The sequence below is a fragment of the Polaromonas glacialis genome (assembly GCF_000709345.1).
Classification (GTDB): domain Bacteria; phylum Pseudomonadota; class Gammaproteobacteria; order Burkholderiales; family Burkholderiaceae_C; genus Polaromonas; species Polaromonas glacialis.
The window spans coordinates 1,543,969-1,601,444 of sequence record NZ_KL448323.1 but is presented as its reverse complement, the minus strand read 5'-3'; the positions used below and the strand labels follow the sequence as shown (position 1 = coordinate 1,601,444).

Genomic DNA, 57,476 nt, shown 5'->3' with positions numbered 1-57,476 from the left:
CGTCCAGGCCGTGGCGATAGGGTCAATGCAGTGGTTTTTCAATTTATCAAAAATGATAGCTGCTTATGTATACAGCACAAGCGGAAGATGCCTTTTTAATCACTTTTTTACTGAAGCCGACGCAGCCGGCTTGCCAGGCTGCCTCTGCCTGCCAGCCAGGGGCGCGGTGGCTTATTGGCTGGTGATGCCCTTGTCGCGGATCACCTTGCCCCACTTGGCGTAGTCCTGCTGCACGCGGGCGGCCATCTGGCTGGGGGTCTGGTAGTTGGCAATGGCGCCGGCGTTGAGCAGCTTGTCTTGCGTGTCTTTTTCGGCCAGGATGGCCTTGACCTCGGTGCTGATGCGCTCGACCACATCCCTGGGCGTGCCGGCAGGGGCCATCAGGCCGCCCCAGGACACGGCGTCAAAGCCCTTGAAGCCCTGCTCGGCAATGGTCTTGACATCGGGGATTACGCCGACGCGCTGGGGCGAACCGACGGCAATGGCGCGCAGGCTGCCCGACTGGATGTGCGGCAAGGCGGCCACCAGGTCGGCGTACATCATGGGCACCTGGCCGCCCAGGGTGTCGGTGATGGCCGGCACGCCGCCCCGGTACGGCACATGCTGCATGTCGAACTGGCCCATCTGCTTGAGCAGCTCCATGCTCAGGTGGCCGAAGCTGCCGACGCCCGAGCTGGTGTAGTTGAGGCGGCCAGGCTGCGCCTTGGCATGCGTCACGAGCTTTTGCAGGTCGGTCACGGTGGGCATCAAGGACGGGTTGACCACCACCACGATGGGCAGGTCATACACCGTGGCGATCGAGGTGAAGTCCTTCACGCTGTCGTAGCCCGTGGTCTTGTACAGGTGCGGCGCCAGCAGGGTCGGCGTGGCCAGCATCATGAGGGTGTAGCCGTCAGCCGGTGCCTTGGCCACCTGCGCCGCCGCAATCGCGCCCGATGCGCCGGCCTTGTTTTCGACGATGACAGTCTGCTTGAGGCGCAAGGCCAGCTTCTGGCCGACGATGCGCGAGGCGGTGTCGGTCGGGCCGCCGGCCGGGAAGGGCACGATCAGCTTGATGGTCTTGCCGGGCCAGGCCTGGGCGAAGGCGCTGCCGGCCAGCATGGGCAGGGCCAGGGCCAACACGACGCGGCGGGTCGGTCCGGACAGCTTGAAAGAAACAGGCTTGAACATGGGTTCTCCTCAATGGATTTAAAAAATGGAATGCGCTGGCAGTTTTAGAGCACGCCACGCGCCTTGAGTTCGGCTAGGCGCTCGTCACCCAGGCCCAGCAGGCTTGAGAGCACGTCGCGGGTGCCTTCGCCCAGTTCGGGCGGTGCGCGGCGCACCGGCAGACGCTCGCCATCGAGCCGGTAGGGCGGCGCCATCACATGCGTGCTGCCGGCCACCGGGTGCGGTTGCTCGGTCACCAGCCCGCCGCGCACGGCGCGCTCCGAGGTCAGGGCTTCGTACAGGCCCAGCACTTCGCCGCAGGGAATGCCGGCCGACTTGAGGCGTTGCAGCAGCAGCTGGCGCGAGCGGCCGCCCAGCTCGTGCAGGATCTCCGACATCAGCGCCTCGCGGTGGACGCCGCGGTCCAGGTTGGTCTTGAAGCGCTCGTCATCGGCCAGGTCGGGGCGGTCAATCACCTCGCGGCAAAAGCGCTCAAACTGGGCGTTGTTGCCCACGGTGATGACCAGCGGGCCGTCTTCGGCATTGAACACGCCGTAGGGCACGATGGACGGATGCGCATTGCCGTAGCGCGGCGGGTCTTTCTGCATCAGCATGGCTTCCAGCCCGTAGTAGGCCGTGATCATGAGGCCGCAGTCGAACAGCGCCATCTCGACATGGCGGCCGAGCCCGGTCTTTTGGCGCTGGAACAAGGCCGCCAGGATGGCCTGGGCCGAATACATGCCGGTGAACATGTCCACCGCCGCCACGCCGAACTTCAGCGGCGGCTGGTCGGCCTCGCCGTTGATCGCCATCAGCCCGGCCTCGCCCTGCACCACCAGGTCGTAGCCGGGGCGCGCGGCCTCGGGCCCGCTGCGGTCATAGCCGGTGATCGAGCAGTAAACAATGTCGGGCCGCACCGCCTTGATCTGCTCGTAGCCCAGGCCCATCTTCTCGGCGCCGCCGAACTTGAAGTTCTGGATCACCACGTCGCACTGGCGCGCCAGGTCCAGCACGATCTGCACCGCCTCTGGCTTTTGCAGGTCCAGCGTGATGGAGCGCTTGTTGCGGTTCATGCTGTTGAAGTAGGCGGTTTCGGTGTTGCCTACGCGCAAGCCCCAGTCGCGCGTGTCGTCGCCCCGGCTCGGGTGTTCGACCTTGATGACCTCGGCGCCAAAGTCGCCCAGCACCATGCCGCACATCGGGCCGGCCAGCACACGGGAAAGGTCCAGGACGCGGATGCCTGCCAGCGGCAGCGAGGAATTGATGTCTGACATGATGGCTTCCATTTCAAGATACTTTGAACCGCCCGGCCTGCCGGCAGGGCGCCTTCACTGGCCCAGCGCGATGAAACGCGCCAGATGGTGGTCTTCGTCGCCGAGCTGGTGGTCGATCATGACCAGGCGCTTGGCGTAGTGGGGCATGGGCAGTTCCCAGGTCATGCCGATGCCGCCGTGCAGCTGGATGCATTCTTCTGCCACCAGCGTGCCGATGTGTCCGATGCTGTATTTGGCGGCCGACAGGGCGCGTTCGCGTGTGCTGCGGTCGGCCTGCAGGGCGGCGGCGGCATTGATCACGGCCGAGCGGGCCTGCTCGATCTCCAGCAGCACATCGGCCATGCGGTGCTGCAGGGCCTGAAAGCTGCCGATGGGCTTGCCGAACTGCTTGCGTGTCTGCAGGTATTCGATGGTCTGCTTCTTGGCCACTTCCATCGCGCCCAGCGACTCGGCGCACAGCGCCAGGATGCCTCGGCCCACGGCATGCTCCAGGGTGGCCAGGCCCTGGCCTTCGGCGCCCAGCAGGGCCGAGGCGGGCACGCGCACCTGCGTGAAGGTGATTTCGGCGGCGCGGGTGCCGTCGATGTTGGGGTAGGCGCGCAGGCTGACCCCGGCCGTGCCGCTTGGCACCACGAACAGCGAAATTCCGTCCTCGCTGTCTAAAGCGCCGCTGGTGCGGGCGGACACGACCACGGTCTGCGCCTGATCGCCCAGGGCCACCACCGCCTTGGCGCCGTTGATCACAAAGTGGTCGCCGTCCCGGACGGCGCGGGTGCTGACGCGCTTGAGTTCATAGTGCGAGTCGGCTTCTTCATGGGCCAGCGTGGCAATGTGGCTGCCGTCGATCAGGCCGGCCAGCAACGCTTGCTGGGCGTCGTTGCCGGCGTGGGCCAGGGCGCTGCCCGCCAGCACGGCGCTGGCCAGGAAGGGTTCGACCACCAGGCCGCGGCCCAGGGACTCGAACACCACGGCGATGTCAAAGCCATCGCCGCCAAAGCCGCCTTGCGTTTCGGTGAACAGCGCGCCGATCACGCCCAGCTCGGCGAATTTGGCCCATTGCACGGGGCTGTAGCCCTGGGCTGACTGGCTGATCTTGTGACGGGTTTCAAGGCTGTATTGCTCGGCCACGTAGCGGTCGAGCGAGTCCGCCAGCATCCGGCGGTCTTCGGTGAGGGTGAAGTTCATGGTTGTGGTCCTTGCCAGTCGATGCTTACAGGCCCAGGATCATCTTGGAGATGATGTTTTTCTGGATTTCGTTGGAGCCGCCGAAGATCGACAGCTTGCGGTTGTTGAAGTACTGGGCCGAGGCCGAGGCGGCCTCCTGCGGGCCCACGCCGGCCTCGTATTCGTCCTCCTGCAGCGCTTCCTCGATGAAGGGCAGGGCGTAGGGGCCCATGGCGCGGCGGGTCAGGGCGGTCAGTTCCTGCCGGATCTCGGTGCCGCGGATCTTGAGCATCGAGCTTTCGGCGCCCGGCGCGCCGCCCCCCGCCACGGCCGTGATCACGCGCATGTTCGTGGTCTTCATGTTTTCCAGGTCGATCTCGACCCGGGCCAGGCGCGCCGCGAACAACGGGTCGCGCGCCAGGGGCTGGCCGTTCTTCAGCGTCCGGGCAGCGATCACCTTCAGGCGTGCCAGCGCGGCATCGGAAAAGCCCACGCCCGCGATGTTGGTGCGCTCGTAGGTCAGCAGGTACTTGGCACAGGTCCAGCCCTTGTTCTCCTGGCCCACCAGGTTGTCGGCCGGCACCTTCACGTCGGTGAAGAAGACCTCGTTGACCTCGTGCTCGCCGTCGAGCGTGATGATGGGGCGCACGTCCACGCCGGGCGTGGTCATGTCGATGAGCAGAAAGCTGATGCCTTCCTGCGCCTTGACGTCGCGGTCCGTGCGCACCAGGCAAAAGATCATGTTGGCGTGCTGACCCAGCGTGGTCCAGGTCTTTTGGCCGTTGACGATGTAGTGGTCGCCGCTGCGCACCGCGCTGGTCTTGACCGACGCCAGGTCCGAGCCGGCTCCCGGCTCGGAATAGCCCTGGCACCACCAGTCGGCACCGCTGAGGATGCGCGGCAGCCAGTGCTGCTTCTGGGCTTCGTTGCCGTACTTGATCAGCACCGGGCCCAGCATGTTGACCCCGAAGGGAATGGTGCGGGGGGCATAGGCCAGCGCGCATTCGTGGTCAAAGATGAACTTCTGCACCGTGTTCCAGCCCGGTCCGCCGTACTGCTCGGGCCAGTGGCTGGCCAGCCAGCCCTGGTCGTTGAGCAGCGCATGCCAGGCTTGCAGATCGGCCTTGCCCAGGTGCTTGCCGCCCTGCACCCTGGCGGTCAGCCGGGCTGGCACCTTGTCGGTCAGGAAACGCTGCACTTCGGCGCGGAACGCCTGTTCTTCGGGGGTAAAACTCAGGTCCATGGTGATCTCTCAGTCTTTTTCAGAAAATTTCAAACAGGCCGGCGGCACCCATGCCGCCCGCAATGCACATGGTCACGACCGCGTACCTGGCCTTGCGGCGACGGCCTTCCAGCAGCACATGGCCGACCAGGCGCGCGCCGGTCGTGCCAAACGGGTGGCCTATCGACACGGCGCCGCCATTGACGTTCAGGCGCTCGTCGGGAATGCCCAGCGTTTGCTGGCAGTAGATCGCCTGCGATGCAAAGGCTTCATTGAGCTCCCACAGATCGATGTCGTCAACCCGCAAGCCATGGCGGGCCAGCAGCCTGGGCACGGCGAAGACGGGGCCGATGCCCATTTCATCAGGCTCGCAGCCGGCCACGGCCATGCCGCGAAAGGCCCCCAGGGGTTGCAGGCCCAGGCGCGCTGCTTCCCCGGCTTCCATCAGCACGCAGGCCGAGGCGCCGTCGGACAGTTGCGAGGCGTTGCCGGCGGTGATGAACTGGCCGGCGCCGCGCACGGGCGCCAGCTTGGCCAGGGACTCGTAGCTGGTGCCGGCGCGGTTGCAGGTGTCGTGGTCAACCGTCACTTCCCGGTGCGTGACTTCCTGGGTGTCCTTGTCCGTGACCGCCATGGTGGTGGTCACGGCGATGATCTCGTCCTTGTAGCGGCCGGCCGCCTGCGCTTCGGCGGTTTTGCGCTGGCTCTCGACCGAGAAGCGGTCCTGCGCCTCGCGGCTGATGCCGTAGCGACTGGCCACGATGTCGGCGGTCTCGATCATCGCCATGTACAACTCGGGTTTGTGTTCGTTGATCCAGGGGTCGATGCCGCTGTCGACGCCGCCGCTTTCACTGCGTCGGATGCCCGAGATGCTTTCCACGCCGCCGGCAATCATGGCCGGGGCACCGTCCACGATGATGCGGCTGGCGGCCATGGCCACCGCCTGCAGGCCCGAGGCACAAAAGCGGCTGACCGTGGCACCCGCGATGCTCAGGGGCAGGCCGGCGCGGATCACGCTGGCGCGCGCGATGTTGCGCCCGGAGCGCCCTTCGGGGTAGCCGCAGCCGAGGATGGCGTCCTCGATCAGGCCGGGGTCTATGCCGGCGCGCTCGACGGCGGACTTGACGGCGAACGAGGCCAGGGTGGCGCCACTGACGATATTGAACTCGCCCCGATGGGACTTGGTCAGGGGGGTACGGGCGGTGGATACGATGACGGCTTCACGCATGATGGGGTCTCCTGATGATGACGATGGCGGCTTGATGAGGGATGGGTTATGGCTGGTTCAGGCTGTCGAAGTTCCGGCCTTCTTCAATCAGCTGGAGCAGCAGCGCGGCGGGTTGCCAGAACAGCGGGTCTTCCCGGGCGAACTCCTGGATGTCGGCCAGGATGGTGGGCAGGCCGACCATGTCGGCGTACTTCATGGGGCCACCGCGAAAGCGCGGGAAACCGTAGCCATGCACCAGCGTCACGTCCACATCCAGCGGACGCAGGGCGATGCCCTCGGCCACAACCTTGGCGCCTTCGTTGATCATGGCGGCCAGGTAGCGGCGCATGATGTCCTCGTTGCTGAAGGTGCGCGGCGTGGTGCCGGCGCGTTGGCGCTCGGCGTCAATGATGGCCAGCACCTCGTCGTCCGGCGTGCCGGTTCGCGCGCCCTCGGGGTACAGGTAATAGCCCCGGCCGGTCTTCTGGCCGAACCAGCCGCGCTCGCAGAGGCGGTCGGCAATCTGCACGTAGCGCGCCTTGGGGTCGCGCGTGGCGGACTTGCGCTTGCGCGTGGCCCAGCCGATGTCGCCTCCAGCCAGGTCGGCCACCTGGAACGGACCCATGGGGTAGCCAAATTCGCGCGCGGCGGCGTCGATCTGGTAGGGCGAGGCGCCGTCTTCGAGCAGGTGGTCGGCGGTGGCGCGGTACACGGCCAGCATGCGGTTGCCGATGAAGCCGTCGCAGACGCCGGCGCGCACCGGCACTTTCTTGAGCTTTTTGGCCAGGTCAAACGCGGTGGCCACCACGTCGGCGCTGACCCGGGCCGGCACCACGATCTCCAGCAGCTTCATGATGTTGGCCGGCGAAAAGAAGTGCAGGCCCACCACGTCTTGCGGGCGCGACACGCTGGCCGCAATTTCATCGATGTTCAGGTAGGAGGTGTTGGTGGCCAGCACGGCACCTAGCTTGCACACCCGGTCCAGTTCGGTGAACACGGCCTTCTTGACGCCCATTTCCTCAAACACGGCCTCAATCACCAGGTCGGCCCGGGCCAGCGCGTCATACGAGGTGCTGCCGCTGAAGCGGGCCATCACGGCGGCCCTGGCGTCGGGCGTCATGCGGCCCTTGGCCACGAGGCCGTCATACACCTTCTCGACGTTGGCACGGCCGCGGGCGATGGAGGCGTCGTCGCGCTCGACCATGGTCACGGGCAGCCCTGCATTGAGCACGGCCACGGCAATGCCGGCGCCCATGGTGCCGCCGCCGATCACGCCCACGCTGGCGATGGCGCGCGGTTTGGCGTTGCGCGTTTCGGGCGACTTGGCCACCTCGCGTTCGGCAAAGAAGGCGTGGATCAGGCCGGCACGCTGCGGGCTGTCCAGGCACTGCATGAACAGCTGGCGCTCCAGCGACAGGGCCGCGTCAAAAGGCAGGTCCAGCGCGCCCTGCACAGCTTCAATGATCTTGAGCGGCGAGAACAGGCCGGGCGTCTTTTTGGCCGTGTCGGCCTTCAGCGCATCCAGCTCCGCCTGGCTGGCGGCCTTGTCGGCCAGGGCCGCGTGCGCCGCACGGGTGGGGCGCACGGGGGCGCCGCTGGCGACCAGCTCATTGGCATAGTCCAGGCCCGCAGCCAGCACGTCGCTGCCTTCTCCCAGCCGGTCGACCAGCCCCAGGGCCAGGGCTTCGCTGGCGCCCAGATGGCGGCCGCTGAGCATCATCTCCAGCGCAGGCTTCACACCCATCAGGCGCGGTGCGCGCTGGGTGCCGCCGGCGCCGGGCAGCAGGCCCAGCAGCACTTCGGGCAGGCCCAGTCGGGCATCGGGCATGGCCAGGCGGTAGTGGGACGACAGGGCCACTTCGAGGCCGCCGCCCAGCGCCGGGCCGTGGATCGCCACCACCACGGGCTTGCGGCAGGCTTCGATGCGGTTGCACACCTCGGGCAGCGCAGGCGCCATGGGCGGTTTGCCGAATTCACGGATGTCGGCCCCGGCGATGAAAGCCCGGCCCGCGCCCACGATCAGCACTGCAGCCACGCTGGCATCGGCGTCCGCTTCTTGCGATGCCGCCAGCAGGCCACGGCGCACGTCCACGCTGAGCGCGTTGACAGGAGGGTGGTCGATGGTCACCAGCAGCACGCCGCCGCGGCGTGCGGTGGTGACGACGGAAGTGGCAGCTTCAGAGTTCATGCGCGTGTCTCCAGTTTCGTTGGATGAAAATTTATTCAACGATTGTCACTGTGCAAAACTATCTTGACAATGACATAAACAATTGACAGACTGTCTAATATTTTTTTACAAATGACATGGATCTTGCTTCGCTAACACTGTTGGTCGACATCATCGACGCCGGCAACCTGAGTCAAGCCGCTCGCAAGCTCAAGATGACGCGCGCCAACGTCAGCTACCACCTCAGGCAGCTCGAAAAGTCTGTGGGCGTGCAGTTGGTGCGCCGCACCACGCGCCGCGTCGAGCCCACCGAGGTCGGCCTGCGCCTGTATGCGCACGGCCGCATCATCCAGAATGAAATGCAGGCCGCCCGCGAAACCATCACCACGCTGGGCCAGGGCCTGCAGGGGCGCGTGGGCCTGAGCGTGCCCAGCGGCTATGGGCAGATGGTGATGTCCGACTGGCTGATCGAGTTCAAGCGCCAGTACCCCGGCATCGTGCTGGACGTGTTGTTTGAAAACCGGGCCGACAACCTGCGCGACGAGGTGGACATTTCCATCCGGGTGATGCCCGAGCCGCCGCTGGCCCTGATCGCGCGTGAACTGGGCAGCGTGCGTTACCTGGCCTGCGCCTCACGCGCATTCGCGCAGCAGCATGGCCTGCCCACCGGTCTGGAGCAGCTGCGTACCACGCCACTGATCACCTCGGGCGTAGTGGGCCAGCAGCTTTGCCTGCGTGCTTACCGGGGCGACGAACGCCACGAGGTCACACTGGAACCGACGCTGATTTCCGAGCACTTTCCGTTCCTGCGCCAGGGCATCCTGGCAGGCCTGGGCCTGGGCCTGGTGCCCGACTATGTGGTGATGGATGCAATTGAGTCCGGCGAGGTGCTGACCACCCTGGACGACTACCGCCTGAGCATTTTTGGCACGCGCATGTACCTGCTGTACATGCCCAACCGGCACCAGACACGGGCCGTGCGCACCTGCATCGAGTTCTTGCTGGGCAAGGCACGCACACAAATTGATCAGCACGAGGATATCCTGGCACCCTTGTAGAGAACAGGACTTATGGTCAGCACGATACGACTCACTGCTTGTCGCGTCTGCCGGCGAGCCGACTTTCAAGGAATCTTCCCGCTTTACTTTCGATGCGTCCAAGCCGCACCTCCGGCGCGCGGCAGCCCGCATGTTGGGCGTTTGCGGCAGACCTGCTTGCGACCAGCTGGCCGTGGCGTTAGGGGCAAGCTACCCGGATGCGGCAGCGGGCGCGTAACGTCGATCCGCAGAGGCGGTTGCGAAGCTTGTGGCGCCATGAAACCGCAGTTGGAATATCCGTTTGACAAAAGTGGGCAAGCCCATGTAGTCAAGCTGAGACAATAGAGCCATGAGCGAAGCACTTTCCCAATCCCCCCTTTCCCCCCTTTCCCCTGTTGCCCCTGCAAAACCTGCGCCGCGCGTAGGTTTCGTCAGCCTGGGCTGTCCAAAGGCCCTGACTGATTCCGAACTGATTTTGACCCGGCTCAGCGCCGAGGGCTACCAGACCTCCAAAACCTTCGAGGGCGCCGACCTGGTCATCGTCAATACCTGTGGCTTCATTGATGACGCGGTCCGGGAAAGCCTGGATACCATCGGCGAGGCGCTGGCCGAAAACGGCAAGGTCATCGTTACAGGCTGCCTGGGCGCCAAGACGGGCGATGGCGGCGGCAATCTGGTGCGCCAGATGCACCCCAGCGTGCTGGCGGTCACCGGTCCGCATGCAACGCAGGAAGTGATGGACGCGGTTCATCTGAACCTGCCCAAGCCGCATGATCCTTTTGTGGACCTGGTGCCCAATGCCTTTGGGATCGCCGGCATCAAGCTCACGCCCCGGCATTACGCCTATCTCAAGATCAGCGAAGGTTGTAACCATCGCTGCACCTTTTGCATCATTCCGTCCATGCGCGGCGACCTGGTATCGCGGCCTGTTGGCGATGTTTTAAACGAAGCGCGTGCGCTGTTTGAAGGCGGCGTCAGGGAATTGCTCGTGATCAGCCAGGACACGTCTGCCTATGGCATCGATGTCAAGTACCGTACCGGCTTCTGGGATGGCAAGCCCGTCAAGACGCGGATGCTTGAACTGGTCCAGGCCCTTGGCGAAATTGCCGCGCCTTTCGGTGCCTGGGTGCGCCTGCATTACGTCTATCCGTACCCCAGCGTGGATGAGATTCTTCCGTTGATGGCGACTGGCAAGGTGTTGCCTTACCTGGACGTGCCTTTGCAGCACAGCCATCCCGATGTCCTGAAGCGCATGAAGCGTCCCGCCAGCGGAGAAAAGAACCTGGAGCGAATTTCGCGCTGGCGCGAGATGTGTCCGGAAATTGTCATTCGCAGCACCTTCATTGCCGGATTTCCCGGCGAAACCGAAGCCGAATTCGAACATCTGCTTGATTTCATGCGCGAGGCAAAAATTGATCGTGCCGGATGTTTTGCCTACAGCCCTGTTCAAGGTGCTACCGCCAATGACATTCCGGGAATGCTGCCGCTGGAGGTGCGTGAAGAGCGCCGTGCGCGCTTCATGGCCGTGGCCGAAGCCGTGTCTAGCCAGAAACTCCAGCAGCGCATTGGGGCGACCATGCAGGTGCTGGTAGACCATGCGCCCGCTCTGGGGCGCAAGGGCGGAACGGGACGGTCCTACGCCGATGCGCCCGAGATCGACGGCGTGGTCAAGCTGCTGCCGCCCGAGAAAATCAGCAAGACCATGAAGGTTGGCGAATTCACGCGTGCCCGCATAGTGGGTGTACAGGGTCACGACCTGATTGCCATGCCTGTCTGAAGCTTTTCAGTCGCTGTGTTTGACGCCATTCCCCGTGTTCACAGGGAATGCGACAAGTGCTCAATGTCGTGCCGGCGAAAAAAAAGCTACTGCGTTAACAGTAGCTTTTTTCCAGCTTGGGTAATTTTGGTGCCCGGGAGAGAACTCGAATCTCCACATCTTGCGATACACGGACCTGAACCGTGCGCGTCTACCAATTCCGCCACCCGGGCACAGCAAGCAGTTTAACATTACATTTACGGCTTATCAGGCAAGTGACTGAAAAATTTCAATAGTTTTAAAAAATGTTGGGCAGTGACCCAATTCAGCAGCGAAACCGTCCGGGATATTCCATTCCTGAATCAGATAAACCGTCCCATTGAACGGAACACCGGCTTTTCACAAATCGCGGCTAGTATCTGGTTTTAAATTGATACAACAATAAACGGAACTGGCCAATTTTCATTCTCAACGCGCTTTGGCTGGAGAGCCTTCACCAGCGCGATCCCATGAAAGAGACTTCTTATCAAAACAAATCTTCCCAATTCCGGCGCCACCGCCGGACTCCTCGCTGAATTCGAGGGTATTGTGTCCGGCCACCGCGATGGTCATGGTTTCGTCCAGCGAAGCGACGGCGAGGCAGACATCTATCTGCCTCCCAATGAAATGCGCGCCGTGCTGCACAACGACCGCGTCAAGGCGCGCATCGTGCGGCATGACCGCAAGAACCGACCCGAGGGCCGCGTCACCGAAATCATCGAGCGCTCGCCCAATCCAATCATCGGCCGCCTGCTGCAGGAAAGTGGCGTCTGGCTCGTGGCGCCCGAGGACAAGCGTTACGGTCAGGATGTGCTGATTCCCAAGGGCGCCACTGGCACCGCCAAGACCGGCCAAATCGTGGTCGTGCAACTGACCGAGCCGCCAGCCCTGTTTGGGCAACCGGTGGGACGTGTCACGGAAGTGCTGGGTGAAATCGACGACCCGGGCATGGAAATCGAAATAGCCGTGCGCAAATACGGCGTGCCGCACATCTTCAGCGACAACGCGCTGGCGCTCGCGCGCGCCTTGCCTGATGCGGTCCGCCCTGTCGACAAACAGCATCGCGTTGACCTGACCGACATACCCCTCGTCACCATCGACGGCGAGGATGCGCGCGACTTTGACGATGCGGTGTACTGCGAGCCCGTGAAGGTGGGGCGGGGCAAGGGCTGGCGCCTGCTGGTGGCGATTGCCGATGTCAGCCATTACGTCGAGACGGGCAGCGCCATTGACATTGACGCCTATGACCGCGCCACCAGCGTGTATTTTCCGCGCCGCGTGATTCCCATGCTGCCAGAAAAGCTGTCCAACGGCCTGTGCTCGCTTAACCCGAATGTCGAGCGGCTGTGCATGGTCTGCGACATGCTGGTCAATGCCAAAGGCGAGGTTCACGCCTACCAGTTCTATCCGGCCGTGATGCTCAGCCAGGCGCGCCTGACCTACAACGAAGTGGCGGCGATCCTGGGTAATACGCGTGGACCCGAAGCGCAGCAGCGCAAAGACATCGTGCCGCACCTGCTGCATTTGCACGAGGTGTACCAGGCCTTGCTCAAGGAGCGTGGCACGCGCGGCGCGGTTGATTTTGAAACGACTGAAACGCAGATCGTTTGCGATGAGGTCGGCCGGATCGAGAAAATCATTCCGCGCACCCGCAATGTGGCGCACCGGGTGATTGAAGAGTCGATGCTGGCGGCCAATGTCTGCTCTGCCGACTTTATTGCGCAAAGCAAGCACACGGCGCTGTTCCGCGTCCATGAAAGCCCGACACCCGAAAAGATCGAGCTGTTGCGCAATTACCTCAAGGCGGTTGGCATTGGCATGACTGTCAGCGACGACCCGGCGCCAGCCGAGTTCCAGCAAATCGCCATGGCGACCAAGGACCGGCCGGATGCGCCGCAGATCCACTCGATGCTGCTGCGTTCCATGCAGCAGGCCATTTACACGCCGATGAATGGCGGCCACTTTGGCCTGGCCTACGAGGCCTACACGCACTTCACCAGTCCGATTCGCCGGTATCCCGACCTGCTGGTGCATCGGGTGATCAAGGCGATCCTGAAAAAGACGAAATACCAGTTGCCGGTATTGCCCACACCGGGCGAAGCGCAAGCCAAGCTGTCCAAGCGGCTGGCCGCCCGAGTCAAGGAGCCGACTGAAAAGCCGAAAAAAGCCAGTGCAGACCAGCTGGCCTGGCAGGCTGCCGGTCTGCATTGCAGTGCCAACGAACGCCGGGCCGATGAAGCCAGCCGCGACGTGGAAGCCTGGCTCAAGTGCAAGTACATGCGCGAGCATCTGGGCGAGGAGTTTGGCGGCGTGGTCACGGCGGCCACCAGTTTCGGGGTTTTTGTGACGCTTGACGCCATGTACGTCGAAGGCCTGGTGCACATCACCGAGCTGGGCGGCGAATACTACCGCTTTGACGAGGCCCGGCAGGAATTGCGCGGCGAGCGCAGCGGCATGCGCTATGCACTGGGCACCCGGCTGCGCGTGCAGGTCAGCCGCGTCGATCTTGATGGCCGTAAAATCGATTTCCGCCTGGTGCATGAGGGCGAGGACAAGGCTGGGCTGGTGAGCCGGGCCATGAAAGACAAGGCCGGAGGAACAGCGGGCGAATTACCCTTGCAGGAACGCGGCGCCGGCTCGCGGCGCGGCGGGCGTGACACGGGGAACAAGAGCCGCCAGGCTACGCCTGAAAGGGAATCGACGTCGCAGCCCCGGGCACGCAAGTCAGCAGCGAAAAAACCAGCTGCCGGCGCGGGACCGAAACAGGGCAAGAAGCCCCGTCGCTAGGACACCATGAAGTCTTGCATGTACCAACCCGGCGGGCATCTATGCTGATCCAAATCCTGTCTTTCCTCCTGGAAACCGCCTTTTTCGTGCTGATGGCTGCGGCGCTCCTGCGCGCCTGGATGAACTGGCTGCGCGTCAGCATGACCGGCCAGCCCGGCAGCTTCGTGATGGCCTTGACCGACTGGCTGGTCAAGCCGCTGCGCCGCTCCCTGCCCAAGGCATGGACCAAGTCCCGAGTGGACTGGGCCAGCATGCTGGCAGCGACATTGATGGCGCTGGCCTATGCGGTCCTGGTGGGCTTGCTGTTTAGCGTCTTGAGCAATGTAGGCGAAGACGGGCTGGATTTTGCGCCTGGTGTTTTCCTCATGCTGCCCGTGATCGCCGTCAAGATGCTGCTTCGGGTCGCGCTGCAAACCACGTTCATGCTGGTGCTGGGCTATGCCATTTTGTCCTGGGTCCAGCCTGGATCGTCGGTGTATGGCCTGCTGGCCCGTCTGATTGAGCCGCTGCTGACACCGTTCCGGCGGGTGATTCCCGCCATTGGCGGCGTTGACCTGTCGGCGCTGGTCCTGCTGGTCGTGCTCCAGATCGGCATGATGATCCTGATTTAGGCAGCCCGCCACCGGGCAAGCCTTGACGCGGTCAAGGCCATGCCTGGCCGGCTTGCGGCCCAGGTTTCGGCCCTCTGGCCATGCTCGAACACGGCGGTTTTGCTCGCATCCAGGCTGCTCTGGCCCCGGGCCAGGAAAGCGCCTATCAATCCCGCCAGCACGTCGCCGGTGCCGGCGGTGGCCAACAGGGCATTGCCGGTGGGATTGATCCAGGCCGCCTCGCCCGGCGCGGCAATGATGGTTCCGGAACCCTTGAGAACCACCACGCAGCTGAACCGTTTGGCAAGCTGATGTGCGGCGCCCAGCCGGTCTGCCTGCACCGCCGCAGCGCTGCTGCCGATCAGCCGGGCCGCTTCGAGCGGGTGGGGCGTGAGCACCGTGCTGTAGCTGCGGCCGTGCCGGGCCTTGAGCTGGGTTTGCAGCTGCGGGTCGGTGGCAATCGCATTGAGTGCATCGGCGTCCAGCACCAGCCGCCTGGCCGTTGACAGCACTTTTGCAAGCACGGATGCGACCGAATGGCCGCCGCCACAGCCGCATACGACAACCTGATTCGCCATGTCCAGCGCGTCTGGCGAGCGGAACATGAATTCAGGCTGTTCCGTGTCAACATGCAAGCCGGGCGCATGGCCCAGCAAACTCACGAACACCCGGCCGGCGCCCGCATGCAGGGCAGCGCTGGCGGCCAGCAATGCCGCCCCGGTCATGTGCGTCGAGGCGGTCGATTCGCCTCCGATCACCGCGACATCGCCAAAACTGCCTTTGTGGCTGGCATGCGCTACCTGCGCGCGCAAAGTCTGGCTGGCGCGGTCGGCCCCGAGTAGCCAGGCGCAGGGCTCAGCGGGGAACGCATTGCCGCAAAGGCTGGCGGCGCTGAGCCCGAGATCATCAAACCAGATCTCGCCTGCGCAGTCACGTCCGCTGGCGGTGAACAATCCAGGCTTCAAAGTCAACAAACTCAAGGTAAAATGGCGGTTTGCGCACGCTGCATAATCGTTGCCAGCTATGCTTTTAGTAGTTAACTTGAAGCTTGCTGCGCCCGCATCTGCATTCAGCCCGGTCGGGACATCAACCGACAGCCGCAGCGCCGGACTGCATTCCATGGTTTCCAGCCACTCCTGCATCAGCGCGCTTCCGGGCCGGGCCGGATCAAGTGCAGCGCCTATGCCGAGCAGCGCATCAATGCACATATCGAAGCCTGGCGGCGGCTCACTGGCCATGTCAACGCCTGCAGCCAGTGCCTGCTGGCGCGATGCCTGGGCATCCGGTGGCAATTCAGCCTTTCCGGACGGCAAACCGGTCCAGGTCACGACGACATTCTTCCCCCACTGGTGCAGGTGCAGCGCCGCCTCAAAGCCATCGCCACCGTTGTTGCCCGGACCGCACGCGATCCAGATGCATCGGGCATGCGGTGCCAGTGCCAGCGCCAGACGCGCAACCGATAGTCCGGCACGCTGCATGAGCGTGTGCGGGGCAAGCTCGCCGGCCATCTGCTCCTCGATCAGGCGGGTACCGGCTACGTCGTGCAAGGCATGGCTTGAAAGGCTGGAGATTTTCTGCATCCCGGCATTGTGCGGGTTTGCCGGTATTTTGGGCATTCCCGCAGCGGTCGCCCTGCCGAAAAGGCATAAATAAAGCCCGGCGGACCGGGCTTCTTCAAAATATGGACTGCTGCGCAAGCGCTTCAGGCGTCGGGCGGAATCCTGAGAACCTGGCCCGGATAAATCTTGTCCGGATCGCTCAGCATCGGCTTGTTGGCCTCGAAGATCTGGGTGTATTTGTTCGGCGTGCCGTAGAACTGCTTGCTGATCTTGGACAGGTTGTCGCCGCTGACGACTGCATACATCTGCGACTCGGGCGAGCTGCTGGCGACGGTCATCATGTCCTTGACCGCAGCCACCTTCTCCACGTTGCCGCAGCACAGCAGCACTTTTTCCTTCGTGGCCTGGTCTGGCGCCACGCCGGACACCGTCACCGTGCTGCTGGGCGCGTCAAAGCTGACCTGCAGGCCCTCGACCTTCAGTCCCTGGCTGTTGATGTAGGCGGCAATTGCGTCGCCGGCGGTCTTGCTCAGCGCAGCCACGTTTTCAGGAGTGGGCGCTGCGGTTGCGGCTGCCTCTGCCGCCTTGGCCTCGCCGCGACCAAACAACTTCTCGCCGGCTTCCTTGATAAAACTGAACATGCCCATGGGTTCTCCAATCAAAATAAGTCGCCCGGTGCAACATGCCGGGACTGGAATCACTGTAAAGCTTAATCCTGCCCAAATCGCAACGACTCTGTTACAGACGCTGTAGGACAAATCCGCATTGACGCAGGCCTTTGATGTCAGGCGACTGAGGCGGCGTCCTGAGGCTGCAATTTCAACTGGTTTTGGCGCCCTCAGGCCAGCCAAAGCTCTCTCATGGAATCCATGGCCATAGCGGCGGCGGTGTGATAAATATTTAGAAAAAATGCCGTTCCCGCTTTACTGGAGGGCGTAGGTAGCTATTATTTTTATAGTGAAGGAGCAAGGACTGCCTCAACTTGCAACGCCAGGTCCAGCACGGCATCGTCATGCAGCGCCGCATGCCACAGCATCAGCCCGACCGGCAACTGGCCCGGCGTGTGGCAGGGAATGGAAATGGCGCAGCCGTCGAGCATGTTGACCACCGAGGTGTTGCGCAGCAGGAGTGAATTGATGCGGAAGAACTCATCGTCGTTGTGCAGCACGCTGGCAATCGACGGCGCGACGATGGGAACGGTGGGCGACAGCACCGCGTCAAAGCCGCCAAGGCGCGCCTCCATGCGCGCAATCCAGGCCTGGCGCGCTGCCAGCAGGTCGATGTAGTCGGCGGCGCTCATGCGGGCGCCGCGCAGAATGCGAAGCGCCACGCGCGGGTCGTATTGCGCCTCGTGCTCGGCCAGCAGCTTGCGGTGCCAGGCGTGGCTTTGCGCCGCTGACAGGCCGCCCGTGGCATTGATGGCCGCCAGCTCGTCGAGTTCCTCCAGCGCTATCTCTTCAATCCGGGCGCCAGCCTGGCGCAACAGCTGCAGGCTTTTTTCGAATGCAGTGGCCACCGTGCTGCTCAGCCCGTCCTGCATCATGGTGCGCGCAACCGCCAGCCGGCACGATGACAGCGGCTTGCCGGCCAGAGGGACGGTTCGTGCCGACAGGATTTCATGCACCGTCACCGCATCGCGCACCGAGCGGGTCAGCGCGCCTACCGTGTCGAGGCTGGTCGAAAGCGGCACGGCGCCAGCCACCGGAACCAGGCGCGCGGTGCTCTTGAAGCCGACGATGCCGCACAGCGCTGCAGGAATCCGCAGCGAGCCACCGGTGTCGGAGCCCAGCCCCACCAGGGCCGCCCCCGTGGCCACCGAGACGGCCGCGCCTGACGACGAGCCGCCCGGTATGCGCTCGGTCTCGGTATCCGCCGGGTTTACCGGTGTGCCGTAGTGCGGATTGATGCCGACACCTGAAAAAGCAAACTCGACCATGTTGGTGCGGCCCACCAGCACCGCGCCCGCCGCGCGCAGCCGCGCCACGGCGATGGCATCGGCCTGGGCGGGCAGCGCTGCGGCGAGCACGGTCGATCCGGCCATCGTGACCTGGCCCGCCACATCGAAAAGGTCCTTGACCGAAACCGGAATCCCCGCCAGTGGCAAGGCCGGATCGCCGCCAGCGCCAGGCGATGGTGCGCTGGGCATGCCATGGGCCTGATCAGGCATGAAGGCATGGCGGCAGGCGTCGCCCAGGGCGATGGCGGCTGCCCGCGCAAGGATTTCCTCGCTGCTGGTCTGGCCGTCCTGTATGGATTGCCGCGCGGCGTGGAGGTCGGTCGGGGAGAGGGAGGTGTACGGGTTCATGGGGTGGGAATGTTATACTCAGCAGGCTCTGCCAATGGCGATGATGTCGTTTGCAGGGTAAATCGCAAATCAGCCACACAAGGTGTTGTCCGGAAATCCTTCCGGCGATAAGCGCTGGTTTTAGAAACAACCTTCGGAGTTATGAATTATGTCCACGAACATGCGCGAAATGCTGGAAGCCGGCGTCCACTTTGGTCACCAAACCCGCTTCTGGGACCCAAAAATGGCCCCCTTCATTTTTGGCCACCGCAACCGCATCCATATCATCAACCTGGAAAAATCGCTGCCGATGTTCCAGGAGGCGATGAAATTCGCCAAGCAGCTGAGCGCCAACAACGGCACCATCCTGATGGTCGGCACCAAGCGCACCGCGCGCGAAACCGTTGCAGCCGAAGCGCAGCGCGCCGGCATCCCTTACGTTGACCAGCGCTGGCTGGGCGGCATGCTGACCAACTTCAAGACGGTCAAGACCTCGATCAAGCGCCTCAAGGAAATGAAGGCCCAGCAGGAAGCCGGCCTGGACACCATCAGCAAGAAAGAACAGCTGACCTTCAAGCGCGAAATCGAAAAGCTTGAAAAAGACATCGGCGGCATTCAGGACATGACTGCTCTGCCGGACGCCATCTTCGTGATCGACGTCGGTTTCCACAAGATCGCGATCCTGGAAGCCAAAAAGCTCGGCATCCCGCTGATTGGCGTGGTGGACACCAACCACTCGCCGCTGGGCATCGACTACGTGATCCCCGGCAACGACGACTCCTCCAAGGCCGTGGCGCTGTATGCCCGTGGTATCGCGGACGCCGTCATCGAAGGCCGCGCCAGCGGCATGGACAAGGTGGTTCATGCCGTGCAGGACGAAGGTTCGGATGAATTTGTCGAAGTGGAAAACGCAGCCGCCTGATGGGCATTGGCCTTGCGCCAAACGCGTAAAAGGGGCTCGTGTAGCCCCTTTTTCACACGTTAACAAGATGAAGTGCGCTGTTGAAGCGCACTTCCAGGTCGAAACGAAATTACGGAGAATTAAAAATGGCAATGGCAATTACTGCAAAGATGGTCGCTGAACTGCGCGCCAAGACCGACGCACCCATGATGGAATGCAAGAAGGCGCTGACCGAGGCTGAAGGCGACTTCGACAAAGCCGAAGAACTGCTGCGCGTCAAGCTCGGCAGCAAGGCTGGCAAGGCGGCTTCCCGCGTCACGGCCGAAGGCGTCGTGGCCATGGCCCGCGAAGGCGACCATGCCGCGCTGGTGGAAATCAACTGCGAAACCGACTTCGTGACCAAGAACGACAGCTTCCTGGCTTTTGCCAATGCGGTGGCCGAAGGCATTGTCAAGAACAATCCTGCCGATCTTGAGGCCCTGGCTGCGATGCCGCTGTCCATGGACAGCTTCGGTCCAACCGTCGAAGACGTGCGCAGGGGCCTGATCGGCAAGATCGGCGAAAACATGACGGTGCGTCGCTTCAAGCGTTTTGCCGATGGCAAGTCGGCTGCCTACCTGCACGGCACGCGCATTGGCGTGGTTGTGGAGTTTGAGGGTGACGAAGCCGCTGCCAAGGACGTGGCCATGCATGTGGCCGCCATGAAGCCGGTGGCCCTGTCCAGCGCTGATGTGCCTGCCGATCTGGTGGCCAAAGAGCGTTCAGTTGCCGCCGCAAAAGCTGCGGAAGACGCTTCCGTCGCCCAGGCCGCTGGCAAGCCGGTCCAGTCCGCTGAGATCGTCGCCAAGCGCATCGAGGGCGGCGTTCAGAAATACCTGAAGGAAGTCAGCCTGAACAACCAGACCTTTGTCAAGAACGACAAGCAGACCGTCGAGCAGATGCTCAAGGAAAAGGCGACCAGCGTCAAATCCTTCACGCTGTACGTTGTCGGCGAAGGCATCGAAAAGAAGGTTGACGATTTCGCTGCTGAAGTCGCCGCCCAAGTCGCTGCCGCCAAGGGCGCCTGAGTCCCTTGCTTCCACCCGGAAGGCCGTTTTTTTATCCATTCAACCCATCACGAAAGCTTCTCCATGCCAGCCTACAAGCGCATCTTGTTAAAACTGTCAGGTGAGGCACTGATGGGCGATGATGCATTCGGCATCAACCGCGCGACCATCGTTCGCATGGTGGAAGAAATCGCCGAGGTCACGCGCATGGGCGTGCAGGTGGCCGTGGTCATTGGCGGCGGCAACATCTTTCGCGGCGTGGCCGGCGGCTCGGTCGGCATGGATCGCGCAACGGCCGACTACATGGGCATGCTGGCCACCGTCATGAACGCACTCGCGCTGGGCGACACGATGGACAAGGCCGGCCTGATTGCCCGGGTGATGTCTGCCATCGCCATCGAGCGTGTGGTTGAGCCCTATGTCCGTCCCAAGGCTTTGCAGTACCTGGAAGAGGGCAAGGTGGTTGTTTTTGCGGCTGGCACGGGCAACCCCTTCTTTACCACCGACACGGCGGCCGCCTTGCGTGGCGCTGAAATCGGTGCTGAAATTGTGCTGAAAGCCACCAAGGTTGACGGCGTTTATTCTGCAGATCCGAAGAAAGACCCGCTGGCCACGCGCTACACCAGCATCACTTTTGACGAAGCCATCGGCAAGAATCTTGAAGTGATGGACGCCACGGCGTTTGCGCTGTGCCGCGACCAGAAGTTGCCGATCAAGATTTTCAGCATTTTCAAGCTGGGCGCGCTCAAGCGCGTGGTCATGGGTGAGGACGAAGGAACCCTGGTTCACGTCTGAGACGGTTTGGCGCCAGAGCGCCGTTTTGCATTTTTTTGAATTCAGTCATCAGGAGATTCGATAATGAGTATTGTTGAGATCAAGCAGCAGGCAACGCAAAAAATGCAGCAGTCCCTGGAATCCTTCCAGCACAACCTGACCAAAATCCGCACCGGCCGTGCCAACCCCGGCCTGCTCGACAGCGTGCATGTGGACTATTACGGCTCCATGGTGCCCATCAGCCAGGTGGCCAACGTCGCGCTGCTCGATGCCCGGACCATCAGCGTCTCGCCATGGGAAAAAGGCATGGGCGCCAAGATCGAAAAAGCCATTCGCGATTCCGACCTGGGCCTGAACCCGGCGTCGCAGGGCGACCTGATCCGCGTTCCGATGCCGGCCATGACCGAAGAGCGCCGCAAGGAACTTACCAAGGTCGTTCGTGCCGAGGGCGAGCACGCCAAGGTGGCCATCCGCAACCTGCGCCGCGACGCCAATGACGGCGTCAAGAAGCTGGTCAAGGACAAGCTGGCCTCCGAGGACGACGAACGCCGTTCGCAGGATGAAATCCAGAAATTCACCGACCGTTTCATTGCCGACGTGGACAAGATGGTCGCCGGCAAGGAACAAGACCTGATGGCGGTTTGACGTCGCCTCACCTGGCCTGAACCAACCCATGGCCACTTCCGCCTTGACTGTTCCGCACCATATTGCCATCGTCATGGATGGCAATGGCCGGTGGGCCAAGAAACGCTTTTTGCCGCGCATCGCGGGTCACAAGCAGGGCGTCGATGCGCTCAGTGACTGCGTGAAGGCCTGCCTTGCGCGCGGCGTCCGCGTGCTGACGGTGTTTGCGTTTTCCTCCGAGAACTGGAACCGGCCGTCGGACGAAGTCTCCGGGTTGATGGATTTACTGGTGCTGGCATTGGCCAAGCAGGTGCCGCGCCTGAATGACAACGGCGTGCGGCTTCACTTCATCGGCGACCGCCAGCGGCTTTCCACGAGGGTCCAGGCCGGCCTGCTGGAAGCTGAATCCAATACGGCGGCAAACCAGCGCCTGGTCTTCAACGTGTGTTTCAACTATGGCGGACGCTGGGACATTGCCCAGGCCGCGCAGAAACTGGCCAGTCGTGGCGAAGCCATCACCGAGCAGTCGCTCGATCAGGCAATGGCGCTGGCGCATGTGCCCGACCCCGATCTCTTGATCCGCACCGGTGGAGAATTGCGCATCAGCAACTTCATGCTTTGGCAGGCGGCCTATTCAGAACTCTTTTTTTCAGCCAGGCTCTGGCCTGAATTCGACGAGGCGGCACTTGACGAAGCGATTGCCGCCTACAGTGCCCGCGAGCGCCGCTTTGGCCAGACCTCGGCCCAGCTGGGCGCCCCGCACAAGGTTACCAACGAAAATGCTGCCTGATGTTTAAACAGCGTGTCATCACTGCCATCGTCCTGCTGGCGATTTTGCTTCCTGCGCTTTTCTACAAAACGCCAGTTCCTTTTTTCGCCCTGGCCTTGGTGATGATTGCAGCGGGCGCCTGGGAATGGGGCCGTCTCAATGACTTTGGACAGGCCGGCTCTTTCGCTCTGGCGGCGCTGTGCGTGCTGGCATGCGGCCTGTCGTGGTACGGCGGCCTGCTTGAACGGCCGCTGCCGCTTCTCTGGGCGGTTTGCGGTGCAGCCTGGGTGCTGGCAGGCGCCTGGCTGTTGCGTGCGGGCGTTGCCGGCTGGGCCAAAATTCCAAAGGCGTTGCGCCTATGCGGTGGCCTGGTCGCGCTGTGGCTGGCGTGGCTGGCAATTGCCCAGGCGCGCGTCATGGGCATTGAATTCCTGCTATCCGTGCTGGTGCTGGTCTGGGTGGCCGACATCTTTGCCTATTTCGCCGGCCGCGCCCTGGGCGGGCGCTTCAGCAAGGGCAAGCTGGCGCCGTCCATCAGCCCCGGCAAAAGCTGGGAAGGCGTCTGGGGCGGCATGGCTGGCGTGGTTGCGCTTTCGCTGGCCTGGTCTTTCTGGGGCGGCAATACGCTCTACAGCCAGCTGGTCCAGCGCCACGGCATCGCACTGATGCTGCTGGCCGTGATTTTTCTGGCGGCCATGAGCGTGGTCGGCGACCTGGTCGAGTCACTGATCAAGCGCAGCGCCGGCGTCAAGGATTCCAGCGGTCTGCTGCCCGGCCATGGCGGCGTGCTGGACCGTGTCGATGCGCTCCTGCCCGCCTTGCCGCTGGCCATGATGCTGGTCACCCTGTAACCTTTTCCGGCCGGACTCTCTCCTACATGACCTTCGACAAGCAGCGCATCACCGTTCTGGGTTCCACCGGCTCCATCGGCGTCAGCACGCTGGAGGTGATTGCACGGCACCCCGATCGTTTCGAGGTGTTTGCGCTGAGTGCCGCCACCCAGGTCGATCTCATGCTGGCGCAGTGCGCGCAGTTCAAGCCACGGTACGCGGTGATGGTCAGCGCGCCGCATGCCCGGCTGCTGGCTGAAAAAATCAAGTCAAATGGGCTATTTACGCACGTCCTGTATGCGCAAGATGCTCTTGAAATGATAGCGTCGCATGAGCAGGTCGATGCAGTCATGGCAGCGATTGTCGGCGCTGCCGGGTTGCCGTCCTGCATGGCTGCGGCCCGGGCTGGAAAGCGCCTGCTGCTGGCCAACAAGGAGGCGCTGGTGGTCGGTGGCGACGTGTTCATGCAGGCCGTTGAAGCCGGGGGCGCCAGACTGTTGCCGATTGACAGCGAGCATTCGGCCATCTTCCAGTCGCTGCCCGATGACCCGGCCAGCTGGCCGCGCCGGGTTGAAAAAATCATCCTGACCGCGTCGGGCGGACCGTTTCGCACCCACGCACCCGACAGCCTGCGCGATGTGACGCCCGAGCAGGCCTGCGCGCATCCGAACTGGGTCATGGGGCGCAAGATTTCGGTCGATTCGGCCACCATGATGAACAAGGCGCTCGAAGTCATCGAGGCCAAGTACCTGTTCGGCATGGCACCAAGCCAAATCGAAGTGGTGATCCATCCGCAAAGCATCATCCATTCCATGGTGCAGTACCGCGACAGCTCGGTGGTGGCGCAAATGGGAACGCCCGACATGCGGGTGCCGATCGCCTATGGCCTGGCCTGGCCCGAGCGCATCAGTTCCGGGGCGAAGTCGCTGGACTTCAGAAACCTGGCGAACATGACGTTTGAAGTCCCCGATCATGCGCGCTTCCCTGGCCTGCCGCTGGCCTGGGAAGTGCTCCGGGCGCCCGTCGGCAGCGCCGCCGTCCTGAATGCCGCCAATGAAATCGCGGTGGCCGCCTTCCTTGACAGGCGAATCCGCTTTGACCATATTCACCAAGTGAACCATGCAACCCTGGAGGCCGTTGGCGTCTCCGGCATCCACGATATCGAAGGCCTGCTGGCGCTGGACGCCGAGTCGCGCCGGGTTGCGGGTCGAATTGCCGAACGTCTGGAGTCCTGACATGCTGACGCTGATTTCCTTTCTGGTGACGCTTGGAATCCTGATTGCCGTGCATGAGTACGGCCACTACCGGGTGGCGGTGGCCTGCGGCATCAAGGTGCTGAAGTTTTCCATAGGTTTTGGCAAGCCGCTCTTCACCTGGCGCCTCAAGGGCAAGGACACTGATTTTTCCATCGGCATGCTGCCGCTCGGTGGCTATGTGAAGATGCTCGATGAACGCGAAGCGCCGGTCGATCCGGCCGAGCGCCACCTTGCGTTCAACACGCAGCCGCTCAAGTCGCGCGCAGCGGTCGTGGCGGCGGGGCCACTTGCCAATCTGCTGCTGGCCGTGTTGCTGTATGCCGTGGTGAACTGGAGCGGGGTGCAGGAACCCAGGGCGGTTCTGGCCAGCCCGGTGGCCGGTTCATTGGCGCAGCAGGCCGGGCTGACCGGCGGCGAGATCGTCCAGAAGGCGGCTTTTGAAGGCGATGAACTGGAAACGCTTCGCTCGTTTGAAGACCTGCGCTGGCGCCTGACCCAGGGCGCGCTCGATGGGCAGGATTTGCAGCTGGTGCTTGGCGACGAGGCCGGCGCATCGACACGAACGGTTCTGTTGCCGCTCAGCCGGCTCCATGCCGCTGATGCCGATGCCCAGCTGTTCCGGAAAATCGGCATTGTCGGGCCGTGGACCGCGCCGGTGATCGGCGAGGTCATGGCGGCCAGCGCCGCTGAAAAATCTGGCCTGAAGGCGGGCGACGTGGTCCGGCGCATTGGCGACATCTCGATCGTCGATGGCCAGCAGCTGCGCGAAACCATCCGCGCCCACGCCCAGTCGCCAGGCGCGGACCAGGGGGTCGTGGCGCCGCAACGCTGGCAGATCCTGCGCGCAGGCCAGCCAATGGCCCTGCAGGTCACGCCCGAAATTAGCCAGGAGAACAATGTCGCGGTCGCCCGGATCGGCGCCTACGTCGGCGCGCCGCCTGAATTTGTCACGGTGCGTTACGGGCCGCTCGACGGCTTGTGGCAAGGCGCCGTCCGTACTTGGGAAGTGTCCGTGCTGACGCTCAAGATGATGGGCAAGATGGTCATCGGCGAAGCATCGCTGAAGAACCTGAGCGGCCCGCTCACCATTGCCGACTACGCCGGCAAGTCCGCCACTCTGGGATGGACGTCGTATCTGGTGTTTCTGGCCCTGGTCAGCGTCAGCCTGGGCGTGCTGAACCTGCTGCCGCTGCCGGTTCTGGACGGTGGGCACCTGATGTATTATCTTTGGGAATGGATCACCGGTCGGGGCGTGTCAGACGCCTGGATGGACCGTCTGCAGCGCGGTGGCGTTGCGATTCTCCTGGGCATGATGAGCATCGCCCTTTTTAATGATGTCGCCCGGCTTGTCGGCTAACTCCTACCAATTCATGCAAAAGCAATTCAATCATTTAAAAGTTCGTGCTGTCTGCGCCATCGCCGCCGGCATGTTGTTCGCCAATACGGCCTGGGCCGTCGATCCATTCACCGTCCGGGACATCCGGGTGGAAGGTCTGCAGCGCGTCGAGCCCGGCACCATTTTTGCCTCGCTGCCTTTCCGGGCCGGTGAAATCTACAACGACGAGAAGGGTTCCAGCGCCATTCGCGCCTTGTTCGGCCTGGGCCTTTTCAAGGATGTGCGGCTTGAAGTCAATGGCGACGTGCTGGTGGTGATCGTCGAGGAGCGTCCCACCGTGGCCGACGTGGACTTCGTCGGCACCAAGGAATTCGACAAGGAAGTGTTGAAAAAGGCGCTGCGCGATGCCGGCATCGCCGACGGCCAGCCGTTCGACAAGGCGCTGGCCGACAAGGCCGAGCAGGAACTCAAGCGCCAGTACATCAACAAGAGCCTGTACGGCGTCGAGGTCATCACCACCGTCACGCCCATCGAGCGCAACCGCGTCAACCTGACCTTCAACGTGGTCGAAGGCGATGTGGCAAAAATCAGGGAAATCCACATCACCGGCAACAAGGCGTTCAGCGAATCGACGCTGCTCGGCCTGTTCGACCTGGACACCGGCGGCTGGCTGAGCTGGTACACCAAATCCGACCGTTATTCGCGCGCCAAGCTCAATGCCGACATTGAGTCGCTGCGGTCCTATTACCTGTCGCGCGGTTACCTGGAGTTCAAGGTCGAAACCACGCAGGTGGCGATTTCCCCAGACAAGCAGAGCATTGCCATCACGCTGAACGTGACCGAAGGCGAGCGTTTCGTGGTGTCCGGCGTCAAGCTCGAAGGCAATTACCTGGGCAAGGAAGAAGAATTCAAGTCACTCGTCGCCATCAAGCCCGGCGAGCCCTACAACGCCGATGCGGTGGCCGAAACCACCAAGGCCTTCACCGACTATTTCGGCGTTTTCGGCTTCGCCTTTGCCAAGGTCGAGGCGGTTCCCGACATCGACCGTGCGAACAACCGCGTCGCTTTTGTGCTCCAGGCCGAGCCGTCGCGCCGGGCCTACGTGCGGCGCATCAATGTGTCTGGCAACAACCGCACCCGCGACGAAGTCGTGCGCCGCGAGTTCCGGCAGTTCGAATCGTCCTGGTACGACGGCGACAAGATCCGCCTGTCGCGCGACCGCGTGGACCGCCTGGGATTCTTCACCGAAGTGAATGTGGAAACGCAGGAAGTGAGCGGCACGCCCGACCAGGTGGACATCGCGGTCAACGTGGCTGAAAAACCCACCGGCAACCTGCAGCTCGGCGCCGGTTACTCCAGTGCCGACAGCGTTTCGCTGATGTTCGGCATCAAGCAGGAAAACGTCTTCGGCTCCGGCAACTACCTTGGGATTGAAGTCAACACCAGCAAGTCGAACCGCCAACTGGTGCTGAGCACGATCGACCCCTACTTCACCGCCGACGGCATTTCACGCTCCATCGACGTCTACGACCGGACCTCGCAGCCGCTGTCAGGGCAGGGCGGCGACTACAAACTGAAGACGCGCGGCGCGAGCATCCGCTTTGGCGTGCCGTTCACCGAAACCGACACGGTGTACTTTGGCTCGGGCTACGAGTCGCTGACGATTGTTCCCGGCACCAACCTGCCGGTCAGCTACCAGGACTATGCCAACCAGTTCGGCTACAAGAGCAACTCGATCCCCCTGACCGTCGGCTGGTCGCGCGACAGCCGCGACAGCGCCCTGGTGCCCACAGCAGGCCGTTTCCAGCGCGTCTATGGCGACTGGGGCATCGCAGGAGACATCCGCTTTGTCCGCGCCAATTACCAGATCCAGCAGTACATTCCACTGAACAAGCAGTTCACGCTGGCGCTGAACGGCGAACTGGGCTGGGGCAAGGGTCTGAACGGCCAGCCCTATCCGCTGTTCAAGAATTACTACTCAGGCGGCCTGGGCTCGGTGCGCGGTTTCCAGCAGGGATCGCTGGGCCCGCGCGACAGCTCCAACCTGTCCGTCGGCGCACCGAAAAAGCTGACACTCAACGCCGAGCTGATCGCACCGTTTCCAGGGGCCGGAAACGACCGCACCTTGCGCATGTACGGCTTCGTCGATGCCGGCAACGTGTTCAAGGACAGCTATAAACTCAGCGGCCCCGATGGCCTCAGGGCATCGACCGGCCTGGGCATCAGCTGGATTTCCCCGGTCGGCCCGCTGCGCATTGCCTATGCCTTGCCGCTGCGCAAACAGGACGGCGATAAAATCGAACGTTTGCAATTCCAAATTGGTACCTCTTTCTAATGAAAAATTTTTCCAGCAAAATCTTCCTCGGCCTGGTGATTGCGGTCGCCGGCTTTTCGGCCAGCGCGCAGGAATTCAAGGTGGGCGTCGTCAACCTCGACCGCATTTTCCGCGAAGCCAATTCGGCCAAGGCGGCCCAGACCAAGCTGGAGCAGGAGTTCAGCAAGCGTGAAAAGGAACTGACCGACCTGGGCGCCCAGTTGAAAACGCAATCGGACAAGTTCGAACGCGAAGCGCCGACACTGGCGGAAAGCCAGCGCACGCTGCGCCAGCGCCAGCTGGTCGACCAGGACCGCACCTTCCAGACGAAGCGCCGCGAATTCCAGGAAGACCTGAGCGCCCGCAAGAATGAAGAGCTGCAACTGGTCATCGAACGCGCCAACAAGGTCGTCAAAACCCTGGCTGAAACCGAAAAATACGACCTGATCCTTCAGGAATCGGTGTACGTGAATCCCAAGCATGACATCACCGACAAGGTGATCAAGGCGCTGAACGCTTCCAAGTAATTTCCGGTGGTGCGCATAAGCATGAGCGTGGAAAGGGCTGGTCCCGCATGACGCTCAAACTTGCTGACATCACCCGGCTGCTGGCCGACCAGGTGCCGGCCGAGCTGATCGGCAACCCTGAATTGCTGATTGAGGGGCTGTCCACCCTGGACGCGTCGGGTCCGAACGAACTGACCTTCCTCAGCAATCCGAAGTACCTCGGGCAGCTTGCGCAATCTGGGGCAGGCTGCGTGATCGTCGCGCACTCAGTCCGCGATGCGGCCTTGACGCGCGGTTCCTGCATCGTGGTGGACGATCCCTACCATTACTTTGCACTGGTCACCCAGCTCTGGAAAAGGCTGCATGCGCCGGATGCAGCGCCGGCCATCCATTCAAGCGCCATCATCGATCCGACCGCCAGCATTGGCGCGAATGTGTCGATAGGTGCCTTCGTGTGCATTGATGCCGGTGCGGCGATTGGCGAAGGCGCGCGGATCGGCGCGCATTGCGTCATTGGCGCGAATGCCGCCATTGGCGCGCGCAGCCGGCTTTCGGCGCGCGTGACGGTGGCTGACGGCTGCAGCATCGGCGAGCGCTGCATCATCCATTGCGGTGCCGTGATTGGCGCGGACGGCTTCGGCTTTGCGCCGCACGGCGGCCAGTGGGTCAAGATCGAGCAGCTGGGCGCGGTGCGCATCGGCAATGATGTCGAAATCGGCGCCAACACCTGCATCGACCGGGGCGCCCTGCAGGACACGGTGCTGGAAGACGGCGTCAAGCTCGACAACCTGGTGCAGATCGGCCACAACGTGCGCGTCGGACAACATTCCGCCATGGCAGGCTGCGCCGGCGTGGCCGGCAGCGCGACGATTGGCGCGCATTGCACCGTCGGCGGCGGCGCCATCGTGCTGGGCCACTTGCGGCTTGCCGACGGCGTGCATATCTCGGCCGCCACAACCGTGACCCGCTCGCTGTTGAAGCCTGGCCACTACACCGGCCTGTTTCCCATCGACGACAATGCCGCCTGGGAAAAAAATGCCGCCACGCTCAAGCAGCTCCATACGCTGCGTGAACGGCTCAAACAAACAGAAAAAACCCTGCGACAACTGCAGGCTAGATTCAAAGAAGAAAAATCATGATGGACATTCACCAGATTCTCAAGTTATTGCCGCACCGCTATCCCATTTTGCTGGTCGATCGGGTGCTGGAGATTGAAACCGGGAAAAGCATCAAGGCGCTGAAGAACGTCACCATCAACGAGCCTTTTTTCATGGGCCATTTTCCCAAGCACCCGGTCATGCCCGGCGTGCTGATGATCGAGGCCATGGCGCAGGCGGCGGCCTTGCTGAGTTTTTCCACCCTGGGCGTGACGCCGGACGACAAGACCGTGTATTACTTCGCCGGCATTGACGGCGCGCGCTTCAAACGCCCAGTGGGGCCTGGCGACCAGCTGATCATGGACGTGGAATTGCTGCGCATGAAAGCCGGTATTTTCAAGTTCAAGGGCGTGTGCCGCGTGGACGGAAATCTGGCCTGCGAGGCCGAACTGATGTGTACCATGCGCACGGTGGCCTGAGGGCGCGGCCATGACGCAGCCAGCCACGCCTTCGCGCATCCATGCCACGGCACTTGTCGATTCCTCCGCCCAGCTCGACAGCTCGGTCAGCGTCGGGCCGTACACCGTCATCGGCCCGAACGTCAAAATCGGCGCGCGCACGACCATCGGCGCACACTGCGTGATCGAGGGGCACACCACCATTGGCTGCGACAACCAGGTTTTCCAGTTCAATTCGCTGGGTTCGGTGCCGCAGGACAAGAAGTACGCAGGCGAGCCCTGCGAACTGGTCATTGGTGACCGCAACACCATTCGCGAGTTCTGCAGCTTCAACATCGGCTCGCCTGGCGATCTGGGCGTCACGCGCCTGGGCGACGACAACTGGATCATGGCCTACGTGCATATCGCGCATGACTGCACCGTGGGCAACCAGACAATTTTCGCCAACAACACCACGCTGGCGGGCCATGTGCAGGTAGGCGACTGGGTGATTTTGGGCGGCTTTACCGGGGTTCACCAGTTTGTGCGGCTCGGCGCGCACAGCTTTACCGCCATTTCGTCGGTGCTGGTCGCTGACCTGCCGCCGTTCGTGATGTGCCAGGGCCAGCCCGCCGTTGCGCGTTCGATGAACTTCGAAGGCCTGCGTCGCCGGGGCTTTTCGGCAGACCGCATTTCCGCCGTCAAGGCCATGCACAAGGCGCTGTACCGCGACGGTCTGACGCTGGAGCAGGCCAAAGACGGCATTGAAAAACTGACTGAAAAGTACCCCGAGTCCTCACCGGACGTGCAGATGATGCTCTCTTTTCTGGAGCAGACATCGCCCCGGCGCGGCATCGTTCGCTAGGGCGATGATGCCGGTGGCGCCATCTCCTTTGCCGCCTCGCGAAGGGGCAGCGCCCCACATCGCCATGGTGGCGGGCGAAACGTCGGGCGATTTGCTGGCCGGCCTGCTGCTGTCCGGCCTGAAGGCGCGCTGGCCTGCGCTGAAGGCGGGCGGCATCGGCGGCCCGCACATGGCCGGCCGGGGTTTCGATATCTGGTGGCCGAGCGACAAGCTGGCCGTGCGCGGCTATGTCGAGGTGCTGCGCCATTACCGCGAAATCGCCGGCATCCGCGAGCAACTTAAAAACCGTTTGCTGACGGGTCCGGGCCAGCGCCCCGATCTTTTCATCGGCATCGACGCGCCCGATTTCAACCTCGGGCTGGAAGCGGCGCTGAAGGCCGAAGGCGTCAAGACGGTGCAGTTCGTCTGCCCCTCGATCTGGGCCTGGCGCGCCGACCGCGTTGAAAAAATCAGGCGCAGCGCGGACCATGTGCTGTGCATCTTTCCGTTCGAGCCGGCCTTGCTGGCCGCGCACGGGATTGCCGCGACCTATGTCGGCCATCCGCTGGCGGCCGTGATTCCGCTGCAGCCTGACCGCGCTGCGGCCAGGAAGGCACTGGGCTTGCATGGCGAAGACACGGTGGTCGCCATCTTGCCGGGCAGCCGGAAATCGGAAGTCGAGTACCTTGCTTTGCGATTTTTTCAGGCTGCAGCGCTTGTCCGGCGGGCGCAACCAGCTATTAAATTCATAGTGCCAGCGATTCCTGCGCTGAAAAGCCGGATCGAACAGCTGGCCAGTCAAGCCGGCGTTCGGGCTGCCGTGGAAATCGTCGCGGGCCAGTCGCACACGGCGCTGGCGGCCTGCGATGTCACGCTGATCGCCAGCGGCACGGCCACGCTGGAAGCCGCCCTGTTCAAGCGGCCGATGGTGATTGCCTACAACATGAACTGGCTGTCGTGGCAGATCATGCGGCGCAAGCAGCTGCAGCCCTGGGTCGGCCTGCCGAATATTTTGTGCCGTGACTTTGTCGTGCCAGAACTGCTGCAGGACCAGGCCTCGCCCGAAGCGCTGGCGCAGGCGCTGCTCGAATGGGTTGATGCAAAATCGGCGGCTCCAGAGAAAATAAGGGCTGTCGAACAGCGCTTCACCCAGCTGCATGCCGAACTGCAGCGGGATACTTCCCAACTGGCCACCGATGCAATCCAGAAAATTCTTGAAACCTGAGCAGACCGTTTTCTCGTGGGATGCGCCCGGCTTGACCGCTGGCGTTGACGAGGCCGGGCGCGGGCCGCTGGCCGGGCCGGTCGTCGCGGCGGCCGTCATCCTGTACCCGTTCAATCCCATCCTCGGCCTGGCGGATTCGAAAAAACTCACGGCCCTGCGGCGCGAGAAGTTGTATGACGAAATCCAGGCCAAGGCGCTGTGCTGCTCGATTGCGATGGCAACCGTGGAAGAAATCGACCGCCTGAACATCCTGCAGGCGACCTTGCTGGCCATGAAGCGGGCGGTGGAAAGCCTGCGGCTCAAGCCGGCCAAGGTGCTGGTCGATGGCAACCAGCTGCCCCGGTTGCTGATCCTGGCCGAGGCGATTGTCAAGGGCGACGCCTTGGTTCCGGCCATTTCTGCCGCCTCTATCCTGGCCAAGGTCTACCGAGACCGCTGGTGCGGCGAGTACGACCTCCAGTATCCGCAATACGGTTTTGCCGGCCACAAGGGCTACGGCACCGCCGCGCACCTGGCCGCCTTGCGCCAGCACGGCGCCTGCCCGCAGCACCGCCGATCGTTCGCGCCCGTGGCCGGGGTGTTGCGATGACCGGCGGCTTTTCCGTTCCCGTCGCGCATATTTCGTCACGCGACAATGCCCTGATCAAGGACCTGCACCGGCTGTCGCACGACAACACGGCTTACCGCAAGCAGGGCAGGGTCTGGCTGGAGGGCGACCATCTGTGCCGCGCCGCGCTGGCGCGCGGTCTGAAACCCGCCATGGCCGTGTTTTCAGAGTCTTTTTGGCCTCTTGCGCACGTCCAGTATGCGCAGGCAGCTATCAAAAACATAGTAATCGCCGATGCGCTGCTGCCCGAGATCAGCGGGCTCGAATCGCCGGCGCGGATGGGCTTCGTGCTCGAACTGCCCGCCGCGCCCGAACTGCAGCCGGGCGTGGCATCGGTCATCCTGGACCGCGTGCAGGATGCCGGCAATGTCGGCTCCATCCTGCGCAGCGCGGCGGCGTTCGGCTTTGGCCAGGTCATCGCGCTCAAGGGAACGGCGGCGCTGTGGTCGCCCAAGGTGCTGCGCGCCGGCATGGGCGCGCACTTTGCCCTGCGGCTGGTCGAGGGCGTCGAGCCCGAGGCGCTGGCGGATTTGACGGTGCCGATTGTCGTCACCAGTTCCCATCACGGAAGTTTTCTGCACCAGCAGCGCATCCCCATGCCCTGCGCCTGGGCCATGGGCCATGAAGGGCAGGGTGTCAGCGATGACCTGATGGCCAGAGCCAGCCTGAAGGTGCGCATCGACCAGCCCGGCGGCGAGGAATCCCTGAACGTCGCCGCCGCCGCGGCGATTTGCCTGTATGCGAGTTCGTTCTCAGAGACAGCTCGCTAATCTGGTTTTCAAGTAAATGAGCACGCGCAGCGGCGAAACTTCAAGCCGGGGCCGCGGAACAGGCTCCGCCGGGCCGCAGGCGCAGCGGCCCCCTCGGGGGGCAGGGAGCTCGCGCGTTGTGGGCGACCGTGGGGGCGCTATAATCAGTGGCTTTTCAAATCCCAGCTTCGCCCAAGCGCCTCCATAAGCAAAACCCATCCACAAAAGCAGCCCGCAAGCGTCTGAGAAGACGTTTCTTGTGCACGCTTGGGCGAACCGTAAACAACCGGAGAACCCAGTGCTTTTGTCTCTTCAGGGAAATACCCCGCCCGCCATCCTGGCGCTCGCAGACGGCACGGTCTTTATTGGCAATTCGATTGGAGCTGCGGGCTCCACGATCGGCGAGGTGGTGTTCAACACCGCCATGACCGGCTATCAGGAAATCCTCACGGACCCGAGCTATTGCCAGCAGATCGTCACCCTCACTTATCCGCATATCGGCAACTACGGCATCAATGCCGAGGACGTTGAAGCCAGCAAGGTGCATGCCGCCGGCCTGATCATCAAGGACCTGCCGCTGATCGCGTCCAACTTCCGCGCGACCATGACCCTGGCCGAGTACCTGGCCCGGGAAAACATCGTGGCGATTGCCGGGATCGATACCCGGCAATTGACGCGCCACCTGCGCATGCACGGTGCGCAAAATGGCTGCATCCTGGCGCTGGCGCCTGGCGAAACGGTGAGCCAGCCGGCCATCGACAAGGCCCTTGCAACCGCCAAGTCGGCGCCCAGCATGGACGGTCTCGATCTGGCCAAGGTGGTGTCGGTCAAGCACACCTACGAATGGACGCAGACCGAATGGAAGCTCGGCTCGGGCTACGGCGTGCAGATCACGCCAAAATTCCACGTCGTCGCGTTCGACTTCGGCGTGAAGAAAAACATCCTGCGCATGGTGGCCGAGCGCGGCGCGCGCATCACGGTGGTGCCGGCGCAGACTTCAGCGGCCGATGTGCTCAAGCTCAATCCCGACGGCATTTTCCTGGCCAACGGCCCGGGCGATCCGCAGGCCTGCGACTACGCGATTGAAGCGGTGCGCGAACTGATCGAGACCGGCATTCCGACCTTCGGCATCTGCCTGGGCCACCAAATCATGGCGCTGGCCGGCGGGGCCAAAACCTTCAAGATGAAGTTCGGCCACCACGGCGCGAACCATCCGGTGAAGGACCTGGACACCGGCCGCGTCAGCATCACCAGCCAGAACCACGGGTTTGCGGTCGATGAAAAAACCTTGCCAGCCAACCTGCGCCCGACGCACATCAGCCTGTTCGACGGCACGCTGCAGGGACTGGCCCGCACCGACAAGCCGGCGTTCTGCTTCCAGGGCCACCCGGAAGCATCCCCCGGACCCCACGATATTTCCTACCTGTTCGACCGCTTCACGGCGCTGATGGCGCAAAGCCAGGAGAAGAAGAATGCCTAAGCGCCTCGATATCAAATCAGTCCTCATCATCGGCGCCGGCCCGATCATCATCGGCCAGGCCTGCGAGTTCGACTATTCCGGCGTGCAGGCCTGCAAGGCGCTGCGCGAGGAAGGCTACAAGGTCATCCTGATCAACAGCAACCCGGCGACGATCATGACCGACCCGGCGACGGCCGACGTGACCTACATCGAGCCGATCACCTGGCAGACGGTGGAGAAAATCATCGCCAAGGAGCGTCCCGACGCGATCCTGCCAACGATGGGCGGCCAGACCGCGCTCAATTGCGCGCTCGACCTGTGGCGCAACGGCGTGCTGGAGAAGTACAAAGTCGAACTGATCGGCGCCAAGCCCGAAGCCATCGACAAGGCTGAAGACCGTCTGAAGTTCAAGGACGCGATGACAAAGATCGGCTTGGGCTCGGCGCGCTCGGGCATTGCGCACAGCATGGACGAGGCCTGGACCGTGCAGAAGACGCTGGGTTTCCCGACCGTGATCCGCCCCAGCTTCACGCTGGGCGGCACCGGCGGCGGCATTGCCTACAACCCGGAAGAGTTCGAGGAAATCTGCAAGCGCGGCCTCGAAGCCTCCCCGACCAACGAGCTCTTGATTGAAGAATCGCTGCTCGGCTGGAAAGAGTACGAGATGGAAGTGGTGCGCGACACGGCGGACAACTGCATCATCGTCTGCTCGATTGAAAACCTGGACCCGATGGGCGTGCATACCGGCGACTCGATCACCGTGGCGCCAGCCCAGACGCTCTCCGACAAGGAATACCAGATCCTGCGCAATGCGTCCCTGGCGGTACTGCGCGAAATCGGCGTCGATACCGGTGGTTCGAACGTGCAGTTCTCCATCAATCCCGATGATGGCCGCATGGTCGTGATCGAGATGAATCCGCGCGTGTCGCGTTCGTCGGCACTGGCGTCCAAGGCCACCGGTTTCCCGATTGCCAAGGTCGCGGCCAAGCTGGCGGTGGGCTACACGCTGGACGAGTTGCGCAACGAGATCACCGGTGGCGCGACGCCGGCGAGCTTCGAGCCCAGCATCGACTACGTGGTCACCAAGATTCCACGCTTTGCGTTCGAGAAATTCCCGACCGCCGATTCCCGCCTGACGACGCAGATGAAGTCGGTCGGCGAGGTCATGGCCATGGGGCGGACTTTCCAGGAATCGTTCCAGAAAGCCCTGCGCGGCCTCGAAGTCGGCGTGGACGGCATGAACGAGAAAACCCAGGACCGCGAAGTGCTGGAGAAGGAACTCGGCGCGCCGGGTCCGGACCGCATCTGGTATGTGGGCGATGCGTTTGCCATGGGCCTGTCCGTCGATGAAGTCTTCGAGCTGACGAAAATCGACCGCTGGTTTCTGGTGCAGATCGAGCAGATCGTCAAGATCGAACTGGAGCTGGAAACCACGACGCTGGACAAGATAGATGCGCCCACGCTGCGCGCGCTCAAGCAAAAAGGTTTCTCGGATCGCCGCCTGGCGCGCCAGCTGAAAACCACCGACACCGCCATTCGCCAGAAGCGCATCGAACTGAATGTGCGCCCGGTCTACAAGCGCGTCGATACCTGCGCCGCCGAGTTCGAGACCAACACCGCCTACCTGTATTCGACCTACGAGGCCGAAGGCAGCGAATGCGAAGCGTTGCCGACCGACAAGAAGAAGATCATGGTGCTGGGCGGCGGACCCAACCGTATCGGCCAGGGCATCGAGTTCGACTACTGCTGCGTGCATGCCGCGATGGCGATGCGAGAGGACGGCTACGAGACCATCATGGTCAACTGCAATCCCGAGACGGTCTCGACCGACTACGACACGTCCGACCGCCTGTATTTCGAGCCGCTGACGCTCGAAGACGTGCTGGAAATCGTCGACAAGGAAAAGCCCTTCGGCGTGATCGTCCAGTATGGCGGCCAGACGCCCTTGAAGCTGGCGCTGGATTTAGAGGCCAACGGCGTTCCCATCATCGGCACCTCGCCCGACATGATCGACGCGGCCGAAGACCGCGAGCGTTTCCAGAAGCTGCTGCACGCGCTGGCGCTGCGCCAGCCGCCCAATGCCACGGCGCGCACCGAGCCCGAAGCGCTGGAAAAAGCCGCCGCGTTGGGCTACCCGCTGGTGGTGCGCCCGAGCTACGTGCTGGGCGGCCGCGCCATGGAAATCGTCCATGAGCAGCGCGACCTGGAGCGCTACATGCGCGAAGCCGTCAAGGTCAGCCATGACTCGCCGGTGCTGCTCGACCGCTTTTTGAACGATGCCATCGAATGCGACGTGGACTGCATCCGCGACTCAAAAGGCAAGACCTTCATCGGCGGCGTGATGGAGCACATCGAGCAGGCCGGCGTTCACAGCGGCGACTCGGCGTGTTCGCTGCCGCCGTATTCGCTGAGCGCCCAAACCATTGTCGAGATCAAGCGCCAGACCGCCGCCATGGCCGAAGCACTGAACGTGGTCGGCCTGATGAATGTGCAGTTCGCGATTCAGCATATCGATGGCCTGGATGTCATCTACGTATTGGAAGTCAATCCACGCGCCTCCCGCACCGTGCCTTTCGTGAGCAAGGCGACCGGCGTCCAGCTGGCCAAGGTGGCGGCGCGCTGCATGGTCGGCCAGTCGCTGGCGTCGCAAGGCGTTGTCAAGGAAGTCACGCCGCCTTACTTCAGCGTCAAGGAAGCGGTCTTTCCTTTCGTCAAGTTCCCCGGCGTGGACACCATCCTCGGCCCCGAGATGAAGTCTACCGGCGAGGTGATGGGCGTGGGCAAGACCTTTGGCGAGGCCTTCGTGAAGTCGCAGATCGGCGCCGGCACCAAGCTGCCGACCTCCGGAAAAGTCTTCCTGACCGTCAAGAACAATGACAAGGCGCGCGCGGTGGACGTGGCGCGGGCGCTGGTCGAGCTGAAGTTCGAACTGCTGGCCACCAAGGGCACGGCGGCGGCCATCACGGCGGCAGGCATTGCCTGCAAGGTGGTCAACAAGGTCACCGAAGGGCGGCCGCATGTCGTGGACATGATCAAGAACAACGAGGTTGCGCTGGTCATCAACACCGTGGAAGAGCGCCGCAATGCGATTGCCGATTCGCGGCAGATCCGCACCTCGGCGCTGCTGGCCCGGGTGACGACCTTCACCACCATCGCCGGCGCCGAAGCGGCGGTCGAAGGCATGAAGTACCTGGACAACCTGAGCGTGTATTCGATCCAGGAACTGCATGCCCAGCTGGCCGCGCAGGCGGCTTGATTGATCAGGTGAAACACCGGGTTGACCTTGCCGAACATGCATTAAACTAAAACGTCAAGACGATCAAACATGCCGCTGCCAGGTGACTGGTGGCGGTTTCGCATTTTGCAGGACCAAAAAATGACCACCTTACCCATCACCAAGCGCGGCGCGGAAAAGCTCAAAGCCGAATTGCACAACCTCAAGACGGTTCAGCGCCCCTGGGTCATCAATGCGATTTCCGAGGCCCGGGCCCAGGGCGACCTGAGCGAAAACGCCGAATACGAAGTCGCCAAGGACCGCCAGGGCTTCATCGAAGGACGCATCCAGGAGGTCGAAGGCAAGCTGTCGGCCGCCCAGATCATCGATCCGACCACTTTCGAGCCGGGAACCCGCGTGGTGTTCGGCTCGACCGTGAAGCTTGAAGATGAAACCACGGGCGAGAGCGTGACCTACCAGATCGTCGGCGAGGACGAGGCCGACATCAAGCTCGGCCTGGTCAACATCGGCTCGCCGATTGCCAGAGCCCTGATCGGCAAGGACGAGGGCGACAGCGCCGAAGTGCAGGCACCCGGCGGCATCCGCCGCTACGAGATCGTGACCGTCAGCTACCTTTGATGCGCGCGCCGGTGCGCCAGCGGATCGGGCTGCTGGCGGCGGCCCTGTGGTGGGGCAGCTTGACCGCCCTGGGTTTTGTCGTGGTGCCGATGCTGTTCATGCACCTGGGCAGTCCGGCGGCGGCGGGCGCCATGGCTGCCAAACTCTTTGCCGCGCAGACCTGGATCAGCACCGGTTGCGTCCTGCTGATGCTCATGGTTTTTAACCAAAAAGACGGTGTTGCGCAATCTGGGACTGCACAGGCAGCTATGAAATTCATAGTTGCCGGAATGCTGCTGGCCTTGCTGGTCGAATTTGGCGTGGCGCCGCGCATTGTCAGCGCCCGCGCTGACGGCGGCAACCTGCGGCTCTGGCATGGGCTGGGCAGCGCGATGCTGCTGGGCCAGTGGCTGTGCGCCGGATTCACGCTCTGGCGCCTGAGCGCCCGCCCGGAGCGGTAGCCGTCAACGGCGGCGCCGCCTGAGCCCGCTGCGCGCTTCAACCGCGTTCCGCCGCTTCCAGCGTGTTGACCAGCAGCATGGTGATGGTCATCGGGCCGACGCCGCCCGGCACCGGCGTGAGGTAGCCGGCGACTTCCTTCACCCCGTCAAAGTCCACATCGCCGCAGAGCTTGCCTTCGCCGGGCTCGCCTTCAGGAATGCGGTTCATGCCGACGTCGATCACCACCGCGCCGGGCTTGACCATGTCGGCCGTCAACACGTTGCGCTTGCCGACTGCCGCCACGATCACGTCGGCCTGCAGCGTCATCGCCTTGAGGTCTTTTGTGGCGCTGTGGCAAATGGTGACGGTGGCGTTTTTCTGCAGCAGCATCAGCGCCATCGGCTTGCCGACGATGTTGCTGCGGCCGATCACCACGGCGTGCTTGCCGCGCAGGTCGTAGCCAATGCTTTCCAGCATCTTCATGCAGCCGTAGGGCGTGCAGGGCCAGAAGCCCGGCTGGCCGACCATCAGCGCGCCGGCGCTGCCGACGTGAAAGCCGTCCACGTCCTTGTCCGGTGAAATCGCCTCGATGACCTTTTGGGCGTCGATATGCGGCGGCAGCGGCAACTGCACCAGGATGCCGTGGATCGCAGGATCCTTGTTCAGCGCCTCGACGCGCGCCAGCAGTTCGGCTTCGCTCATCTCGGCCGGGTAGCGCTCCAGCACCGAATGCAGGCCGTTGTCTTCACAGGCCTTGACCTTGTTGCGCACATACACCTGGCTGGCCGCGCTGTCGCCGACCAGCACCACGGCCAGTCCGGGCGTGATGCCGCGGGCGCGGAGAAGCATGGCGCGCTGGGCGACTTCGGTGCGCAGTTGGCGTGAAAGGGCGTTGCCATCGATGAGCTGGGCGGTCATGTTGTTTGAATATTCAAGTAAAAACGCCCGTCAGCGCATATGCCACGGGCGTTAGGTGCTATTAAAAACGGAGTTGCTGGTGGGTCTCAAGCCTTGGGCGCGGTCGAGCCCAAAGCGATTTTCAGCAGGTCCGCAACGGTATTGGCATTGAGCTTTTCCATGATGTTGGCGCGGTGCGCCTCGACTGTCTTGATGCTGATGCCCAGGTCGTCGGCAATCTGCTTGTTCAGGCGGCCGGCGACGATGCGGTCCAGGACCTGCGCCTCGCGCGAGGTCAGCTTGGCCAGCAGCGCGTCGCGGCTGGCCGACTGCTGGTGGTCGTTGAAGGCTTCTTTGGCCTGCTCCAGCATGCGTTCCACCAGGTCGACCAGCGCGTTTTCCTGGAAAGGCTTCTGGATGAAATCCATCGCGCCTTTTTTCATCGTGTCCACCGCCATCGGCACGTCGCCGTGCCCGGTGATGAAGACAATCGGCAGCGGCGACTTGCGTTCCAGCAAGCGGTCCTGCAACTCCAGCCCGCTCATGCCGCTCATGCGGATATCCACGATCAGGCAAGCCACTTCGCGCGCATCGTAGCGGCTCAGGAATGTTTCCGCCGAGTCGAAACACCGCACCCGGTAGTCCTTGCCTTCAAGCAGCCATTGCAGCGAATCGCGCACGCCTTCGTCGTCATCCACGACATAGACCGTGCCTTTTTTGGGTATCAAACTCATGCCTTGCTTTCTTCGTAAACTGGAATGGAAATGGTGGAGTTTTTCTAGGAACTGTTCGCGGCTCAGGCGGCAATGGTATCGGTGGCAGGCGCTGCCGGTGATGTCAATGGTATTACCGGAATCCAGAAGGTGAACCGGCAGCCGACGACGTCGTCGCCATTGTAGAGGTTGACCGCCTCCAGTCTGCCGTGGTGGGACTCGACAATGCTGCGGCACAGTTTCAGGCCAATGCCCATGCCTTCGGCCTTGGTCGAATAGAAGGCTTCAAAAAGGCGTTCCATCACCTCGGGCGACAGGCCCTGGCCGGAATCGAGCACCGAGAATTCCACCACGCTCTGGCCGTCGATCTGCTTCGGGATGACCTGCAACTCGACATTGCGCTGGGCCGTGGGCCGGTGCGACTGGGCAATCGATTCGGCCGCATTCTTCATCAGGTTGATCAGCACCTGCTCGATCAAAATCCGGTCCACCATCAGGTCGGGCAGGCGGGCGGCAATGTGGTGGGTAAGCCGCACATGATGGCGCCGAAGCTCGATTTCGGCCAGTTCCATGGCATTGCTGACCAGCGTTGCCACCTCCGCCGCCGAGCGGTTGGGTTCGCTGCGTTTGACGAAGGCGCGGATGCGCTGGATGATCTGCCCGGCGCGCCAGGCCTGCTTGGCGGTTTTCTCCAGCGCCACCAGCAGGTCGTCGTTGCTGATCTGGTTGGCCTTGATGCGCGACACCATGCCGTTGCAGTAGTTGTTGATGGCCGTCAGCGGCTGGTTCAGTTCGTGGGCCACGCTTGATGCCATCTCTCCCATGGTGATCAGGCGGCTGGCATTTTGCGCGCGTTCGTTTTGCTGCGCGGCCTGCTCCTCGGCATGGCGGCGCGGCGTGATGTCGGTGGCAATCACCATCTGCGCCAGCCGGCCATCGACCCAGGTCAGGTAGCGTGAACGCACTTCCAGCCATTTGCCCAGTTCGGGAACGAAGATCTCGGCATTGGCCGTTTGCGCATCGGTCAGGGAGTCGGTCGGAAAACCGGCCATGCCGTCCACCGCATCCAGGGCATCGCCCGACGGTTTGACGGTGGGCACACCGACCTGCGCCACCAGGTTCAGATGGCTTGACGCCTGGCCGCCAAACCAGGAACGGTACAGCCGGTTGGCAAACAGCAGCTCGCTGCTGCCCATCGGCGCCACGGAAACGGCGGCGTCCAGTCCCTCAAGGACCGTGGTGAAGCGTTCGTAGGACGCGGTGAGTTCTTCCCGGATGCGCTTGGGTTCGGTGATGTCGGTCATCGACGTCATCCAGCCGGTCTGCTGGCCGTGCGGGTCAATCAGCGGCGACACATACAGGCGTGCGTCAAAGGTGTTGCCGTTCTTGCGCTTGACGCGCACTTCAAAACCGCCGGCCGGCGTCCGGCCGTGCAGTTCGTCGTCAAGCCGGCCCATCAGGGTGGTGATTTCCGACTCGGGCCAATGCGGGAATGGCGCGGTGCAGCCGACGAGCTCGTCTTCGTTCAATCCGGTCATCTGGCAAAAAGCCGGGTTGACATAGGTGATGCGGCCCTGTAGGTCGAGCGCGCGCATGCCCGTCAGCATCGAGTTTTCCATCGCGCGCCGGAAATGGGTTTCGGTCTGCAGCGCTTCCTGCGCCTGGACCCGGCGCCGGGTATGGCGCCAGTTGCCGATCAGCATCCACACGGTCAGGGCGCTGAGCGCGCTGACCAGCCAGAAAAAGCCGCTGCCGACAACGCCCTGCGAGGCGCGGTAGCCTTCGGCCCGGATCAACAGGCCATTGCCCACGGGCGACACCGGAATTTCGTACTTGGCCGCGTCTTCGGTCCAGGGCAGGAGCCGCGCCGCGCCGTCGCGGGCCGGCGGCAGGTTGCCGGCCAGTACCGTTTCCTTGTCGTCCACCAGGGCAACGGCATACTTGGCCGTGATTTCGGTCGGAATGCCAAAGCGCAGCAGCCCGTCCACCGAATACTCGCCCATGATCACGCCGGCAAACTTTCCCTGCTCGTCCAGCGGAACCTGAAGCTGCAGGCTCGCGGCGTTGGAACGCCGCGTGTCCTGCACGAACAGCGGCCGCGAATACACCGGCTGGCGCAGGTCGCGTGCCAGTTCGTAAGTGCCGTCGGTTTCGCCTAGCTTGAGCTGCTCGCCGACTGTGCGCGACCCGATGGAGTTCGCACTCGGCGAAACATACGAAGCCTTGATGCGCCGCCGGTTGTCGATCCAGCTGACGGCCATCAATTCCGGATTCTGGTTGACCAGGGCTTCGGCCTGAATCACGAATTCTTCGGCGTCGATCTCGTTATTGGAGACGTCCCGGCCGATTCGCATCAGTTGCTCCTGCCGTTCCAGCAGCCGCAGCCGAAGGCGTTGCTGGGCATATTCGACATCGCGGGTGACGGCCTGCTGTTCGCGGTCTATTTCTTCAATGCGCAGGTAGGCGAAGGCGGCGATCACGGCCGCCAGAAAAAGAATGACGGCAAACAGCGGCCCCAGTGCAATGAAGCGGTCCTGGCGCGACGGGGACTGCTTGCGCCACCAACGCCGCCACAGCGCCATGGACGCGGGGCTGGCCGTGGCGTCGGAGGTGGGGGAAAGCGGAAACTGGGACATGGGAAAAACTGACCATCTTAGATGAAGTAGAGCCGCATGACAGAGTCGGGTGCGAATTCATAAGTTCAATGTAAGGTGGGCATGCATCATTTCTGGTATTTTCTATTTTTTCATAATATAAAATCAATACGCACAATTTGAAATTAATAAATAATTGTGAGAAACTAGGAACTTAAACCTAAATTCGGTTTAAAACACGTCCTAGACGCGGCCCAGACAGGCTGAACGACGCCTTGCATGGGTTCAAAGTAACAAGCGAAAAAATTTTTCCAGGAGACAAAATGGCAGCCAACCCAGACGAGACCCAGCCGACCGGAATTCCCCCAGCGGGTGCTTCCCTTGAGTCCATACAGGACAAAGACACGCAGGAGACGCGCGAGTGGATGGATGCGCTGTCCGCCGTCATTGCCAACAACGGCCCCGAGCGCGCCCACTTTCTGCTTGAGCAACTGATGGAGCATGCCCGCCAGAACAGCATCGACATGCCTTTCTCGGCCACCACTGGTTATGTCAACACCATCGAGACCGACCAGGAAGAGCGCTCGCCCGGCAACCTGCTGATCGAGCAGCGCCTGCGCGCCTACATGCGCTGGAACGCCATGATCATGGTGGTCAAGGCCAACCGGCTGCATCCGGCTGACGGCGGCGACCTGGGCGGCCACATCGGCTCGTTTGCCTCGCTCGCCAGCCTGTTTGGCGCCGGCTTCAACCATTTCTGGCATGCCGAGAGCGAAAACCACGGCGGCGACTGCCTCTATATCCAGGGCCATGTGTCGCCCGGCGTGTATGCCCGCGCCTACCTTGAAGGCCGGCTGAGCGAGGAGCAGCTGCTCAATTTCCGCCAGGAAGTCGATGGCAAGGGGCTGTCGAGCTATCCGCATCCCAAGCTGATGCCCAATTTCTGGCAGTTCCCCACGGTGTCGATGGGCCTGGGCCCGCTGATGGCGATCTACCAGGCGCGTTTCCTCAAATACCTGCATGCGCGCGGCATTGCCAACACTGAAAACCGCAAGGTCTGGGTGTTCTGCGGCGACGGTGAAATGGACGAGGTCGAATCGCTAGGCGCCATCGGCCTGGCCGCGCGAGAAAAGCTCGACAACCTGGTGTTCGTCATCAACTGCAACCTGCAGCGGCTCGACGGCCCGGTGCGCGGCAACAGCAAGATCATCCAGGAACTCGAAGGCGAATTCCGCGGCGCCGGCTGGAACGTCATCAAGCTGATCTGGGGCTCTGGCTGGGACCCGCTGCTGGCCCGCGACACGGAAGGCGCGCTGCGCAAGATCATGATGGAATGCAACGACGGCGATTACCAGTCGTTCAAGGCAAACGACGGCGCCTATGTGCGCAAGCATTTCTTCGGCCGCGACCCGCGCACGCTGGAAATGGTGGCCAAGATGAGCGACGACGACATCTGGAAGCTGACCCGTGGCGGGCATGACTCGCAAAAGGTCTATGCCGCCTTCCATTCGGCCGTCAACCACACCGGCCAGCCGAGCGTGCTCCTGATCAAGACCGTCAAGGGTTTTGGCATGGGCAAGATCGGCGAGGGCAAGAACAATGTCCACCAGACCAAAAAGCTAGGCGACGAGGACATCAAGACCTTCCGCGACCGTTTCAACATTCCGATTCCCGACAGCCAGCTGGCCGAGCTGCCGTTTTACAAGCCGGCCGACGACACGCCTGAAATGCAGTATTTGCACGAACGCCGCAAGGCGCTGGGCGGCTACCTGCCGCACCGCCGCGCCAAGGCCGACGAGCACTTCACCGTGCCGGCCATCGAAACCTTCAAGGCGGTGATGGAGCCGACCGCCGAAGGCCGCGAAATCTCGACCACCCAGGCCTATGTGCGCTTCCTGACGCAGTTGCTGCGTGACCAGGCACTGGGTCCGCGCGTCGTGCCCATCCTGGTCGATGAAGCCCGCACCTTCGGCATGGAAGGCCTGTTCCGCCAGATCGGCATCTACAACCCTGCCGGCCAGCAATACACCCCGGTCGATAAAGACCAGGTGATGTACTACAAGGAAGACAAGAAGGGCCAGATCCTGCAGGAAGGCATCAACGAGGCCGGCGGCATGAGCAGCTGGATCGCGGCGGCGACGTCGTACAGCACCAACAACCGCATCATGGTGCCGTTTTATGTTTATTACTCGATGTTCGGTTTCCAGCGCATTGGCGACCTGGCCTGGGCGGCGGGCGACATGCAGGCACGGGGCTTCCTGCTCGGCGGCACCTCGGGCCGCACCACGCTGAACGGCGAAGGCCTGCAGCATGAAGACGGTCACAGCCACATCCTGGCCGGCACGATTCCGAACTGCATCAGCTACGACCCCACCTACGCGCACGAAGTCGGTGTCATCCTGCACCACGGCCTCAAGCGCATGGTCGAGCGGCAGGAAAACGTGTACTTCTACATCACGCTGCTGAACGAGAACTACGCCATGCCCGGCCTCAAGCCCGGCACCGAAGAGCAGATCATCAAGGGCATGTACCTGTGCAAGGAAGGCCCCCAGCTGGCGCCGACCGTGCAACTGCTCGGCTCGGGCACCATCCTGCGCGAATCGATTGCGGCGCAGGAACTGCTGGAAAAAGAGTGGGGCGTGTCTGCCAACGTCTGGAGCTGCCCGAGTTTTAACGAACTGGCACGCGACGGCCAGAACACCGAACGCTGGAACCTGCTGCACCCGCTGGAGACGCCGCGCACCTCGTTTGTCGAGGACCAGTTGCAGGCCCATGCCGGCCCGGTGATCGCTTCGACCGACTACATGAAGGCCTATGCCGAACAGATCCGCTCCTACATTCCCAAGGGCCGCACCTACAAGGTGCTGGGCACCGACGGTTTTGGCCGCAGCGATTTCCGCAGCAAGCTGCGCGAGCACTTCGAGATCAACCGCCACTACATCGTCGTGGCGGCCCTGAAGGCGCTCAGCGAAGAAGGCACGGTGCCGGTCGCCAAGGTGGCCGAAGCCATCCAGAAGTACGGCATCAATGCCGACAAGATCAATCCGCTTTACGCTTGACGTAAAAAATTCAGTCCAAGACGCAAGCAAACGGAGACAAGAACATGGCATTGGTAGATATACAAGTCCCTGACATCGGTGACTTTGACGAAGTCACCGTCATCGAACTGCTGGTCAAGCCGGGCGACACCGTGACGGCCGAGCAATCGCTGATCACGGTGGAATCCGACAAAGCTTCAATGGAAATCCCGTCCAGCCACGCCGGCGTGGTGAAAGAGATCAAGGTCAAGCTCGACGACAAGGTCAAGCAGGGCTCGGTCGTGCTGACGCTGGAAGTCGCCGGCGCTGCGGAATCAGAGCCAAAACAGGCTCCTGCGCAGGCTGCTCCTGCACAAGCTGCTCCTAAAACAGAAGCGGCATCGGTGCCGGCGCCTGCCGCCCAGGCACCGGCTCCAGCTGCTGCGCCAGCGGCCGGCCCGGTCGAAGTGCGGGTTCCCGACATTGGCGACTTCAAGGATGTGGTCGTGATCGAGGTGCTCGTCAAGACGGGCGACACCGTGAAGGTCGAGCAATCGCTCATCACCGTGGAGTCCGACAAGGCATCGATGGAAATTCCGTCCTCTACCGCCGGCGTGATCAAGGAACTTAAGGTCAAGCTGGGCGACACCGTCAATATTGGTGACCTGCTGGCGATTCTGGAAGGATCGGCCGCGCCTGCGGCGGCTGCCGCTGCGCCCGCTCCAGCAGCGGCGCCCGCAGCGTCGTCTCCAGCCGCCACCGCGTCGGCGCCCGCCACGCCCACGCCCACGCCCAGCGCCGCTGCGCCCGCTGCAGCCGCCCAGTCTCAGCCCGCGCATGAACCCACGGTCGCGCCGCAGGGCAGCTTGCCGCATGCCTCGCCGTCGGTCCGCAAGTTCGCCCGCGAACTTGGCGTGCCGCTGGCCGAACTCAAGGGCTCCGGTCCCAAGGGCCGCATCACGCAGGACGATGTACAGGCCTTCACCAAAGCCGTGATGGCCGGCGACACCCGCACCCAGGCGCAGGCAGCCAAGGCGCCCGCGCCCGCCGCTGCTGCAAGCGGTGGCACTGGCGTGGGCCTGGACCTGCTGCCTTGGCCGAAGGTCGATTTCACCAAGTTCGGCCCGGTCGAGCGCCAGCCGCTGTCGCGCATCAAGAAGATCAGCGGCGCCAACCTGCACCGCAACTGGGTGATGATCCCGCACGTCTGCAACCACGACGATGCCGACATCACCGAACTCGAAGCCTTCCGCGTGCAGATGAACAAGGAAAACGAGAAGCTAGGGGTCAAGATCACCATGCTGGCCTTCCTGATCAAGGCCTCGGTGGCCGCGCTCAAGAAATTCCCGCAGTTCAATGCCTCGCTCGACGGCGACCAACTGGTGCTCAAGCAGTATTTCAACATCGCCTTTGCTGCCGACACGCCCAACGGCCTGGTCGTTCCGGTGATCAAGGACGCCGACAAGAAAGGCATCATCCAGATCTCGCAGGAAATGGGTGAACTGGCCAAGAAGGCGCGCGACGGCAAGCTCGGTCCGGCCGACATGCAGGGCGCCTGCTTCACCATCTCGTCGCTGGGCGGTATTGGCGGGCGCTACTTCACGCCCATCATCAATGCACCCGAAGTCGCCATCATGGGAGTGTGCAAAAGCCGGATCGAGCCGGTCTGGGACGGCAAGGCCTTCCAGCCGCGCCTGATGCAGCCACTGTCGCTCAGTTGGGATCACCGCGTGATCGACGGCGCGGCGGCGGCGCGTTTCAATGCGTATTTCGGCCAGGTGCTGGCGGACTTCCGCCGAATCTTCCTGTGACAACGCTGGTGGTGGTCAAGAAAGCGGGTCAGGTGGTGATGGCCGCCGACACGCTCGTGACCTTTGGCGATACCCGCCTGAGCCACCGCTTTGAAGCCAACAGCAAGATTTTCAAGGTCGAGACGCCGCAAGGCGCCAGCTACATCGGCATGGCCGGCACCGTGGCGCACTTTCCCGTGCTGCGCAAGGCCATGTCGACGCTGCCCCCCGAGGAACTCCGGCTGAACAACCGCGAGGAGGTGTTCGACACCTTCCTCAAACTGCATTCCCTGCTGAAGGAATCGTTTTTCCTGCAGAGCAAGGAAGACGACAACGACCCCTACGAGTCCAGCCAGTTCACCGTGCTCATTGCCAACGCCACCGGCATTTATGGCCTGTACAGCTACCGTGAAGTCTTTGAATTCAAGGAATTCTGGGGCGTGGGCTCGGGCCGCAGCTTTGCGCTGGGCGCGATGCACGCCAGCTGGCCCAAGGCCAGGACTGCCCGCGAGGTGGCCATGGCCGGAATGAACGCCGGTTGCGAGTTCGACAAGAATTCCGGCGGACTGATTGACGTATTCACCCTCAAACTGAAAGCCTCCCCATGAGTGCCTCTGTAAACCTCATCGACATCAAGGTGCCCGACATTGGCGACTTTGACGAAGTCTCCGTCATCGAAGTGCTGGTCAAGCCCGGCGACACCATCAAGGCCGAGCAAAGCCTGATCACCGTGGAAAGCGACAAGGCCTCCATGGAAATCCCATCGTCGCAAGGCGGCGTGGTCAAGGAGATCAAAGTCAAGCTCGGCGACATGGTCAAACAGGGCACGGTCGTGCTGACGCTGGAAGTCGCCGGCACCGCAGGCGCGGCCGCCGCTCCGGTTGAAGCACCAAAACAGGCTCCTGCGCAATCTGCTCCTGCACCAGCTGCTCCCGAAAAAGTAGCATCTGCTGCCGCAGCGCCAACACCGGCCGCCGCCAGCTTTGGCGGAACGGCTGACCTGGACTGCGATCTGCTGGTGCTGGGCGCCGGCCCTGGCGGCTACTCGGCCGCTTTCCGCGCGGCCGACCTGGGCCTGAAGGTCGTGCTGGTCGAGCGCTATGCCGCGCTGGGCGGCGTCTGCCTGAACGTCGGCTGCATTCCGTCGAAAGCCCTCCTGCATGTGGCCGCCGTCATGGACGAGGTCAGCCACATGGCCGCGTTGGGCGTTGACTTCGGCGCGCCCACCCTCAACATCGACATGCTGCGCGGCCACAAGGACAAGGTGGTGAGCAAGCTGACCGGCGGGCTGGCCGCCATGGCCAAGATGCGCAAGGTCACCGTGGTGCGCGGCTACGGCGCTTTTGCCGGCGCCAACCACCTCGAAGTCGAGGAAACCAGCGGCACGTCGCAGGAAAAAACAGGCAAAAAGCAGACCATCGGCTTCAAGACCTGCATCATCGCCGCCGGAAGCCAGGCCATGCGCCTGCCCTTCATGCCCGAAGACCCGCGCGTGGTGGACAGCACCGGCGCGCTGGGGCTGAAGGAAGTCCCCAAGCGCATGCTGATCCTGGGCGGCGGCATCATCGGCCTGGAAATGGGAACGGTGTACAGCACCTTGGGCGCCCGCCTGGACGTGGTGGAAATGCTCGACGGCCTGATGCAGGGCGCCGACCGCGACCTGGTCAAGGTCTGGCAAAAGATGAACGCGCCGCGCTTTGACAACATCATGCTCAAGACCAAGACGGTAGGCGCCAAGGCGACGCCCGCCGGCATCGAGGTGACGTTCGAGAGCGCCGAGCCGGGCGGGACCGCGCCTGCGCCGCAGATTTACGACCTGGTGTTGCAGGCCGTCGGCCGCAGCCCCAACGGCAAGAAGATCGCCGCCGACAAGGCCGGCGTCAGCGTGACCGACCGGGGCTTTATCCCGGTGGATATCCAGATGCGCACCAACGTGAAGCACATCTTCGCCATCGGCGACATCGTCGGCCAGCCGATGCTGGCGCACAAGGCGGTGCATGAGGCGCATGTGGCCGCCGAAGTGATTGCGGGCGAACTGCAGGGCAACAAGGAACTGGCCAGCGCCGCCTTCAACGCCCGGGTGATCCCGAGCGTGGCCTACACCGACCCGGAAGTGGCATGGGTCGGCCTGACCGAAGACCAGGCCAAGGCGCAGGGCATCAAGGTCAAGAAGGGCCTGTTTCCCTGGACCGCGTCGGGCCGTGCGATTGCCAACGGCCGCGACGAAGGCTTCACCAAGCTGCTGTTCGACGACAGCCCAGAGGCGCATGGCCACGGCAAGATCCTGGGCGGCGGCATGGTCGGCACGCATGCCGGCGACATGATTGGCGAGATTGCGCTGGCGATCGAGATGGGCGCCGACGCGGTGGACATTGGCAAGACGATTCACCCACACCCCACGCTGGGCGAGAGCATCGGCATGGCGGCGGAAGTGGCGCACGGCAGCTGCACCGATTTGCCGCCGGCGCGCAAGTAAATTGCTAAAACACTACTAACTCCTCGACGTTCCCCGGCAGTTCCAGGCCTGCCAGCGCAAGCTGCCTGTGGCCTGTGTGGGCGAGACACGCCAGGTCCTTGATTTGCCGCTGCTGGCGTTTGAAGTGACCGAGCACCGCGCCATGCGGGCCGTGTGCCGCTGCGGCCATGTCCATACGGGCGCGTTTCCTGGCGGCGTCAACCCGGGCGTGCAATACGGCCCCCGCGCGCAAGCGGCCATGGTCCATCTCAACCAGAATCACGCCGTGCCGGTGCAGCGCACCGCCGCGCTGATGCAAGACTTCTTTGGCTTGAGCGTCAGTCAGGCCACGGTGGACAAGGCGGGCCTGGACGGTGCAGACCTCTTGCGCCTCATGGTACAAGCCATCGGCCAGGCGGTGGTGGCCTCAGCCGTGGTGCATGCCGACGAGACCGGCATGCGTGTGGCCAAAAAGCTGCACTGGCTCCATGTGCTGGCCACCGACACGCTGACGTGGCTGGGCTGCCACCCCGAGCGCGGCGCCGAAGCTTTTGAAGCGCTGGCGCTGCTCGGGCAATTCCAGGGCGTGCTGGTGCATGACGGCTGGATGCCCTGCAAGGCATTGCCTTGCCAGCACACCCTGTGCAATGCCCACCACTTGCGTGAGTTGACCTACCTGCTCGAGGAGCACGGCCAAGCCGGGGCGGGCGACATGATCGAGGTGCTGACGCATGCCAGCCACCTGCACCACGTCAACTGCGCTCAGGGCGATGGCCCCAAGTACACGGGCTAGACATACCAAGCCCAGGTACGCGACCTGCGTGAGCTGCATAACACCATCCTCGCCCAGGCACCGACAGCGCACCCCAAAGTGGCGTCAACGTGCAAACGCGGCCGGCCCAGGCAAGGCAAGGCCACCAATTTGATTGGCCGCTTGCGCGATTACACCGACGATGTCTGGCGCTTCATGACACAGGCCAACGTGCCGTTCACCAACAACTTGGCCGAGCGCGCCGTGTGCATGCCCAAGGTCAAGCAAAAGGTCTCGGGCTGCTTTCGCACGCCGCTTATCCAGCTTGAATGGACAAAGCGCAGCGCATGCCTCCATAAGGCGATAAGTGCCTACCGCCGAGTCCGTACATTGTGGGCGATGAAATACTGCTTGATCGCATCGGTGAAGCCGGTTCGCAGATGGCTGGTGCGCTCCAGCAGGCCGACGTCGCGCTCGATCACCACGCAGGGCAGGGGGATGATCTTCAGCCCCCGGTCCCGCGACCAGTCCACGTTGGAAAGCCTGGGGACGATGGCCATGCCAAAGCCCTGGCGCACGATTTCCATGATGGCCTCGAAGGAATTGAGCTCCATCGCATCGGTGGGGCTGACACTGCACTGCCGCAGGACCTCGCTGACCAGGTAGCCGGTCCAGGTGCTCTTGTCGAAGCGGATGAACGGACAGTGGCGCAGCACCTCAAGCGGGTCGTCCGGCAGGTCGAAATGCGGACGGCGCGGTGCGATCAAAACCATCGGTTCTCGGTACAGCGGTGTCCAGATCAGGCTGGGCGGCAGCGCGTGCGGCGACCGGATCACCACCGCGCCATCGAGTTCGCCATGCGCCACCTTGCGCGTGAAGTCATCCGACTGGCCCGCCAGCAGCCGCACCTCCAGGCGGGGATATTGCTTCTTGATGGTCCAGAGCGCATCCGCGAACGAGCCCATGAGCGCCGAGATGAGCGCCCCCATCACCACCGTACCCGACAGTTCGTCGGTGTCCGTGCCGGTCGTGATCGCCTCGTAACGCTGCACCAGGTCCTCGATGGCCGGGACCAGCTTGCGGCCGGCCGTATTCAACACCACCGAGCGCGCGGTGCGGTCAAACACCTGCTGGTTCAACTCCTCCTCGAAGCCGCGTATCTGCAGGCCGATGGCTGCGGGGGTCAGGCCGATCGCATGGCCGGCCGCAGCGAAGCTGCCGTGCTTGACCACCGCCAGGAAGGTCTTAAAGGTCCGGATTGAACGCATGCTTGTCTGCCGTTTCCTGGATGGTTGGGTGTCTGCCGAGGATCAGCGCGAGATAAATAAATAATTGATCTTAAACAAATTATTACTAGCTTTTATTTTCTATTGGCTGAATCAAAAATAAGCCCATGCATAAAACTCTCAACGTAAAGGTGTGGCGCGGCAAAGAGGTCGGCGGGTTCACGACCTACGAGGTACCCCGCAACGAAAGCCAGACCGTGCTGGATGTGGTGACCTATATCCAGCGCCATCTGGAACCCTCGCTGAGCTACCGGTTTGCCTGCCGCGTGGGCATGTGCGGCTCGTGCGCCATGACCGTCAACGGCAAGGCGCGCTGGACCTGCCGCACGCACATTTCCAAGGTGGCGCCAGACGGCGAACTGGAAATCGCGCCGCTGTCGAACTTGCCGGTGATCAAGGATCTCGCCACCGACATGAGTGAGTTCTTTGACAAATGGGCACGCGCCAAGGGTCAGTTCAAGGGCGAACTGACCCGCCACGAGTCTTTTGCCCGGGTCGAACCGGCTTCGAAAGAACGCAAGGCGGCCGACGCCGGCATTGAATGCATCGGCTGCGGCATTTGTTACGCCTCCTGCGATGTGGTGAGCTGGCGGCCTGATTACCTGGGTCCGGCGGCGCTCAACCGCGCCTGGACGCTGGCCAATGACGTGCGGGATGTGCAGCAGGCCGAGCGGCTGCGTGCGGTGGCTGGCGACGCGGGCTGTCACTCCTGCCACACGCAGGGTTCCTGTACCGAGCGCTGCCCCAAGCAGCTCGCGCCGACGCTGTCGATTGCCGGCCTCAAGCGCAAGGTGGCCAGGGCGGCCGTGCGGGGCGAGCTGTGAGCGCCGCACACGCATCGGGGGTGGCGCAGGCCAGGCGCTGGTACTGGCAGCGCATCAGCGCCATGGTGCTGGCGCTGTGCGTGCTGGTGCATCTGGCGGTCATGATCTACGTGGTGCGCGGCGGGCTGAGCGCCGGTGAAATCCTGGGCCGCACGCAGGGCAGCTGGGGTTTCGCCGCGTTTTACGCGCTGTTCGTCGTGGCCTGCGCGGTGCATGTGCCGGTGGGCGTGGCCAACATCGCCCGCGAATGGTGGGGCCTGGGGGACGGCGCCGCGCTGTGGCTCTCGCGGGCCTTCGGGCTGCTGCTGCTCGTGATGGGCCTGCGCGCCGTGGTTGCGGTGGTGGCGGCATGAAGCGCCGCAACGACCAGCGCGCCCGCGCGCATCCGGCCTACTGGGCTTTTTTGCTGCATCGCCTTTCGGGCCTGGGCTTGGCGGCCTTCTTGCCGCTGCACTTTTGGGCGCTGGGCCAGGCTTTGCACGGGGCTGCCGCCCTGGACGGTTTTTTGCGGTTTGCCGACCAGGGCCTTTTCAAGTTTGCCGAATGGGGCCTGGTGGTGCTGTTGGCGCTGCACATGATGGGCGGCGTGCGCCTGCTGCTGATCGAATTCGGCAGCGCCTCGGGACTGCGCAAGGACTGGATTGCAGGCGCGGCGGGTTTCGCCGCCGCCGCCGGAATGGCCTTCGCCCTGGCACTTTTTTCCTGACTTTTCCTGACTTTTTCAGGCTGTGCGAAAAGCCTGTTTTTCCATAACAAGGAGACAACGATATGACCTTTAACCGACGTTCAGCCCTGGGCCGCGTTTTTGCCGCGACCGTCGTCACGGCTGCCGCATGGAGCGTCCTGCCCGCCACTGCGCAGGAGCGCTGGCCCGCCAAGCCGGTGCGCCTGGTCGTTCCCTTTGCGCCGGGCGGCTCCACCGACGTGGTCGCACGCATGATCGGCCAGAAGCTTTCGGTGCTCTGGGGCCAGCCGATCATTGTCGAAAACCGCGCCGGGGCAGGCGGCAACCTGGGCGCCGACCTGGTGGCCAAATCGCAGGCCGACGGCTACACGCTGCTGATGGCCTCGGGCAGCATCACCATCAATCCGCACATTTACAAGCGCATGCCCTTTGATACCAAGAAGGACCTGGCGCCGGTCACGAATGTGGCGAGCGGGCCGATGCTGCTCGTGGTGCCTGACCGCTCGCCGGTCAAGAGCGTGAAGGACTTGATCGCACTGGCCAAGGAAACGCCCGGCGCGCTCAACTTTGGCTCGGCCGGCGTGGGCAGCCAGGTGCATCTGGCGGGTGAGAACTTTGCCGATGCGGCCCACATCGAGGTCAAGCACGTGCCTTACCGGGGCGAGGCGGTCGCCTACAACGACCTGATTGCGGGCCAGATCCAGATGATGGTGGGCAACTTTGCAGCGGCCTCTGCCTTGCTGGGTCCGGGACGGCTGCGCGCGCTGGCCGTGACTGGCAAGAAGCGCTCAGAGCAGTTGCCCGACGTCCCCACCGTGGCAGAAAGCGGCCTGCCGGGCTTTGAAAACACCGGCTGGTTTGGTTTTCTGGCTCCCGCCGGCACGCCCCCGGAGATTCTTTCCAAGATACAGCTCGACACCGCCAAGGTGCTGGCCGAGTCCGACACCAAGGCGCGCCTGTACGTGCAGGGCATGACCCCGGTGGGCAACACGGCTGCCGAATTTGCCAAGGCCATGGATGCCGAGTCCAGGCTCTGGGCCACCGTGGTGAAAAACCGCAATATCACCACCAACTGACGCGAGGAAGAACCCCTATGAAGATTGATTTGCAAGCGGTGGAAGACGCCGCCATGACGCTGTACATCCGCGCGCTCAAGATGCTGCCGCCCGATGTCAAGGCCGGGCTGGACCGGCTGACCCGCACGGAAACGGCCGCCACGGCGCAAAGCGTGCTGGCGACCATGGTGACGAACATCCAGGTGGCGGAAGCCACTGACAACCTGCTGTGCCAGGACACCGGCATTCCCATCTACAACCTGCTGATCGGCTCGAACGTGCAGGTGGACGGCCACGCGCTCAAGCAGGCAATACGCCGCGGATGCGAGCGCGCCACCCGCGAGCATCCGCTGCGCTCCTCGGTCGTGCATCCGCTGACGCGCAAGAACAACCACACGTCCTGCGGCATCGAGGTGCCCGTCATCCACATTGACTTCAGCCAGACGCCCGACCTGCTGGAAATCGAAATGATCCCCAAGGGCAGCGGCTCGGAAAACAATTCCTTCCTGAAGATGGCGATTCCGGCCGAAGGTATCGACGCCATCAAGACCTTTGTAATCGACTGCGTGCTGGCGGCCGGCGGCAAGACCTGCCCGCCGACCATCGTCGGCGTCGGCCTGGGCGGCACGTCCGACTTGAGCATGGCGCTGGCCAAGCGCGCGGCCACCCGCGAACTGGGCAGCCGCTGCAGCGACCCCGAGGGCGCCCGACTGGAAGAGGCGCTGTCTGCCGCGGTGAACCAGCTGGGCGTGGGGCCGCAGGGCCTGGGCGGCGACTCGACGGCATTCGCGGTGCAGATCGAACTGGCCTCGACGCACATCACGATGAATCCCATCGCCGTCAACATGCAGTGCCATTCGGCGCGGCGCGCCCGCGCAACGTTCACGCCTGCGGGCGTGACTTACGGCTTTTAAGGAATTTCAGCATGGCGCATCACGAACTCTCCACGCCGGTCACCGAGGCGCAAATCCGTCAGCTGCGCATCAACGACACGGTCACCCTGCATACCACGCTGTTCGGCATCCGCGATGCGACGCAGATCCACATGTTCGACCACGGCCGCCAGGCCCGCTTCGACATGGACGGCCATGCCGTGATCCATACCGCGCCGAATGTGCAGAAGGTTGAAAAATCCGCTGAGTACCCGGCAGGCTACCGGCCGATCTGCATCGGCACGACCACCTCCGACCGCATGGAGCGCTTCACCCGGCCGCTCATGACCGACTACGGCGTGCGCATGGTCATCGGCAAGGGCGGCCTGCGCGACGGCTCGCTGTCCGCCTTCGAGGAGTTGGGCGGCGTCTACCTGGCCATCGTCGGCGGCACCGCCGCGCTGGAAACGACCTGGATCAAGCAGATCGAAGACGTCGACATGGATGACCTGAACCCCGAGTCGCTCTGGAAATTCCGCATCCGCGATTTCGGCCCGCTGCTGGTCGCCATGGACAGCCATGGCGGCAGCCTGTATGACGAGCTCAAGCACAGCATGGCCGGAAAAAGGGCTGAAGTGCTGGCCAGCCTGGGAGTGAAGGCATGAACATCAAACGACTGCAGACCGACATCCTGATCCTGGGCTCCGGCGGCGCCGGCCTGTTTGCCGCCCTGCATGCGCACCAGACGGCGCCCGACCTGTCGATCACCGTTGCCGTCAAGGGCCTGCTCGGCAAATGCGGCTGTACCCGCATGGTGCAGGGCGGCTACAACGTCGCGCTGGCCGCAGGCGATTCGGTCGAGCGGCATTTCATGGACACCATCGAGGGCAGCAAGTGGCTGTCCGACCAGGATCTGGCCTGGACGCTGGTGACCAAGGCGGTCGAGCGGGTGCACGAGCTGGAAAACGAACTCGGCTGCTTTTTTGACCGCAACCCCGATGGCACCGTGCACCAGAAAGCCTTTGCCGGCCAGACCTTCGACCGCACCGTGCACAAGGGTGACCTGACCGGCATCGAGATCATCAACAGGTTGTCCGAGCAGGTCTGGTCGCGCGGCATTGGCCGGCTGGAGGAGCATCGCGCGGTCGAGCTGATCAAGACGGCCGACGGTACCGCCCTGGCCGGTGTGCTGATGATCAACATGCAGGACGGCGGCTTCGTTTTCGTGCAGGCCAAGGCTGTGCTGCTCGCCACC

49 protein-coding genes, 1 tRNA gene and 1 pseudogene (1 of these 51 running past the window's edge) are annotated in these 57,476 nt (G+C 63.1%); 36 read left to right on the top strand and 15 right to left on the bottom strand.

The genetic code is table 11. The features are described 5' to 3' along the window. Positions 1-171: 171 nt before the first annotated feature. The 6 genes from EC86_RS0107970 to EC86_RS0107945 are packed head-to-tail and all read right to left on the bottom strand — an operon-like array spanning position 172 to position 8,204. On the bottom strand, positions 172-1,170 hold the full coding sequence (locus EC86_RS0107970; RefSeq protein WP_029525140.1) for a Bug family tripartite tricarboxylate transporter substrate binding protein: 999 nt from the start codon (positions 1,168-1,170) through the stop codon (positions 172-174). A 44-nt stretch (positions 1,171-1,214) separates the two neighbouring features. Further along, the gene (locus tag EC86_RS0107965; protein ID WP_029525139.1) at positions 1,215-2,423 is read right to left on the bottom strand and encodes a CaiB/BaiF CoA transferase family protein; all 1,209 of its coding nucleotides are present in this window, start codon (positions 2,421-2,423) and stop codon (positions 1,215-1,217) included. Positions 2,424-2,477: 54 nt separating this feature from the next. Then, positions 2,478-3,608: an acyl-CoA dehydrogenase family protein gene (locus tag EC86_RS0107960; RefSeq protein ID WP_029525138.1), complete on the bottom strand. Its 1,131-nt coding sequence runs from the start codon at positions 3,606-3,608 to the stop codon at positions 2,478-2,480. Positions 3,609-3,633: 25 nt separating this feature from the next. After that, entirely contained in the window at positions 3,634-4,830 is a 1,197-nt protein-coding gene (locus EC86_RS0107955; RefSeq protein ID WP_029525137.1) for an acyl-CoA dehydrogenase family protein, read from the bottom strand. 19 nt (positions 4,831-4,849) lie between these two features. Then, positions 4,850-6,037: an acetyl-CoA C-acyltransferase gene (locus EC86_RS0107950; protein ID WP_029525136.1), complete on the bottom strand. Its 1,188-nt coding sequence runs from the start codon at positions 6,035-6,037 to the stop codon at positions 4,850-4,852. A 46-nt stretch (positions 6,038-6,083) separates the two neighbouring features. Continuing rightward, on the bottom strand, positions 6,084-8,204 hold the full coding sequence (locus EC86_RS0107945) for a 3-hydroxyacyl-CoA dehydrogenase NAD-binding domain-containing protein (RefSeq protein ID WP_029525135.1): 2,121 nt from the start codon (positions 8,202-8,204) through the stop codon (positions 6,084-6,086). 116 nt (positions 8,205-8,320) lie between these two features. Between EC86_RS0107945 and EC86_RS0107940 the strand changes: the two genes are divergently transcribed. Together EC86_RS0107940 and rimO are read left to right on the top strand one after the other, a co-directional pair. Then, positions 8,321-9,241, top strand: a complete 921-nt coding sequence (locus EC86_RS0107940) for a LysR family transcriptional regulator (RefSeq protein WP_051675784.1) — start codon at positions 8,321-8,323, stop codon at positions 9,239-9,241. Between the two features lie 328 nt (positions 9,242-9,569). Next, positions 9,570-10,997 carry a 30S ribosomal protein S12 methylthiotransferase RimO gene (gene rimO, locus EC86_RS0107935; protein WP_029525133.1) on the top strand — a complete coding sequence of 476 codons (1,428 nt, stop codon included), beginning with the start codon at positions 9,570-9,572 and terminating at the stop codon, positions 10,995-10,997. Between the two features lie 127 nt (positions 10,998-11,124). Here the strand turns inward: rimO and EC86_RS0107930 are convergent. After that, positions 11,125-11,209, bottom strand: a tRNA-Leu gene (locus EC86_RS0107930). Between the two features lie 235 nt (positions 11,210-11,444). Continuing rightward, complete coding sequence (locus EC86_RS29865) at positions 11,445-11,588, bottom strand: hypothetical protein (protein WP_232229840.1); 144 nt, start codon at positions 11,586-11,588, stop codon at positions 11,445-11,447. On the opposite strand from EC86_RS29865, the gene rnr reads away from it, so the two are divergent. Together rnr and EC86_RS0107920 are read left to right on the top strand one after the other, a co-directional pair. Beyond that, entirely contained in the window at positions 11,565-13,802 is a 2,238-nt protein-coding gene (gene rnr / locus EC86_RS0107925) for a ribonuclease R (protein WP_232229838.1), read from the top strand. The genes EC86_RS29865 and rnr overlap by 24 nt on opposite strands. Before the next feature lie 41 nt (positions 13,803-13,843). Continuing rightward, positions 13,844-14,413, top strand: a complete 570-nt coding sequence (locus EC86_RS0107920) for a YggT family protein (RefSeq protein ID WP_029525131.1) — start codon at positions 13,844-13,846, stop codon at positions 14,411-14,413. Here EC86_RS0107920 and EC86_RS0107915 read toward each other — a convergent pair. From EC86_RS0107915 to EC86_RS0107905, 3 genes are all read right to left on the bottom strand, one after another. Then, the gene (locus tag EC86_RS0107915; RefSeq protein ID WP_029525130.1) at positions 14,410-15,972 is read right to left on the bottom strand and encodes an NAD(P)H-hydrate dehydratase; all 1,563 of its coding nucleotides are present in this window, start codon (positions 15,970-15,972) and stop codon (positions 14,410-14,412) included. The two genes, EC86_RS0107920 and EC86_RS0107915, sit on opposite strands and share 4 nt — an antisense overlap. 122 nt (positions 15,973-16,094) lie before the next feature. After that, complete coding sequence (gene lysM / locus EC86_RS0107910) at positions 16,095-16,598, bottom strand: peptidoglycan-binding protein LysM (RefSeq protein ID WP_029525129.1); 504 nt, start codon at positions 16,596-16,598, stop codon at positions 16,095-16,097. Between the two features lie 305 nt (positions 16,599-16,903). Further along, entirely contained in the window at positions 16,904-18,256 is a 1,353-nt protein-coding gene (locus EC86_RS0107905) for an amidase (protein WP_029525128.1), read from the bottom strand. Positions 18,257-18,404: 148 nt separating this feature from the next. On the opposite strand from EC86_RS0107905, the gene rpsB reads away from it, so the two are divergent. From rpsB to EC86_RS0107805, 20 genes are all read left to right on the top strand, one after another. After that, positions 18,405-19,157: a 30S ribosomal protein S2 gene (gene rpsB, locus EC86_RS0107900; RefSeq protein WP_029525127.1), complete on the top strand. Its 753-nt coding sequence runs from the start codon at positions 18,405-18,407 to the stop codon at positions 19,155-19,157. Positions 19,158-19,288: 131 nt separating this feature from the next. Beyond that, a complete protein-coding gene (tsf, locus tag EC86_RS0107895) occupies positions 19,289-20,203 on the top strand; it encodes a translation elongation factor Ts (RefSeq protein WP_029525126.1) in 915 nt (304 codons plus the stop codon). Between the two features lie 63 nt (positions 20,204-20,266). Beyond that, positions 20,267-20,977 (top strand): UMP kinase, encoded by a 711-nt coding sequence (gene pyrH, locus EC86_RS0107890; protein WP_029525125.1) that lies wholly within the window; start codon positions 20,267-20,269, stop codon positions 20,975-20,977. 63 nt (positions 20,978-21,040) lie between these two features. Continuing rightward, positions 21,041-21,601 (top strand): ribosome recycling factor, encoded by a 561-nt coding sequence (gene frr, locus EC86_RS0107885; protein ID WP_029525124.1) that lies wholly within the window; start codon positions 21,041-21,043, stop codon positions 21,599-21,601. A 28-nt stretch (positions 21,602-21,629) separates the two neighbouring features. Then, positions 21,630-22,370, top strand: coding sequence for a polyprenyl diphosphate synthase (uppS, locus tag EC86_RS0107880; RefSeq protein WP_029525123.1), 741 nt, complete (start codon positions 21,630-21,632; stop codon positions 22,368-22,370). Beyond that, positions 22,370-23,200 carry a phosphatidate cytidylyltransferase gene (locus EC86_RS0107875; protein WP_029525122.1) on the top strand — a complete coding sequence of 277 codons (831 nt, stop codon included), beginning with the start codon at positions 22,370-22,372 and terminating at the stop codon, positions 23,198-23,200. Before uppS ends, EC86_RS0107875 begins: the two co-directional genes overlap by 1 nt. Positions 23,201-23,226: 26 nt before the next feature. Then, positions 23,227-24,414 (top strand): 1-deoxy-D-xylulose-5-phosphate reductoisomerase, encoded by a 1,188-nt coding sequence (gene ispC, locus EC86_RS0107870; RefSeq protein ID WP_029525121.1) that lies wholly within the window; start codon positions 23,227-23,229, stop codon positions 24,412-24,414. A 1-nt stretch (position 24,415) separates the two neighbouring features. Further along, on the top strand, positions 24,416-25,792 hold the full coding sequence (rseP, locus tag EC86_RS0107865; RefSeq protein WP_029525120.1) for an RIP metalloprotease RseP: 1,377 nt from the start codon (positions 24,416-24,418) through the stop codon (positions 25,790-25,792). A 13-nt stretch (positions 25,793-25,805) separates the two neighbouring features. Next, entirely contained in the window at positions 25,806-28,106 is a 2,301-nt protein-coding gene (gene bamA / locus EC86_RS0107860) for an outer membrane protein assembly factor BamA (protein WP_029525119.1), read from the top strand. Further along, a complete protein-coding gene (locus EC86_RS0107855; RefSeq protein ID WP_029525118.1) occupies positions 28,106-28,612 on the top strand; it encodes an OmpH/Skp family outer membrane protein in 507 nt (168 codons plus the stop codon). The genes bamA and EC86_RS0107855 overlap by 1 nt, the downstream gene beginning before the upstream one ends. Before the next feature lie 47 nt (positions 28,613-28,659). Beyond that, positions 28,660-29,730 (top strand): UDP-3-O-(3-hydroxymyristoyl)glucosamine N-acyltransferase, encoded by a 1,071-nt coding sequence (gene lpxD / locus EC86_RS0107850; RefSeq protein ID WP_029525117.1) that lies wholly within the window; start codon positions 28,660-28,662, stop codon positions 29,728-29,730. Next, on the top strand, positions 29,727-30,167 hold the full coding sequence (gene fabZ, locus EC86_RS0107845) for a 3-hydroxyacyl-ACP dehydratase FabZ (protein ID WP_029525116.1): 441 nt from the start codon (positions 29,727-29,729) through the stop codon (positions 30,165-30,167). Before lpxD ends, fabZ begins: the two co-directional genes overlap by 4 nt. Before the next feature lie 10 nt (positions 30,168-30,177). Continuing rightward, positions 30,178-30,990: an acyl-ACP--UDP-N-acetylglucosamine O-acyltransferase gene (gene lpxA / locus EC86_RS0107840; RefSeq protein WP_029525115.1), complete on the top strand. Its 813-nt coding sequence runs from the start codon at positions 30,178-30,180 to the stop codon at positions 30,988-30,990. A gap of 64 nt (positions 30,991-31,054) precedes the next feature. Beyond that, complete coding sequence (gene lpxB, locus EC86_RS0107835; protein ID WP_029525114.1) at positions 31,055-32,194, top strand: lipid-A-disaccharide synthase; 1,140 nt, start codon at positions 31,055-31,057, stop codon at positions 32,192-32,194. Next, positions 32,166-32,783 carry a ribonuclease HII gene (rnhB, locus tag EC86_RS0107830; protein WP_029525113.1) on the top strand — a complete coding sequence of 206 codons (618 nt, stop codon included), beginning with the start codon at positions 32,166-32,168 and terminating at the stop codon, positions 32,781-32,783. Before lpxB ends, rnhB begins: the two co-directional genes overlap by 29 nt. After that, positions 32,780-33,571, top strand: a complete 792-nt coding sequence (locus EC86_RS0107825) for a TrmH family RNA methyltransferase (protein WP_029525112.1) — start codon at positions 32,780-32,782, stop codon at positions 33,569-33,571. Before rnhB ends, EC86_RS0107825 begins: the two co-directional genes overlap by 4 nt. A gap of 277 nt (positions 33,572-33,848) precedes the next feature. Then, the gene (gene carA, locus EC86_RS0107820; protein WP_029525111.1) at positions 33,849-35,030 is read left to right on the top strand and encodes a glutamine-hydrolyzing carbamoyl-phosphate synthase small subunit; all 1,182 of its coding nucleotides are present in this window, start codon (positions 33,849-33,851) and stop codon (positions 35,028-35,030) included. Continuing rightward, positions 35,023-38,265, top strand: a complete 3,243-nt coding sequence (gene carB, locus EC86_RS0107815) for a carbamoyl-phosphate synthase large subunit (RefSeq protein ID WP_029525110.1) — start codon at positions 35,023-35,025, stop codon at positions 38,263-38,265. Before carA ends, carB begins: the two co-directional genes overlap by 8 nt. A 120-nt stretch (positions 38,266-38,385) precedes the next feature. After that, complete coding sequence (gene greA, locus EC86_RS0107810; protein ID WP_029525109.1) at positions 38,386-38,862, top strand: transcription elongation factor GreA; 477 nt, start codon at positions 38,386-38,388, stop codon at positions 38,860-38,862. After that, on the top strand, positions 38,862-39,302 hold the full coding sequence (locus EC86_RS0107805; protein ID WP_029525108.1) for a DUF4149 domain-containing protein: 441 nt from the start codon (positions 38,862-38,864) through the stop codon (positions 39,300-39,302). Before greA ends, EC86_RS0107805 begins: the two co-directional genes overlap by 1 nt. 37 nt (positions 39,303-39,339) lie before the next feature. Here the strand turns inward: EC86_RS0107805 and folD are convergent, their stop codons facing one another. The 3 genes from folD to EC86_RS0107790 all read right to left on the bottom strand — a co-directional run bounded on the left by folD (position 39,340) and on the right by EC86_RS0107790 (position 43,528). Then, complete coding sequence (gene folD, locus EC86_RS0107800) at positions 39,340-40,200, bottom strand: bifunctional methylenetetrahydrofolate dehydrogenase/methenyltetrahydrofolate cyclohydrolase FolD (protein WP_029525107.1); 861 nt, start codon at positions 40,198-40,200, stop codon at positions 39,340-39,342. Between the two features lie 86 nt (positions 40,201-40,286). Next, positions 40,287-40,913, bottom strand: coding sequence for a response regulator transcription factor (locus EC86_RS0107795; RefSeq protein WP_029525106.1), 627 nt, complete (start codon positions 40,911-40,913; stop codon positions 40,287-40,289). A 62-nt stretch (positions 40,914-40,975) separates the two neighbouring features. Further along, on the bottom strand, positions 40,976-43,528 hold the full coding sequence (locus tag EC86_RS0107790) for a PAS domain-containing sensor histidine kinase (protein ID WP_029525105.1): 2,553 nt from the start codon (positions 43,526-43,528) through the stop codon (positions 40,976-40,978). A gap of 281 nt (positions 43,529-43,809) precedes the next feature. Between EC86_RS0107790 and aceE the strand changes: the two genes are divergently transcribed. From aceE to tnpC, 5 genes and pseudogenes are all read left to right on the top strand, one after another. Beyond that, the gene (gene aceE, locus EC86_RS0107785; protein WP_029525104.1) at positions 43,810-46,545 is read left to right on the top strand and encodes a pyruvate dehydrogenase (acetyl-transferring), homodimeric type; all 2,736 of its coding nucleotides are present in this window, start codon (positions 43,810-43,812) and stop codon (positions 46,543-46,545) included. Positions 46,546-46,589: 44 nt separating this feature from the next. Beyond that, positions 46,590-48,314, top strand: coding sequence for a dihydrolipoyllysine-residue acetyltransferase (gene aceF / locus EC86_RS0107780; RefSeq protein ID WP_029525103.1), 1,725 nt, complete (start codon positions 46,590-46,592; stop codon positions 48,312-48,314). Continuing rightward, positions 48,311-48,901: an Ntn hydrolase family protein gene (locus EC86_RS0107775; RefSeq protein ID WP_029525102.1), complete on the top strand. Its 591-nt coding sequence runs from the start codon at positions 48,311-48,313 to the stop codon at positions 48,899-48,901. The genes aceF and EC86_RS0107775 overlap by 4 nt, the downstream gene beginning before the upstream one ends. Beyond that, entirely contained in the window at positions 48,898-50,769 is a 1,872-nt protein-coding gene (lpdA, locus tag EC86_RS0107770) for a dihydrolipoyl dehydrogenase (protein ID WP_029525101.1), read from the top strand. Before EC86_RS0107775 ends, lpdA begins: the two co-directional genes overlap by 4 nt. A 142-nt stretch (positions 50,770-50,911) precedes the next feature. Then, a pseudogene (gene tnpC / locus EC86_RS25990) lies at positions 50,912-51,799 on the top strand (IS66 family transposase); the annotation flags it as partial. Between the two features lie 71 nt (positions 51,800-51,870). On the opposite strand, the gene EC86_RS0107760 reads toward tnpC, so the two are convergent. Further along, positions 51,871-52,767 (bottom strand): LysR family transcriptional regulator, encoded by an 897-nt coding sequence (locus EC86_RS0107760; RefSeq protein ID WP_029525100.1) that lies wholly within the window; start codon positions 52,765-52,767, stop codon positions 51,871-51,873. Positions 52,768-52,892: 125 nt separating this feature from the next. Between EC86_RS0107760 and EC86_RS0107755 the strand changes: the two genes are divergently transcribed. The 7 genes from EC86_RS0107755 to EC86_RS0107725 all read left to right on the top strand — a co-directional run. Further along, entirely contained in the window at positions 52,893-53,609 is a 717-nt protein-coding gene (locus EC86_RS0107755) for a succinate dehydrogenase/fumarate reductase iron-sulfur subunit (protein ID WP_029525099.1), read from the top strand. Between the two features lie 62 nt (positions 53,610-53,671). Beyond that, on the top strand, positions 53,672-53,962 hold the full coding sequence (locus tag EC86_RS28675; protein WP_051676131.1) for a hypothetical protein: 291 nt from the start codon (positions 53,672-53,674) through the stop codon (positions 53,960-53,962). Beyond that, complete coding sequence (sdhC, locus tag EC86_RS0107745) at positions 53,959-54,315, top strand: succinate dehydrogenase, cytochrome b556 subunit (protein WP_029525097.1); 357 nt, start codon at positions 53,959-53,961, stop codon at positions 54,313-54,315. Before EC86_RS28675 ends, sdhC begins: the two co-directional genes overlap by 4 nt. Before the next feature lie 62 nt (positions 54,316-54,377). Then, positions 54,378-55,370, top strand: coding sequence for a tripartite tricarboxylate transporter substrate binding protein (locus tag EC86_RS0107740; protein ID WP_029525096.1), 993 nt, complete (start codon positions 54,378-54,380; stop codon positions 55,368-55,370). A 17-nt stretch (positions 55,371-55,387) separates the two neighbouring features. Continuing rightward, positions 55,388-56,263: a fumarate hydratase gene (locus EC86_RS0107735; protein ID WP_029525095.1), complete on the top strand. Its 876-nt coding sequence runs from the start codon at positions 55,388-55,390 to the stop codon at positions 56,261-56,263. An 11-nt stretch (positions 56,264-56,274) separates the two neighbouring features. Beyond that, on the top strand, positions 56,275-56,886 hold the full coding sequence (locus EC86_RS0107730; RefSeq protein WP_029525094.1) for a fumarate hydratase C-terminal domain-containing protein: 612 nt from the start codon (positions 56,275-56,277) through the stop codon (positions 56,884-56,886). Beyond that, on the top strand, positions 56,883-57,476 hold the beginning of the coding sequence (locus EC86_RS0107725; RefSeq protein WP_036771969.1) for an L-aspartate oxidase. It continues 1,143 nt past the right edge of the window; only the first 594 of its 1,737 coding nucleotides appear in the window; its start codon is at positions 56,883-56,885; its stop codon lies off the right edge, out of view. The genes EC86_RS0107730 and EC86_RS0107725 overlap by 4 nt, the downstream gene beginning before the upstream one ends.

Bases quoted from the DNA above. Each gene is read 5' to 3' on its own strand.
- EC86_RS0107970 (WP_029525140.1), bottom strand. From the start codon at position 1,170: ATGTTCAAGCCTGTTTCTTTCAAGCTGTCCGGACCGACCCGCCGCGTC.
- EC86_RS0107965 (WP_029525139.1), bottom strand. From the start codon at position 2,423: ATGTCAGACATCAATTCCTCGCTGCCGCTGGCAGGCATCCGCGTCCTG.
- EC86_RS0107960 (WP_029525138.1), bottom strand. From the start codon at position 3,608: ATGAACTTCACCCTCACCGAAGACCGCCGGATGCTGGCGGACTCGCTC.
- EC86_RS0107955 (WP_029525137.1), bottom strand. From the start codon at position 4,830: ATGGACCTGAGTTTTACCCCCGAAGAACAGGCGTTCCGCGCCGAAGTG.
- EC86_RS0107950 (WP_029525136.1), bottom strand. From the start codon at position 6,037: ATGCGTGAAGCCGTCATCGTATCCACCGCCCGTACCCCCCTGACCAAG.
- EC86_RS0107945 (WP_029525135.1), bottom strand. From the start codon at position 8,204: ATGAACTCTGAAGCTGCCACTTCCGTCGTCACCACCGCACGCCGCGGC.
- EC86_RS0107940 (WP_051675784.1), top strand. From the start codon at position 8,321: ATGGATCTTGCTTCGCTAACACTGTTGGTCGACATCATCGACGCCGGC.
- rimO (WP_029525133.1), top strand. From the start codon at position 9,570: ATGAGCGAAGCACTTTCCCAATCCCCCCTTTCCCCCCTTTCCCCTGTT.
- EC86_RS29865 (WP_232229840.1), bottom strand. From the start codon at position 11,588: ATGACCATCGCGGTGGCCGGACACAATACCCTCGAATTCAGCGAGGAG.
- EC86_RS0107920 (WP_029525131.1), top strand. From the start codon at position 13,844: ATGCTGATCCAAATCCTGTCTTTCCTCCTGGAAACCGCCTTTTTCGTG.
- EC86_RS0107915 (WP_029525130.1), bottom strand. From the start codon at position 15,972: ATGCAGAAAATCTCCAGCCTTTCAAGCCATGCCTTGCACGACGTAGCC.
- lysM (WP_029525129.1), bottom strand. From the start codon at position 16,598: ATGGGCATGTTCAGTTTTATCAAGGAAGCCGGCGAGAAGTTGTTTGGT.
- EC86_RS0107905 (WP_029525128.1), bottom strand. From the start codon at position 18,256: ATGAACCCGTACACCTCCCTCTCCCCGACCGACCTCCACGCCGCGCGG.
- rpsB (WP_029525127.1), top strand. From the start codon at position 18,405: ATGTCCACGAACATGCGCGAAATGCTGGAAGCCGGCGTCCACTTTGGT.
- tsf (WP_029525126.1), top strand. From the start codon at position 19,289: ATGGCAATTACTGCAAAGATGGTCGCTGAACTGCGCGCCAAGACCGAC.
- pyrH (WP_029525125.1), top strand. From the start codon at position 20,267: ATGCCAGCCTACAAGCGCATCTTGTTAAAACTGTCAGGTGAGGCACTG.
- frr (WP_029525124.1), top strand. From the start codon at position 21,041: ATGAGTATTGTTGAGATCAAGCAGCAGGCAACGCAAAAAATGCAGCAG.
- uppS (WP_029525123.1), top strand. From the start codon at position 21,630: ATGGCCACTTCCGCCTTGACTGTTCCGCACCATATTGCCATCGTCATG.
- EC86_RS0107875 (WP_029525122.1), top strand. From the start codon at position 22,370: ATGTTTAAACAGCGTGTCATCACTGCCATCGTCCTGCTGGCGATTTTG.
- ispC (WP_029525121.1), top strand. From the start codon at position 23,227: ATGACCTTCGACAAGCAGCGCATCACCGTTCTGGGTTCCACCGGCTCC.
- rseP (WP_029525120.1), top strand. From the start codon at position 24,416: ATGCTGACGCTGATTTCCTTTCTGGTGACGCTTGGAATCCTGATTGCC.
- bamA (WP_029525119.1), top strand. From the start codon at position 25,806: ATGCAAAAGCAATTCAATCATTTAAAAGTTCGTGCTGTCTGCGCCATC.
- EC86_RS0107855 (WP_029525118.1), top strand. From the start codon at position 28,106: ATGAAAAATTTTTCCAGCAAAATCTTCCTCGGCCTGGTGATTGCGGTC.
- lpxD (WP_029525117.1), top strand. From the start codon at position 28,660: ATGACGCTCAAACTTGCTGACATCACCCGGCTGCTGGCCGACCAGGTG.
- fabZ (WP_029525116.1), top strand. From the start codon at position 29,727: ATGATGGACATTCACCAGATTCTCAAGTTATTGCCGCACCGCTATCCC.
- lpxA (WP_029525115.1), top strand. From the start codon at position 30,178: ATGACGCAGCCAGCCACGCCTTCGCGCATCCATGCCACGGCACTTGTC.
- lpxB (WP_029525114.1), top strand. From the start codon at position 31,055: ATGGTGGCGGGCGAAACGTCGGGCGATTTGCTGGCCGGCCTGCTGCTG.
- rnhB (WP_029525113.1), top strand. From the start codon at position 32,166: ATGCAATCCAGAAAATTCTTGAAACCTGAGCAGACCGTTTTCTCGTGG.
- EC86_RS0107825 (WP_029525112.1), top strand. From the start codon at position 32,780: ATGACCGGCGGCTTTTCCGTTCCCGTCGCGCATATTTCGTCACGCGAC.
- carB (WP_029525110.1), top strand. From the start codon at position 35,023: ATGCCTAAGCGCCTCGATATCAAATCAGTCCTCATCATCGGCGCCGGC.
- greA (WP_029525109.1), top strand. From the start codon at position 38,386: ATGACCACCTTACCCATCACCAAGCGCGGCGCGGAAAAGCTCAAAGCC.
- EC86_RS0107805 (WP_029525108.1), top strand. From the start codon at position 38,862: ATGCGCGCGCCGGTGCGCCAGCGGATCGGGCTGCTGGCGGCGGCCCTG.
- folD (WP_029525107.1), bottom strand. From the start codon at position 40,200: ATGACCGCCCAGCTCATCGATGGCAACGCCCTTTCACGCCAACTGCGC.
- EC86_RS0107795 (WP_029525106.1), bottom strand. From the start codon at position 40,913: ATGAGTTTGATACCCAAAAAAGGCACGGTCTATGTCGTGGATGACGAC.
- EC86_RS0107790 (WP_029525105.1), bottom strand. From the start codon at position 43,528: ATGTCCCAGTTTCCGCTTTCCCCCACCTCCGACGCCACGGCCAGCCCC.
- aceE (WP_029525104.1), top strand. From the start codon at position 43,810: ATGGCAGCCAACCCAGACGAGACCCAGCCGACCGGAATTCCCCCAGCG.
- aceF (WP_029525103.1), top strand. From the start codon at position 46,590: ATGGCATTGGTAGATATACAAGTCCCTGACATCGGTGACTTTGACGAA.
- lpdA (WP_029525101.1), top strand. From the start codon at position 48,898: ATGAGTGCCTCTGTAAACCTCATCGACATCAAGGTGCCCGACATTGGC.
- EC86_RS0107760 (WP_029525100.1), bottom strand. From the start codon at position 52,767: ATGCGTTCAATCCGGACCTTTAAGACCTTCCTGGCGGTGGTCAAGCAC.
- EC86_RS0107755 (WP_029525099.1), top strand. From the start codon at position 52,893: ATGCATAAAACTCTCAACGTAAAGGTGTGGCGCGGCAAAGAGGTCGGC.
- EC86_RS28675 (WP_051676131.1), top strand. From the start codon at position 53,672: ATGGTGCTGGCGCTGTGCGTGCTGGTGCATCTGGCGGTCATGATCTAC.
- sdhC (WP_029525097.1), top strand. From the start codon at position 53,959: ATGAAGCGCCGCAACGACCAGCGCGCCCGCGCGCATCCGGCCTACTGG.
- EC86_RS0107740 (WP_029525096.1), top strand. From the start codon at position 54,378: ATGACCTTTAACCGACGTTCAGCCCTGGGCCGCGTTTTTGCCGCGACC.
- EC86_RS0107735 (WP_029525095.1), top strand. From the start codon at position 55,388: ATGAAGATTGATTTGCAAGCGGTGGAAGACGCCGCCATGACGCTGTAC.
- EC86_RS0107730 (WP_029525094.1), top strand. From the start codon at position 56,275: ATGGCGCATCACGAACTCTCCACGCCGGTCACCGAGGCGCAAATCCGT.